The sequence below is a fragment of the Sphingomonas changnyeongensis genome, assembly GCF_009913435.1.
Taxonomy (GTDB): Bacteria; Pseudomonadota; Alphaproteobacteria; order Sphingomonadales; family Sphingomonadaceae; genus Sphingomonas_B; species Sphingomonas_B changnyeongensis.
Genome location: NZ_CP047895.1, coordinates 2,462,651 through 2,518,905, shown reverse-complemented (window position 1 = coordinate 2,518,905; position 56,255 = coordinate 2,462,651). Strand labels below are relative to the sequence as shown.

The 56,255-nt window shown below is 68.5% G+C and carries 48 protein-coding genes, 2 tRNA genes and 7 pseudogenes (2 of these 57 running past the window's edge); 36 read left to right on the top strand and 21 right to left on the bottom strand.

Annotated features, from left to right (window positions below):
• A protein-coding gene (locus GVO57_RS12390) for an alpha/beta hydrolase (RefSeq protein WP_160593440.1) crosses the window boundary here: on the bottom strand, nucleotides 1–624 show its 5' portion. 360 nt of this gene lie to the left of the window's left edge; only the first 624 of its 984 coding nucleotides appear in the window; it begins with the start codon at nucleotides 622–624; its stop codon lies beyond the left edge, outside the window.
• 143 nt (nucleotides 625–767) lie between these two features.
• Nucleotides 768–2,008 (bottom strand): annotated as a pseudogene (gene tyrS, locus GVO57_RS12385) (tyrosine--tRNA ligase).
• A 178-nt stretch (nucleotides 2,009–2,186) separates the two neighbouring features.
• Between tyrS and GVO57_RS12380 the strand changes: the two are divergent.
• Both GVO57_RS12380 and GVO57_RS12375 read left to right on the top strand, forming a co-directional pair.
• Entirely contained in the window at nucleotides 2,187–2,564 is a 378-nt protein-coding gene (locus tag GVO57_RS12380) for a hypothetical protein (protein ID WP_160593438.1), read from the top strand.
• Nucleotides 2,551–3,486: a hypothetical protein gene (locus tag GVO57_RS12375; RefSeq protein ID WP_160593436.1), complete on the top strand. Its 936-nt coding sequence runs from the start codon at nucleotides 2,551–2,553 to the stop codon at nucleotides 3,484–3,486. The genes GVO57_RS12380 and GVO57_RS12375 overlap by 14 nt, the downstream gene beginning before the upstream one ends.
• A gap of 22 nt (nucleotides 3,487–3,508) precedes the next feature.
• Here GVO57_RS12375 and GVO57_RS12370 read toward each other — a convergent pair whose 3' ends face one another.
• Nucleotides 3,509–5,131, bottom strand: a complete 1,623-nt coding sequence (locus GVO57_RS12370; protein ID WP_160593434.1) for an NAD(P)/FAD-dependent oxidoreductase — start codon at nucleotides 5,129–5,131, stop codon at nucleotides 3,509–3,511.
• A gap of 118 nt (nucleotides 5,132–5,249) precedes the next feature.
• Between GVO57_RS12370 and GVO57_RS12365 the strand changes: the two genes are divergently transcribed.
• The 9 genes and pseudogenes from GVO57_RS12365 to GVO57_RS12325 all read left to right on the top strand — a co-directional run bounded on the left by GVO57_RS12365 (nucleotide 5,250) and on the right by GVO57_RS12325 (nucleotide 14,096).
• Nucleotides 5,250–5,846 carry a DOMON-like domain-containing protein gene (locus tag GVO57_RS12365; protein ID WP_160593432.1) on the top strand — a complete coding sequence of 199 codons (597 nt, stop codon included), beginning with the start codon at nucleotides 5,250–5,252 and terminating at the stop codon, nucleotides 5,844–5,846.
• Nucleotides 5,846–7,048, top strand: a complete 1,203-nt coding sequence (locus GVO57_RS12360; protein ID WP_160594003.1) for an exo-beta-N-acetylmuramidase NamZ family protein — start codon at nucleotides 5,846–5,848, stop codon at nucleotides 7,046–7,048. Before GVO57_RS12365 ends, GVO57_RS12360 begins: the two co-directional genes overlap by 1 nt.
• A 177-nt stretch (nucleotides 7,049–7,225) precedes the next feature.
• Nucleotides 7,226–7,375 carry a hypothetical protein gene (locus tag GVO57_RS12355; protein ID WP_160593431.1) on the top strand — a complete coding sequence of 50 codons (150 nt, stop codon included), beginning with the start codon at nucleotides 7,226–7,228 and terminating at the stop codon, nucleotides 7,373–7,375.
• 164 nt (nucleotides 7,376–7,539) lie between these two features.
• A pseudogene (locus GVO57_RS12350) lies at nucleotides 7,540–8,309 on the top strand (TlyA family RNA methyltransferase).
• 46 nt (nucleotides 8,310–8,355) lie between these two features.
• Nucleotides 8,356–9,426: an efflux RND transporter periplasmic adaptor subunit gene (locus GVO57_RS12345; RefSeq protein ID WP_160593429.1), complete on the top strand. Its 1,071-nt coding sequence runs from the start codon at nucleotides 8,356–8,358 to the stop codon at nucleotides 9,424–9,426.
• Between the two features lie 5 nt (nucleotides 9,427–9,431).
• On the top strand, nucleotides 9,432–12,587 hold the full coding sequence (locus tag GVO57_RS12340; protein ID WP_160593427.1) for an efflux RND transporter permease subunit: 3,156 nt from the start codon (nucleotides 9,432–9,434) through the stop codon (nucleotides 12,585–12,587).
• A gap of 18 nt (nucleotides 12,588–12,605) precedes the next feature.
• Complete coding sequence (locus GVO57_RS12335) at nucleotides 12,606–13,160, top strand: TspO/MBR family protein (protein WP_160593425.1); 555 nt, start codon at nucleotides 12,606–12,608, stop codon at nucleotides 13,158–13,160.
• Between the two features lie 11 nt (nucleotides 13,161–13,171).
• Nucleotides 13,172–13,423: an accessory factor UbiK family protein gene (locus GVO57_RS12330; protein WP_160593423.1), complete on the top strand. Its 252-nt coding sequence runs from the start codon at nucleotides 13,172–13,174 to the stop codon at nucleotides 13,421–13,423.
• Between the two features lie 160 nt (nucleotides 13,424–13,583).
• Nucleotides 13,584–14,096 carry a YbjN domain-containing protein gene (locus GVO57_RS12325; RefSeq protein ID WP_456115029.1) on the top strand — a complete coding sequence of 171 codons (513 nt, stop codon included), beginning with the start codon at nucleotides 13,584–13,586 and terminating at the stop codon, nucleotides 14,094–14,096.
• Between the two features lie 36 nt (nucleotides 14,097–14,132).
• Here the strand turns inward: GVO57_RS12325 and GVO57_RS12320 are convergent, their stop codons facing one another.
• Nucleotides 14,133–15,041, bottom strand: a complete 909-nt coding sequence (locus GVO57_RS12320; RefSeq protein ID WP_160593421.1) for a diguanylate cyclase domain-containing protein — start codon at nucleotides 15,039–15,041, stop codon at nucleotides 14,133–14,135.
• A 71-nt stretch (nucleotides 15,042–15,112) separates the two neighbouring features.
• The gene (locus tag GVO57_RS12315) at nucleotides 15,113–15,259 is read right to left on the bottom strand and encodes a hypothetical protein (RefSeq protein ID WP_160593420.1); all 147 of its coding nucleotides are present in this window, start codon (nucleotides 15,257–15,259) and stop codon (nucleotides 15,113–15,115) included.
• 210 nt (nucleotides 15,260–15,469) lie between these two features.
• Here GVO57_RS12315 and GVO57_RS12310 point away from each other — a divergent pair, with 210 nt between their 5' ends.
• Nucleotides 15,470–16,234, top strand: a complete 765-nt coding sequence (locus GVO57_RS12310; RefSeq protein WP_233281375.1) for a pyrroline-5-carboxylate reductase family protein — start codon at nucleotides 15,470–15,472, stop codon at nucleotides 16,232–16,234.
• 27 nt (nucleotides 16,235–16,261) lie between these two features.
• Here the strand turns inward: GVO57_RS12310 and GVO57_RS12305 are convergent, their stop codons facing one another.
• Nucleotides 16,262–16,720 carry a MarR family winged helix-turn-helix transcriptional regulator gene (locus GVO57_RS12305; RefSeq protein ID WP_160593416.1) on the bottom strand — a complete coding sequence of 153 codons (459 nt, stop codon included), beginning with the start codon at nucleotides 16,718–16,720 and terminating at the stop codon, nucleotides 16,262–16,264.
• A gap of 57 nt (nucleotides 16,721–16,777) precedes the next feature.
• Here GVO57_RS12305 and GVO57_RS12300 point away from each other — a divergent pair, with 57 nt between their 5' ends.
• Both GVO57_RS12300 and GVO57_RS12295 read left to right on the top strand, forming a co-directional pair.
• Nucleotides 16,778–17,872, top strand: a complete 1,095-nt coding sequence (locus GVO57_RS12300) for a branched-chain amino acid aminotransferase (RefSeq protein ID WP_160593414.1) — start codon at nucleotides 16,778–16,780, stop codon at nucleotides 17,870–17,872.
• 79 nt (nucleotides 17,873–17,951) lie between these two features.
• Nucleotides 17,952–18,026: transfer RNA gene (locus GVO57_RS12295), tRNA-Gln, on the top strand.
• 90 nt (nucleotides 18,027–18,116) lie between these two features.
• Here GVO57_RS12295 and GVO57_RS12290 read toward each other — a convergent pair.
• From GVO57_RS12290 to GVO57_RS12280, 3 genes are all read right to left on the bottom strand, one after another.
• Nucleotides 18,117–18,758, bottom strand: coding sequence for a hypothetical protein (locus GVO57_RS12290; protein ID WP_160593412.1), 642 nt, complete (start codon nucleotides 18,756–18,758; stop codon nucleotides 18,117–18,119).
• Nucleotides 18,755–19,189, bottom strand: coding sequence for a hypothetical protein (locus GVO57_RS12285; protein WP_160593410.1), 435 nt, complete (start codon nucleotides 19,187–19,189; stop codon nucleotides 18,755–18,757). Before GVO57_RS12285 ends, GVO57_RS12290 begins: the two co-directional genes overlap by 4 nt.
• A 264-nt stretch (nucleotides 19,190–19,453) precedes the next feature.
• Nucleotides 19,454–19,939 carry a MucR family transcriptional regulator gene (locus tag GVO57_RS12280; protein ID WP_160593408.1) on the bottom strand — a complete coding sequence of 162 codons (486 nt, stop codon included), beginning with the start codon at nucleotides 19,937–19,939 and terminating at the stop codon, nucleotides 19,454–19,456.
• A gap of 212 nt (nucleotides 19,940–20,151) precedes the next feature.
• Here GVO57_RS12280 and GVO57_RS12275 point away from each other — a divergent pair, with 212 nt between their 5' ends.
• From GVO57_RS12275 to GVO57_RS12270, 3 genes are all read left to right on the top strand, one after another.
• Nucleotides 20,152–20,979 carry a TIGR00266 family protein gene (locus GVO57_RS12275; protein ID WP_160593406.1) on the top strand — a complete coding sequence of 276 codons (828 nt, stop codon included), beginning with the start codon at nucleotides 20,152–20,154 and terminating at the stop codon, nucleotides 20,977–20,979.
• Between the two features lie 73 nt (nucleotides 20,980–21,052).
• Nucleotides 21,053–21,256 carry a hypothetical protein gene (locus GVO57_RS15670; protein ID WP_407695691.1) on the top strand — a complete coding sequence of 68 codons (204 nt, stop codon included), beginning with the start codon at nucleotides 21,053–21,055 and terminating at the stop codon, nucleotides 21,254–21,256.
• A complete protein-coding gene (locus GVO57_RS12270) occupies nucleotides 21,193–22,443 on the top strand; it encodes an MATE family efflux transporter (protein ID WP_407695729.1) in 1,251 nt (416 codons plus the stop codon). The genes GVO57_RS15670 and GVO57_RS12270 overlap by 64 nt, the downstream gene beginning before the upstream one ends.
• Before the next feature lie 261 nt (nucleotides 22,444–22,704).
• On the opposite strand, the gene GVO57_RS12265 is transcribed toward GVO57_RS12270, so the two are convergent.
• Complete coding sequence (locus tag GVO57_RS12265; RefSeq protein ID WP_160593404.1) at nucleotides 22,705–24,171, bottom strand: ATP-binding protein; 1,467 nt, start codon at nucleotides 24,169–24,171, stop codon at nucleotides 22,705–22,707.
• 100 nt (nucleotides 24,172–24,271) lie between these two features.
• On the bottom strand, nucleotides 24,272–26,092 hold the full coding sequence (locus GVO57_RS12260; RefSeq protein ID WP_160593402.1) for a DUF885 domain-containing protein: 1,821 nt from the start codon (nucleotides 26,090–26,092) through the stop codon (nucleotides 24,272–24,274).
• 189 nt (nucleotides 26,093–26,281) lie between these two features.
• On the opposite strand from GVO57_RS12260, the gene GVO57_RS12255 reads away from it, so the two are divergent.
• The 5 genes from GVO57_RS12255 to GVO57_RS12235 are packed head-to-tail and all read left to right on the top strand — an operon-like array spanning nucleotide 26,282 to nucleotide 29,677.
• Nucleotides 26,282–26,902 carry a class I SAM-dependent methyltransferase gene (locus GVO57_RS12255; protein WP_160593400.1) on the top strand — a complete coding sequence of 207 codons (621 nt, stop codon included), beginning with the start codon at nucleotides 26,282–26,284 and terminating at the stop codon, nucleotides 26,900–26,902.
• Entirely contained in the window at nucleotides 26,899–28,008 is a 1,110-nt protein-coding gene (locus GVO57_RS12250; RefSeq protein ID WP_160593398.1) for an S-(hydroxymethyl)glutathione dehydrogenase/class III alcohol dehydrogenase, read from the top strand. Before GVO57_RS12255 ends, GVO57_RS12250 begins: the two co-directional genes overlap by 4 nt.
• Nucleotides 28,009–28,035: 27 nt before the next feature.
• The gene (locus GVO57_RS12245) at nucleotides 28,036–28,419 is read left to right on the top strand and encodes a VOC family protein (protein WP_160593396.1); all 384 of its coding nucleotides are present in this window, start codon (nucleotides 28,036–28,038) and stop codon (nucleotides 28,417–28,419) included.
• A 38-nt stretch (nucleotides 28,420–28,457) separates the two neighbouring features.
• On the top strand, nucleotides 28,458–29,363 hold the full coding sequence (gene fghA, locus GVO57_RS12240) for an S-formylglutathione hydrolase (protein WP_160593394.1): 906 nt from the start codon (nucleotides 28,458–28,460) through the stop codon (nucleotides 29,361–29,363).
• Nucleotides 29,364–29,404: 41 nt separating this feature from the next.
• Complete coding sequence (locus tag GVO57_RS12235) at nucleotides 29,405–29,677, top strand: hypothetical protein (RefSeq protein ID WP_233281374.1); 273 nt, start codon at nucleotides 29,405–29,407, stop codon at nucleotides 29,675–29,677.
• A gap of 87 nt (nucleotides 29,678–29,764) precedes the next feature.
• On the opposite strand, the gene GVO57_RS12230 is transcribed toward GVO57_RS12235, so the two are convergent.
• The 3 genes from GVO57_RS12230 to rplU all read right to left on the bottom strand — a co-directional run bounded on the left by GVO57_RS12230 (nucleotide 29,765) and on the right by rplU (nucleotide 31,168).
• Nucleotides 29,765–30,319 (bottom strand): GNAT family N-acetyltransferase, encoded by a 555-nt coding sequence (locus GVO57_RS12230; protein WP_160593392.1) that lies wholly within the window; start codon nucleotides 30,317–30,319, stop codon nucleotides 29,765–29,767.
• A gap of 172 nt (nucleotides 30,320–30,491) precedes the next feature.
• Nucleotides 30,492–30,761 (bottom strand): 50S ribosomal protein L27, encoded by a 270-nt coding sequence (gene rpmA / locus GVO57_RS12225; RefSeq protein ID WP_160593390.1) that lies wholly within the window; start codon nucleotides 30,759–30,761, stop codon nucleotides 30,492–30,494.
• A 38-nt stretch (nucleotides 30,762–30,799) separates the two neighbouring features.
• Complete coding sequence (rplU, locus tag GVO57_RS12220) at nucleotides 30,800–31,168, bottom strand: 50S ribosomal protein L21 (RefSeq protein ID WP_160594000.1); 369 nt, start codon at nucleotides 31,166–31,168, stop codon at nucleotides 30,800–30,802.
• A gap of 220 nt (nucleotides 31,169–31,388) precedes the next feature.
• Here rplU and gorA point away from each other — a divergent pair, with 220 nt between their 5' ends.
• Nucleotides 31,389–32,732, top strand: coding sequence for a glutathione-disulfide reductase (gene gorA, locus GVO57_RS12215; protein ID WP_160593388.1), 1,344 nt, complete (start codon nucleotides 31,389–31,391; stop codon nucleotides 32,730–32,732).
• A 168-nt stretch (nucleotides 32,733–32,900) separates the two neighbouring features.
• Here gorA and acs read toward each other — a convergent pair.
• A pseudogene (gene acs, locus GVO57_RS12210) lies at nucleotides 32,901–34,843 on the bottom strand (acetate--CoA ligase).
• A 175-nt stretch (nucleotides 34,844–35,018) separates the two neighbouring features.
• On the opposite strand from acs, the gene GVO57_RS12205 reads away from it, so the two are divergent.
• The 7 genes and pseudogenes from GVO57_RS12205 (at nucleotide 35,019) to GVO57_RS12175 (ending at nucleotide 44,348) form a co-directional block, all read left to right on the top strand.
• The gene (locus GVO57_RS12205) at nucleotides 35,019–36,035 is read left to right on the top strand and encodes an SDR family oxidoreductase (protein WP_160593387.1); all 1,017 of its coding nucleotides are present in this window, start codon (nucleotides 35,019–35,021) and stop codon (nucleotides 36,033–36,035) included.
• Nucleotides 36,036–36,149: 114 nt separating this feature from the next.
• Nucleotides 36,150–37,676, top strand: a complete 1,527-nt coding sequence (locus GVO57_RS12200) for an acyl-CoA carboxylase subunit beta (RefSeq protein WP_160593385.1) — start codon at nucleotides 36,150–36,152, stop codon at nucleotides 37,674–37,676.
• 27 nt (nucleotides 37,677–37,703) lie between these two features.
• A complete protein-coding gene (mce, locus tag GVO57_RS12195; RefSeq protein ID WP_160593999.1) occupies nucleotides 37,704–38,129 on the top strand; it encodes a methylmalonyl-CoA epimerase in 426 nt (141 codons plus the stop codon).
• A gap of 85 nt (nucleotides 38,130–38,214) precedes the next feature.
• Nucleotides 38,215–39,000, top strand: coding sequence for an enoyl-CoA hydratase-related protein (locus tag GVO57_RS12190; RefSeq protein WP_160593383.1), 786 nt, complete (start codon nucleotides 38,215–38,217; stop codon nucleotides 38,998–39,000).
• 49 nt (nucleotides 39,001–39,049) lie between these two features.
• A pseudogene (scpA, locus tag GVO57_RS12185) lies at nucleotides 39,050–41,169 on the top strand (methylmalonyl-CoA mutase); the annotation flags it as partial.
• Nucleotides 41,170–41,185: 16 nt separating this feature from the next.
• The gene (gene bioB, locus GVO57_RS12180; RefSeq protein WP_160593381.1) at nucleotides 41,186–42,262 is read left to right on the top strand and encodes a biotin synthase BioB; all 1,077 of its coding nucleotides are present in this window, start codon (nucleotides 41,186–41,188) and stop codon (nucleotides 42,260–42,262) included.
• An 89-nt stretch (nucleotides 42,263–42,351) separates the two neighbouring features.
• A pseudogene (locus GVO57_RS12175) lies at nucleotides 42,352–44,348 on the top strand (acetyl-CoA carboxylase biotin carboxylase subunit).
• Nucleotides 44,349–44,492: 144 nt separating this feature from the next.
• Here the strand turns inward: GVO57_RS12175 and galE are convergent.
• Entirely contained in the window at nucleotides 44,493–45,506 is a 1,014-nt protein-coding gene (gene galE / locus GVO57_RS12170; protein ID WP_160593379.1) for a UDP-glucose 4-epimerase GalE, read from the bottom strand.
• Nucleotides 45,507–45,607: 101 nt separating this feature from the next.
• On the opposite strand from galE, the gene GVO57_RS12165 reads away from it, so the two are divergent.
• Nucleotides 45,608–46,453: a metallophosphoesterase family protein gene (locus GVO57_RS12165; RefSeq protein ID WP_160593377.1), complete on the top strand. Its 846-nt coding sequence runs from the start codon at nucleotides 45,608–45,610 to the stop codon at nucleotides 46,451–46,453.
• A 112-nt stretch (nucleotides 46,454–46,565) separates the two neighbouring features.
• Here the strand turns inward: GVO57_RS12165 and GVO57_RS15665 are convergent.
• The 5 genes and pseudogenes from GVO57_RS15665 to GVO57_RS12145 all read right to left on the bottom strand — a co-directional run.
• Nucleotides 46,566–46,670: pseudogene (locus tag GVO57_RS15665) on the bottom strand (PEPxxWA-CTERM sorting domain-containing protein); the annotation flags it as partial.
• A 513-nt stretch (nucleotides 46,671–47,183) separates the two neighbouring features.
• Nucleotides 47,184–47,504 (bottom strand): annotated as a pseudogene (locus GVO57_RS15660) (trypsin-like serine protease); the annotation flags it as partial.
• Between the two features lie 580 nt (nucleotides 47,505–48,084).
• A complete protein-coding gene (gene rpsI, locus GVO57_RS12155) occupies nucleotides 48,085–48,603 on the bottom strand; it encodes a 30S ribosomal protein S9 (RefSeq protein ID WP_160593372.1) in 519 nt (172 codons plus the stop codon).
• On the bottom strand, nucleotides 48,603–49,082 hold the full coding sequence (gene rplM / locus GVO57_RS12150; RefSeq protein ID WP_160593370.1) for a 50S ribosomal protein L13: 480 nt from the start codon (nucleotides 49,080–49,082) through the stop codon (nucleotides 48,603–48,605). Before rplM ends, rpsI begins: the two co-directional genes overlap by 1 nt.
• Nucleotides 49,083–49,334: 252 nt before the next feature.
• Nucleotides 49,335–49,408 (bottom strand) — tRNA-Cys (locus GVO57_RS12145).
• Nucleotides 49,409–49,574: 166 nt separating this feature from the next.
• Between GVO57_RS12145 and GVO57_RS12140 the strand changes: the two genes are divergently transcribed.
• The 5 genes from GVO57_RS12140 to GVO57_RS12120 form a co-directional block, all read left to right on the top strand.
• Nucleotides 49,575–50,225, top strand: a complete 651-nt coding sequence (locus GVO57_RS12140) for a protein-L-isoaspartate O-methyltransferase family protein (protein WP_160593368.1) — start codon at nucleotides 49,575–49,577, stop codon at nucleotides 50,223–50,225.
• Nucleotides 50,226–50,250: 25 nt separating this feature from the next.
• A complete protein-coding gene (locus tag GVO57_RS12135) occupies nucleotides 50,251–51,699 on the top strand; it encodes a TolC family outer membrane protein (RefSeq protein ID WP_160593366.1) in 1,449 nt (482 codons plus the stop codon).
• Between the two features lie 104 nt (nucleotides 51,700–51,803).
• A complete protein-coding gene (locus GVO57_RS12130) occupies nucleotides 51,804–52,403 on the top strand; it encodes a DUF2497 domain-containing protein (RefSeq protein ID WP_233281373.1) in 600 nt (199 codons plus the stop codon).
• A gap of 100 nt (nucleotides 52,404–52,503) precedes the next feature.
• Entirely contained in the window at nucleotides 52,504–55,143 is a 2,640-nt protein-coding gene (locus GVO57_RS12125) for a valine--tRNA ligase (protein WP_160593364.1), read from the top strand.
• On the top strand, nucleotides 55,140–56,255 hold the 5' portion of the coding sequence (locus GVO57_RS12120) for an MATE family efflux transporter (protein ID WP_233281372.1). The gene runs 354 nt beyond the window's last position; only the first 1,116 of its 1,470 coding nucleotides appear in the window; its start codon is at nucleotides 55,140–55,142; the stop codon falls past the right edge of the window. Before GVO57_RS12125 ends, GVO57_RS12120 begins: the two co-directional genes overlap by 4 nt.

The following is a 56,255-nucleotide window of genomic DNA, read 5'->3' as shown; positions in this document are numbered from 1 at the left end:
ATAGGCCGCGCCGTCATCGACCACCGGATAGATCGGCCACATGGCAATCACCGGCACCGCCGCCGGCTGGTCGCGCAGCGCGAGCGCGGTCACGATCGTCAGATTACCGCCGGCGCTGTCGCCCGCCAGCACCAGCCCGGTCGCTTCGCGGCCGAGCAGATCCGGGCTGGCCGCGATCCAGCGCGCCGCCGCTTCGCAATCGATGGGGGCGGCCGGAAACGGATGTTCCGGGGCCAGCCGGTAATCGACCGCGACCACCGGCAGGTCGAGCGCGCGCGCCGCTTCCGCACAAAAGCCGTCATGGCTGTCGAGATCGCCGATCACAAAGCCGCCGCCATGGAAGAACACCATCACCGGGCCGGGCGCGCGTTCGGCGCGGGCATCGTACAGCCTCAGCCGGATATCGCCGGCTGGGCCGGGCATCACCAGGTCACGGCGCACGGCCAGATCGCCCGCCGGCAGATCGGCGACATCCTTCATCATCAGGAAGGCGGCGCGCGCGGTCGGCGGATCCTGTTCGTGCATGCGCGGGCCGGGGATGGCGTTCAGAAACTGCAGGAACGCCGCCACATCGGGGCGCACGAACGGTGCGCTGTCGGCAGCGGGCGGGGCGGTGTCGGTCATTGGCGGGGCATCCCTGTTCCTGGCGGGCCAGCCTGACGCTGGGCCTGTTCTCGTTGCACCTGCAAATCGCCGGGCCGGCCATCTGCGGCGATGACCTTGCCCGGCCTGTCGTTCACGTCAAGGGAAGGGGGCTGCGGCGCCGGTCAGCGCGTCAGCAGCCCGTGATGCTTGCGGCCTGCCGACACCCGCACCGGCTGATCGCCAAGGGTCACGACCAGCGCCTCATCCTCGACCTTCGCGCCGTCGATGCGCGCGCCGCCGCCCTTGATCAGCCGCCGCGCCTCGCCCTTCGACGCGCACAGGCCGAGCGCGACCAGCGCGTCGACAATGCCGATCGTCCCGCCGGGAACCGCGTGGCTGGGCAGGGCATCGCCGGCGGCATTGTCCTCGAACGTCCGCTTTGCGGTGTCCGCCGCCGCCTCAGCGGCGGCACGGCCGCGGCACATGGCGGTCGCTTCATTGGCGAGGATCTTCTTCGCCTCATTGATCTCCGCGCCCTCCAGCGCCTCCAGCCGGGCGATCTCGTCGAGCGGCAGGTCGGTGAACAGCCGCAGGAAGCGGCCGACATCGCGGTCGTCGGTGTTGCGCCAGAACTGCCAGTAATCATAGGCAGGCAGCGCATCCTCGTTCAGCCAGACGGCCCCCGACATGGTCTTGCCCATCTTGCCACCATCGGCGGTGGTGATCAGCGGCGTCGTCAGCCCATAGACTTCGGTGCCGTCGATCCGCCGCGCCAGCTCGATCCCGTTGACGATGTTGCCCCACTGGTCCGATCCGCCCATCTGCAGGCGGCACCCGGCGCGGCGCGAAAGCTCCAGGAAATCATAGGCCTGGAGGATCATGTAGTTGAACTCGAGGAACGACAGCGACTGTTCGCGTTCCAGCCGCAGCCGCACCGAATCGAAACTCAGCATCCGGTTGACCGAGAAATGCTGGCCGATCTCGCGCAGGAAGGGGATGTATTCGAGCGCGTCGAGCCACTGGGCATTGTCGAGCATGATCGCATCGGTCGGCCCGCCCGCCTCGCCCTCGGGGGCAAAGGTCAGGAAACGTTCGAACACCCGCTTGATGCTGGCCACATTGGCGGCGATGACCTCGTCGGTCATCAGCTTGCGCGCTTCGTCCTTGAAGCTTGGATCGCCGATCTTGCCGGTGCCGCCGCCCATCAGGACGATCGGCTTGTGCCCGGTCTGCTGCAGGCGGCGCAGCAGCATGATCTGCACCAGGCTGCCGACATGCAGCGAAGGCGCGGTCGGATCAAAGCCGATATAGCCGGGCACGACCCCTTTGCCGCAAGCGCATCGAGGCCCGCGGCATCGGTCAGCTGGTGGATATAGCCGCGCGCGGCGAGCAGGCGGAGGAGATCGGACGCATATTCGGTCATGGTCCCCGCCGCATAGCGAAGCCGGGCGCGGGTGTCATGGGGGGCGGGCGGCGATGTGTCCGGGCATGGCGGCGCTGAGACGAACCGGCCGCCGCGTCAGCATTGCCCCGGCGGGTCGTCAGTTGATGTTTGCAATGGTGCAGCAAGCTGCCAAGATCGGCGGCGGGGGACAGCAGCATTGCAGTGGCGACTCGGCCTTCTGATCCTGACGGCGGCGCTGGCCGGTGGCTGCACATTTGTGCGGATCGAGGATGGATCGGGCGTGCGCCGCCATGCGCATCTGGGGCCGGTCGCGGATCCGGCGGCACCGGGCCTCATCGTGTCGCGCACCGAGGTGCTGGGCCTGGGCTGGGCCAGCGGCGGGCTGGTGCTTGGCTGGGCGCGCGAACATGCGGTCAGGGGACGCGGCGTCGATGACTGCCGCGTGGTGATTTTCCGGCTGCCGGCCGATCCGGCCGAGGCGCGCCAATGGCGCGAACTGATCGCCGGGCGGCCCGACATCTGTGTTGCAACTGACGAAAAAACATTGGGGGAACAAGGGGATGCCACGCAATAAAGTGTCGATTGCGCTGCTGGCGCTGCTTGGCGGCTGTGCCGCGATGGAGCAGGCGCCGCTCGTCTATTCATCGGCCAAGCAATTCGGGCTGGGGGTGAAATCGGGCGCGCCCGATGCGCCGGGGCTTGATGTCACCATCGGTTTCAGGGCGCTTGATGCGGCCTATGTCCCGGTCGCGGTCGCCAAGCAGTGCCCGGCAGGGCAGCAATGTTCAGGCGTCAGCTACAATGTGCTGCCGATCAACGGCAAAAGCGAGATCAGCGGGCTGCGCCAGGTCGATGATCAGCGCATCGCTGCTGAAACCCGCGCGATCGAGGAGGGCGTGCGCGCGATCGACGAGCGGGCACGGCGGAAGGCCGCATTGGCGGCAAGCGTGGCCGAGATAAAGCTGCTGGCGACCGATCAGGCGCGGCTGGCCGCGCTGACCGCCGCAGCCGCTACCGCGCCATTGTCAGCCACCGAAGACGCCGAGCGCGTGCAGCTGCAGGCGCGGGTCGACCGCGTGACGAAGCTCGATGCCCAGGCGCTCGGGGCCGAAATCACCAGGCTGGAAGGCGAAAATGCCACGACCGCCCGCCAGGTCGAGGAGGCGCGCGGGCGGCTGCGCACGCTGCTTGCCCAGCGCAGTGAGCAGACGGGCGATGCAAAGACCGATGCCCTGTCGGTCTATGGCACGTTCAACGGCGATTCGAGCGGCAATGTCGATGGCGCGTCGCTGCGGCTGGGCAACACCTTTTCAACCGGCGTTGCCGCGCAGAACATGACCCAGGGTCTGCGCGAAAGCGCGCCGACCCGTGCGGTGCATGAATGTCTGGCCGCGATAAAGGTGATCCTTGACAGCAGTAAGGTTCAGGATACCGCCAAGCCTGAACTGGTCAAAGGCGTGATCGCCGCCTGCGGCCTGCCGCGCCCCGCGTCCTGAGCCCCGCGCCCTGAGCCCTGCCTCAGGCGCTGGTCAGTCCCCTGGCCACCGCCTCGGCCACCTTGATGCCGTCGATCGCTGCCGACAGGATGCCGCCGGCATAGCCGGCACCTTCGCCCGCCGGATACAGCCCGGCGACGTTGAGGCTCTGCAGATCATCACCCCGGGTGATGCGCACCGGCGATGAGGTGCGCGTTTCCACCCCGGTCATGATCGCATCGGGATGGTCGTAGCGCGCGATCCGGCGGCCGAACACCGGCAGCGCCTCGCGAAACGCCTCGATCACATAATCGGGCAGGCAGTGCGACAGGTCGGTCGGGGTGACGCCGGGCTTGTAGCTGGGGATCACCTGTCCGATCGCGGTCGAGGCGCGCCCGGCGAGCAGATCCTCCACCCGCTGCACCGGGGCGTTGTAATTGCGCCCGCCTGCGGCAAAGGCCGCATCCTCCAGCTGCCGCTGCAGCGCGATCCCGGCCAGCGGCCCGCCGGGAAAATCCCGCTCCGGCTCGATCGGCACCACCAGGCCGGAGTTGGCGTTGAACTCGGCCCGGCTATACTGGCTCATGCCGTTGGTGACGACGCGGCCCTCTTCGCTGGTCGCCGCCACCACGCGCCCGCCCGGACACATGCAGAAGGAATAGACGCTGCGGCCGTTCCGGGCATGATGGACCAGCGCATAGGCCGCCGCCCCCAGATCGGGGTGCTTGGCGCAGCGGCCATAGCGCGCTTCGTCGATCCAGCCCTGCGGGTGTTCGATGCGCACGCCGATCGCAAACGGCTTGGCCTCCATGTGCACGCCCGCTGCGTGCAGCATTTCAAAGGTCGGCCGGGCGCTGTGGCCGACGGCGAGGACGACATGATCGGCCAGAAGCGTGTCGCCGCTGTCGAGCACCAGCCCGCGCAGCCGCATGCCGCCGTCGGCGCTGCGGTCGAGGATCAGATCATCGACCCGCGTCTGCCAGCGATATTCGCCGCCCAGCCGCTCGATCTCGGCGCGCATCGCCTCGACCATCGAAACGAGGCGGAAGGTGCCGATATGCGGATGGGCCTGCCACATGATGTCGTCAGGCGCGCCCGCGCGGACAAACTCTTCCAGCACCTTGCGGCCGAGAAAGCGCGGATCCTTGACCCGGCAATAGAGCTTGCCGTCCGAAAATGTGCCGGCCCCGCCTTCGCCGAACTGGACGTTGCTGCCGGTGTCGAGCACCGCGCGCCGCCACAGGCCCCAGGTGTCCTTGGTGCGTTCGCGCACGATCTTGCCGCGATCGACGATGATCGGGCGGAACCCCATCTGCGCCAGGATCAGCCCCGCGAACAGCCCGCACGGCCCCGCGCCGATCACCACCGGCCGCTGGCCCGCCCAGCCCGGCGGCGCGGTGACCGGCGGGCGATAGGTCATGTCGGGCGTCGGCCTGACGTCCTTGTCCCCCTGATGGGCGGCAAGCAGCGCCGCTTCGTCGTCGACGGTCACATCGACCGTGTAAACCAGCTTGATCGCGCTGCGCTTGCGGGCGTCGTTGCCGCGCTTGAACAGGCTGACGTCGCGCAGGCGCGCACGGTCGATGCCCAGGCGGGCGCAGATCGCCTCGGGCAGCGCCTCGGGCGGATGGTCGAGCGGAAGGGCAAGGCCGGACAGGCGGATCATCGCCCGCGCTTTACGGCCATGGGGGGCAAAGGCCAATCCCGGCCCTGCGCGGAGCCGCAGGCTCCGGTCCCGATGCTCTGGCCTCGACGCTCCGGGCGCTGCTGGATAGGGAAGGGCGATGATCGCCGCCGACCTTGCCTGCCATCCCGAGACGCCGTCCGCCGCCGTGCGCGCGGTCGTGGTTACCCTTGATGCGGGCGCGGGCATGGCCGGGGGCGCGGACAGGGCCGGGCGCGCGGACAGGGCCGGGGGCGTGTCGGCGGACGGGCCGTGGCGGCTGTGCTGGCGCGTGGTCGCCGCCGCGCGGCTGATCGTCCCCGATCCCGCGCCGCCGCTGCGCACCGACGGCCTGTGGCGCATGACCTGCATGGAAGTCTTTGTCCGGCCGGCGGGGCAGCAGGGCTATATGGAGGTTAACCTGTCGCCGTCCGGAGCCTGGGCGGCCTATCGCTTCGATGCGCCGCGCGCGGGGATGCGCGATCTTGATTGCCCGCCGCCGCGCATCGCCGCGCGGTTCGACGGCGATGATTTCGTGCTGGAGGCAGAGCTTGCGCCGCCGCCTGGCGACGGCCCGTTCGACATTGCGCTGTCCTGCGTGATCGTCGAGCAGGGCGGCATCACCAGCTATTGGGCGCTCGCCCATCCGCCGGGGCGGCCCGATTTCCATCATCCCTGTTGCTTTGCGCGCCGACTGCCGCCAGCCATGCCGGCATGATCCGTTTTGGCCTTGATCGGCTGATCGCCGAACCCGAACTGCGCCGCCCGCTCGCCGGCCGCCGCGTTGCCCTGCTCGCCCATCCTGCCTCGGTGACCGCCGATCTCGTCCATGCGCTCGACGCGCTGGCGGCGCTGCCCGACCTGAAGCTGACCGCCGCGTTCGGGCCGCAGCACGGGCTGCGCGGCGACAAGCAGGACAATATGATCGAATCGCCGGATTTCACCGATCCGGTCCACGGCATCCCGGTGTTCAGCCTGTATGGCGAGGTCCGGCGGCCGACGCCGGCGATGCTCGACAGTTTCGACGTGATGCTGATCGACCTGCAGGATCTGGGCTGCCGGATCTACACCTTCATCACGACCCTGCTCTATGTGCTGGAGGCCGCAGCCGCGACCGGCAAGTCGGTCTGGGTGCTCGACCGGCCCAATCCCGCCGGGCGGCCCGTCGAGGGCATGACGCTTCGGGCCGGGTGGGAAAGCTTTGTCGGCGCAGGGCCGATGCCGATGCGCCACGGGCTGACGCTTGGCGAACTCGGCCTGTGGTTCATCGACCATTTCGGTCTCGACGTCGATTACCGGCTGATCGCCATGCAGGGCTGGCAGCCCGATGCCGCCCCCGGCTTTGGCTGGCCGGGGAGCGAGCGCATCTGGGTCAATCCCAGCCCCAATGCGCCCAATATCGGCATGGCGCGCGCCTATGCCGGCACGGTGATGCTTGAAGGCACGACCCTGTCCGAGGGGCGGGGGACGACCCGCCCGCTCGAACTGTTCGGCGCGCCCGACATCGACGCCCGCGCGCTGCTGGCGGACATGACGGCGCTCGCGCCCGGCTGGCTCGCCGGCTGCCATGTTCGCGACTGCTGGTTCGAACCGACCTTCCACAAACATGCCGGGCAGTTGTGTGCGGGGCTGCACATCCATGCCGAAGGGCCGGGCTATGACCATCAGGCGTTCCGGCCCTGGCGGCTGCAGGCGCTCGGCTTCAAGGCGATCCGGCGGCTGCGGCCCGATTATCCGCTGTGGCGCGACTTTCCCTATGAATATGCGTTCGGCCGCCTGCCGATCGACGTCATCAATGGCGGGCCGGGGCTGCGCGAATGGGTCGATGATCCGGCCGCCCGCCCCGCCGATCTCGACGCGCTGGCGCAGCCGGACGAGGCGGCATGGGTCGCGGCCCGGATGCCCTATCTCAGATATTGACGGCGACTGACCTCGCGCCTCCGTGTCAACACCAGATTGACTCGCATGCGAATCACGGCAAACCCTAGGGGATCGCGTGATTTTTCGAGTCTGTAGCGGCTCGGTAACCATTTTTTCACACGAACGGGGCAGCGTCGCTGCGCCGGAGGCAGTGGAAAGCGTCCGGGGGAGGTCGCTGTGGAGTCGAATCTGCGTTACTATGCCCGTCGTGCCGCCATGGAAGCGGCCGCCGCCGCCAAGGCCGTGACGCCGGAAGCGCAGATGCGGCGCCAGGCGCTTGCCGAACGTTATGCCGCCAAGCTGCGCGAGCTGTCGCTGCAGGCCTGACCGGTATCGCGGGGGCGCGTCCCCCGACATCCGCCTCCGACATCCTCGACCGCCCGGCCTATCGCCCCGGCAACGCCAGCCCCCGGCCTGATCCATCCGGCTCCCTGATCCACCCGGTTCCCGTCCGGCTTGGCCCGTCCCGCCCATCCCGCTATCGCCGCGCCATGACCCGGATTCGCGCCGACCAGATGCTTGTCGAACGCGGGCTGGCCGAGAGCCGCGCCCGCGCCCAGGCGCTCATCCTTGCCGGGCTGGTGTTCGCCGGCGACCGCCGCATCGACAAGGCCGGCCAGCCGCTCGCCCCCGACACTGCGCTCACCGTCAAGGGCCGCGACCATCCCTGGGTGTCGCGTGGCGGGATCAAGCTGGCGCACGGGCTCGATCATTTCGGCTGGGACGTGACGGGGGCGGTCGCGATCGATGTCGGTGCCTCCACGGGCGGCTTTACCGATGTGCTGCTGACGCGGGGGCGGCGCGCGTCTATGCGGTCGACAGCGGCACCAATCAGCTGGCCTGGAAGCTGCGCCAGGATCCACGCGTGATCGTGCATGAACAGACGAGCGCACGCATCCTCGATGCCGGCCATGTGCCCGAGCCGGTCGATCTGGTGGTCTGCGACGCGAGCTTTATCGGCCTGGCCAAGGTGCTCGAACGGCCGCTTTCGCTTACTGTGCCGGGTGCGCGGCTGCTCGCGCTCATCAAGCCGCAGTTCGAGGCCGGTCGCGCCGATGTCGGCAAGGGCGGGGTGGTGCGCGATCCTGCCGTCCATGCCCGGGTGTGCGCCGATGTCGCTGCCTGGCTGGAGGGGGCGGGCTGGCAGGTCGCGGGCGTGACGCAGAGCCCGATCACCGGGCCTGAGGGCAATGTCGAGTTCCTGATCGCGGCGGTGCGGTCCGCAGGGGAGCCGGCGCCCTCAGCTGACTTATCAACCTGATACACGCTTGCAATCGGGCGTGGCCGACCCTAGCGAGCGTTGACCCATGTCCAGAATCGCGCACCCCCTGACGCTGTCCGCGACCCTGAAGCTGCTGGCGCCGCTGGCTCTGGCCGGCCTTGCCGCCTGTTCGGATGGCGATGCCGGGCGTCGGCCGACCGAGCCTCTGGTCCGCGCCGATCCGGTGCGCGCGGAGCGTTTTGTCGACCGGCTGGACGCGGTCGGCACCGCGCGGGCCAATGAACAGGTGACGCTGGCCGCGCCGGTCACCGAACGGATCATCCGCCTGAACTTTTCCGATGGCGGCTATGTGCGCAGCGGCGAGATCGTCGCCGTGCTGGCGCGCGGGCAGCAGGAGGCGCAGCTCGCCGATGCGGAGGCGCGCGCGCGCGAGGCGGGCAAGCAGCTGGAGCGGCTCGATGAGCTGCGCCGCCGCGGCTTTGCCACCAATGCCGCGTTCGATGCCCAGGTCGCCGCCGCCGAATCCGCCCGCGCCCAGGCCGCGCAGGCGCGGGCGACGATCAGCGACCGCATCATCCGCGCGCCGTTTTCGGGCTATGTCTCGCTGCGCAACATCTCGACCGGGGCGATCGTGCAGGCCGGGTCGGAGATTGCGACGATCAGCGACCTGTCGCGGATCAAGCTTGATTTCACCGTGCCCGAGACGATGCTCGCCGCCGTGCGCGAGGGGCAGGGCGTCGAGGCCCGCGCCGCCGCCTTCCCCGACCGGGTGTTCAACGGCCGGATCGAAAGCATCGACCCGGTGATCAACCCGCAGACCCGCGCCGCCACCGTGCGCGCGATCCTGCCCAATGACGACCGCAAGCTGCTGCCCGGCATGCTGCTGACCGTGGGCATCGTGTCGGCAGCGCGCGAATCGCTCGCCGTGCCCGAACTGGCGGTGGTGGGCGAGGGCGAGCGCAGCTTTGTGTTCGTCGTCGAAGGCGGCGTCGCCCGGCGGGTCGCCGTGCGCACCGGCATCCGCGACGGGCTGAAGATCGAGATTCTGGAGGGCCTCAAGCCCGGCCAGCGGGTGGTGACCGAAGGGGTCGTCAAGCTGACCGACGGACAGAAGGTCCGGCTTGCCGACGGGCCACGCGGCGGAACCGGCGGCTGACGGCCATGCAGCTTTCCGACCTGTCCGTCCGGCGCCCGGTTTTTGCGGCAGTTGTCGCGATCCTGCTGACGGTGGTCGGCGCGCTGGCGTTTCTCGGCCTGCCGGTGCGCGAATATCCGGACACCGATCCGCCGATCGTCTCGATCGAAACTGTCTATACCGGCGCTGCGGCCAGCGTCGTCGAATCGCGCATCACCCAGCCGCTCGAAGAGACGCTGGCGGGGATCGAGGGCATCCGCTCCATCGTCTCGCGTTCGCGCGACGGGCGGTCGGACATCACCATCGAGTTCAATCCGGGCCGCGACATCGACGCCGCTGCCAATGACGTGCGCGACCGGATCGGCGGGGTGGGCGACGATCTGCCCGAGGATGCGCTGGCACCCCAGATCCGCAAGGTCGATTCCGACGCTTTCCCGATCCTGTTCATCGTCTTTTCCAAGCCCGACTGGGACCGGCTGCAGCTGAGCGACTGGATCGACCGTAATGTCGTTGATCGTTTCTCGACGCTCGACGGCGTGGCGCAGGTGTTTGTGGGCGGCGAGGCGCGGCCGTCGATGCGCATCTGGATCGATCCGGAGCGGCTGGCCGCGTTCCAGCTGACGCCCGGCGATATCGAAGCGTCGCTCCGCGCCCAGAATGTCGAGCTGCCGGCCGGGCGGCTGGAATCGCAGGACCGCAACGTGTCGCTGCGCGTCAACCGCGCCTTTGCGACGCCCGAACAGTTCCGCCAGCTGGTCGTCGGGCGCGGCGACAATGGCTATCTGGTCCGGCTGGGCGATGTCGCGCGGGTCGAGCTGGGGCCGGAAAATCCCTATCAGCAGTTCCGCCTGAACGGTCAGCCGGCGGTGGGGCTGGGGATTGTCCGCCAGTCGGGGGCCAACACCCTCGCCGTGGCCGATGCGGCCAAGCGCACCGCCGCCGCCCTGACCCTGCCCGAAGGGATGAAGACCAGCATCGGTTCGGATGAAAGCCAGTTCATCAGCCGGGCGATCGACAAGGTCTATCAGACGCTGATCGAGGCGGCGATCCTGGTCGTCCTCGTCATCTTCCTGTTCCTCGGTTCGTGGCGGGCGACGATCATTCCCGCGGTGACCGTGCCGATCTGCCTGCTGGCCAGCTTTGCCGTGCTGTGGCTGCTCGGCTATTCGATCAATCTGCTTACCCTGCTGGCGATGGTGCTGGCGATCGGGCTGGTGGTCGACGACGCCATCGTCGTGCTCGAGAATGTCTATCACCGCATCGAACAGGGCGAGACGCCGCTGGTCGCGGCGTTTCGCGGCACCCGCCAGGTCGGCTTTGCGGTGATTTCGACGACCCTGGTCGTCTGCGCGGTGTTCGTGCCGATCATGTTCCTCGCCGGACAGACCGGGCTGCTGTTCCGCGAACTGGCGGCGGCGATGATCGCCGCCATCGCCTTTTCGGGCTTTCTGGCGCTCAGCCTCGCGCCGATGCTGTGTTCCAAGCTGCTGCGCGCGGAAAAGCGCAACCGGCTGACGAGCCGCATCGACGATGCGTTCCAGGCGCTCGAGCGCGGCTATGGCCGGCTGCTCGCCCGTTCGATCGCGCGGCCGGCGGTGGCGCTGATCATGACCGTCGCGCTGCTCGGCGGCGCGGTGTTCCTGTTCAGCCGGACGCGCTCCGAACTGGTGCCGGCAGAGGATGTCGGCGTGCTCCAGATCCAGACCGCGGCACCCGAAGGCACGGGCTTCGACACCATCGTCGCCTATCAGCGGCGCGCCGAAAACCTGTTGCTGCCGCTGCTGAACGAAGGCCCGGTGCGCTCGGTCATCAACCGTGCGCCCGCCGGGTTCGGGGCCAGCGAGGACTTCAACTCGGGCACCTTCATCCTGTTTCTGAAGCCGTGGGAAGAACGCACGGCGACAACCCAGGAAGTGGCCAACCGGGTCAACCAGCTGATGGCCGGGCAGACGGCGCTGCGCGGCAATGCGCAGCCGCGCTCGGCGCTGGGCGGGCGTGGCCAGCCGGTCAGTTTCGTGATCGCCGGCCCGACCTATGAAGGGCTGGTGCGCGCGCGCGACCGCATCCTTGCCGCCGCCGCCGACAATCCGGGGATCATCAACCTCGATTCCGATTACAAGGAAACCAAGCCGCAGCTGGCCATCCGCGTCGATACGACGCGTGCCGGCGATCTGGGCGTGTCGGTCGATGCGGTCAGCCAGGCGCTGCAGACGCTGCTCGGCTCGCGGCGTGTGTCCACCTATGTCGACCGGGGCGAGGAATATCGCGTCATCGTCCAGGCCGAACGCGCCGGGCGCGCGGCTCAGGCCGATCTGGCGCGCATCTATGTTCGCAGCCGGTCGGGCGAGCTGGTGTCGCTCGCCAATCTCGTCACGCTGTCGGATACCGCCGGCCCGCGCGATCTGGGGCGGTTCAACAAGCTGCGCGCGATCACTTTGTCGGCGGGCATCGCCCCCGGCTACACGCTTGGCGAGGCGCTTGCCTTCCTGGAAGCGGAGGCGAACCGCGCGCCCGAAATCACCGCCATCGGCTATCGCGGCGAAAGCCAGAGCTTCAGGGAAACCGGCGACTCCATCGTCTTCGTGTTCGCGATGACCGTGCTCGTCATCTATCTGCTGCTGGCGGCCCAGTTCGAAAGCTTCGTCCACCCCGCCGTCATCATCACCACCGTGCCGCTGGCGGTCGCCGGCGGGCTGGTCGGGCTGGCGGCGGTCGGCGGCACGCTCAATCTCTACAGCCAGATCGGCATCGTCATGCTGGTCGGGCTTGCGGCCAAGAACGGCATCCTGATTGTCGAGTTCGCCAACCAGCTGCGCGACGAGGGGCTGGGCGTCGTCGCGGCGGTCGAGCGGGCGGCGACGCGGCGGCTGCGGCCGATCATGATGACGTCGATCGCAACGGTGATGGGGGCGGTGCCGCTTGCCATCTCGTCCGGTCCCGGTTCGGCCGCGCGCGGCGCGATCGGCGTGGTGATCGTGTTCGGCGTGACGATCGCGACCGCCATCACCCTGTTCCTGATCCCGATCCTTTATGCGCGGCTGGCGCGTTACACCGGCTCGCCCGAGGCGGTCGGCCGCGCGCTTGATCAGGCGCTGGATGCGCCGGCGACGGGTGAGGGAACGGACAGTCACGCGGATCAGGGCCGCGGCGCAGGCGGGGAGAGGCCGGCGCCGGCCGAATAAGCAAGGGGAGAATAAGGGGTGGGTCAGCTTGCATCGCGGTCGCAGCTCAACATGGCCTTTTTCCGCAAGGCCGTGGTCACCGTGCCGCTTATCGTTCTGCTCGGCAGCGCCGCCGGCCGGCTTGCCAACTCCGGCTATGACAATCTGTGGTTCGCCAGCCTTGTCCGCCCCGCATCCATGCCGCCCAGCTGGGCATTCGGGCTGGTCTGGGGCACGCTTTACGTGATGCTCGGCCTCGCGCTGGCCGTCGTGCTCAACGCGCGCGGCCACCGGTCGCGGGAAATGGCGGTGGTGCTGTTCGCCGTTCAGCTGGCGCTCAACCTTGCCTGGTCGCCGCTGTTCTTCGCCTTTCATCAGGTGACCGCCGCCTTTTACCTGATCCTGGTGATGATCCTGGCGGCGCTGGCGACGGTGTTCGCCTTTGGCGCGGTGCGCCCGGTCGCGGCCTGGCTGATGGTGCCCTATCTCGCCTGGCTTTGCTTTGCCGCCGCGCTCAACAACGACTATCGGATGCTCAATCCCGATGCCGAACGGCTTGTGCCGGGCGCCGTCACCACCCAGATTGCAGGCTGAAGGAGCAGGCGATGCAGAGCGAGAACCGGTTTTTCGACGATATGTCCAAGATGCTGAACGGCCTGGCCGGGACGATGGCAGGCGTGGGCCGCGAGGCCGAGGCCGCGATGCGCGAGCGTGCCCGCGAATGGATTGCCGGCATGGATTTCGTCAGCCGCGAGGAGTTCGAAGCGGTGAAGGCGATGGCCGCCGCCGCGCGCGACGAGGCCGATGCGCTGAAGGCGCGGCTCGACGCGCTCGAGGCGCGGCTGGGCAGCAGCTGAGGATTGCCGACGACCGACGGCGCAGGCGAACGGGCAGGGTGCCGGGCGATGGCCGCCCGGCGCTTATCCACAGCTTTGTCGCCTTTTTGGCCGATGCTTGCTTGTTCGCCCGGCACGGGCTTGCGATCACCGCGCGGAGACGCATGGCCGGGACGCGCAGATGATGACGCTTGAAGATTTTGAAGGCCCGGAAACGGATCCGGCCGCCCCGATCGACATGCTGGAAAGCTATTTCGCCGCCCATGGCTGGTCGCATGACCGGTCGGGCGATGACGAGATCGTCGCCCATGTGAAGGGCAGCTGGACCGAATATGAGCTGCGCGGCGTCTGGCGCGACGAGGATCAGGTGCTGCAGTTTCTGGCCCTGCCCGACATCAAGGTCACCGAAGACAAGCGCGCGGCGATCTATGAGGCGATCGGGCTGGTCAATGAACAGCTGTGGCTCGGGCATTTCGAGCTGTGGTCGACGAGCGGCATCCTGCTGTTCCGCCATGCCGCGCTGATCGAGGGGGACGAGCCGACCATGTCGCTCGCCCAGACCGAGACGCTGATCGAAAGCGCGATCGACGAGTGCGAGCGCTATTACCCGGTGTTCCAGTTCGTGCTGTGGGGCGGCAAGACCCCGCGCGAGGCGATTGCCGCCGCGCTGATCGAGACCCAGGGCGAAGCCTGAACGCCGCCGGGCGCACCCGCCCGGCTGTCCGGCGCTTCAGGCCTCTGCCGTCACCACCCGGTTGCGGCCCTCGCGCTTCGCCCGGTAGAGCGCCTGGTCGGCGGCGCGCAGCATCTGGCGGCCATTTTCGCCCGCCGCGAGGCCCGCGACCCCCGCCGAGAAGCTGACCTGGCCGATCGGCTCTCCGGACTGTTTGGCGATCAGCCGCCGGTCCTGCAGATCGGCGCGGACATCGTCGACGATGCGTGCGGCCTCGTCGACCTCCATGTCCTGGAACAGCATGACGAACTCTTCGCCGCCGTGGCGCGCGACATAGCAATTGTTCGATGAGGCCGAGGCAAGGCGCTGGGCCACGAACTTCAGGATGCGGTCACCGACATCATGGCCATGGGTGTCGTTGATCTTCTTGAAATGGTCGATGTCGCAGAATGCCAGCGCCAGCGGCTTGCCTTGTTCGCGGGCATGGCCGACCGCGCGGCGCAGCTTGGCCTCGAACGCGCGGCGGTTGGCAAGGCCGGTCAGCGCGTCGCTTTCGGCCACGCGCCGGGCCTCGGCCAGGCTGCCGCGCAGCTCGTTCATCTGCTTGCCGGCATCGCGCAGCTGCGCTTCGGCGGCGCGCGTCCGGTCGATCATCGAGCTGGTCAGCTGGACGAGCGTGGCGAGCACATTTTCAGGCGCAAAGCCGGCCAGCCCGGCAACCTGGGTTTCAAGCGCCTGGCCATAAGCGGTGGCATCGGCGCGCGACTGTTTGGCGACCCCGGCAATCTCGGTCAGCCCCATCTGCGCCTTGTCGATCAGATCGGCGAGCAACTCGGCCGACATGTCGGTGCGCACTTCGGCCAGGATCAGTTCGGCCGATTCGGGCGAAAGCTGCCCCTCACGCGCCACCGCCCGGTCGACGGCGTCGACCAGCTTGCGGTCGGCATTGGTCAGATAGCCGTGCACCAGCTCGTAATGGGCGGGCGTCGGTTCGAGATTATGCGCTTCGAAAAACGTGCCGATGCGGTCGAACAGCGTCAGCTCGCGGGGCTCCGGCGCGGGGGCGGCGGCGCGGCATGGTCTTCCGTCCGCCCGAACAGGCTGCGGACGGCATCGGCCAGCCGCTGGGTGCGGGCGCGGGCATCGTCGCCATGCGGCACGCGCCGGTCGCCAGCCGTCGTCATATCGGGGTGCGCCGCATCTGCAGCCAGTTTGTTCATGGGTCTCATGCTCGACATAACGACCGCCTCGGATGGTTCTTCACTAGGGCCAACGGATTTCCGTCCAGCGCATGAATATGGTTTATGCCGCGTTAACCTGCGCATCCCGCGCAGATTCCCGCCAAGGATGATGAACGGATGGTTTTCGATTGGGCGTCTGAGCGGCCCTTCTGGATGATCGGGTGCGGCAACATGGCCGGGGCGATGCTGACCCGCTGGCTGGCGGCAGGCGCGCCCGCCAATGGCATCACCGTCATCCGCCCCAGCGGCGTCGCGCCTGCCGCCGGGGTGCAGACGCTCACCGCCCTGCCGGAAGGGCCGGTGCCCCGGCTGGTCCTGCTCGGCATCAAGCCGCAACAGCTTGATGCCGTCGCCCCGGCGCTTGCCGCGCGCATCGGGCCGGAGACGGTGCTGGTGTCGATCCTGGCGGGCACCGGCTGCGCCAGCCTGAGGGCGCGTTTCCCGGCCGCCGGAGCGATCGTGCGCGCCATGCCCAACACGCCCGTGGCCCTTGGCCGCGGGGTGGTGGCGCTGACCGGCGACCGGGTGGATGCGGTCACCGCGCTGATGCGCCCGCTCGGCCTGGTCGAATGGATCGACGATGAAGAGGATTTCCACCTGGTCGCCGCGCTTGCCGGCAGCGGCCCGGCCTTTGTGTTTCGCATGATCGATGCGCTGGCGGCGGGGGCAGCCGATCTGGGCCTTGCCCCGGATCAGGCGGCGCGGCTGGCGCTGCACATGGTCGAGGGCGCAGGCGCGCTGGCCGCGGGCGCTGGGGAATCGCCCGCCCGGCTGGCGGACCGGGTCGCCAGCCCCGGCGGGATGACGCGCAAGGGGCTGGACGTGCTCGACGCCGATCAGGCGCTCGCCCGGCTGATGCGCGCGACCCTTGATGCCACGGCGGCGCGCGGCCGTGAGATGGCGGCGGCCTTTCGTTGAACGAACGGCGATAGCGGCGTCTCGCCCTCAGCCCCTGGCGGTCAGCCCTTCGAGCACCGCCCAGAACCCGCCGACCGCATCCGGCCCGGCATGGCCATAGGCGGCGGCCAGCCGGGCACGCATCGCCTCGAACAGCCGGGCCTCCAGCGCCGCACCCTCGGGCGACAGGCGCAGCCTTTTCTGCCGCCGGTCGGTGGCGCCGGGCCGGGTTTCGACCAGCGCCTTGGCGCCCAGCTCCGCCAGCACGCGGTTGAGCGACTGTTTGGTGATGCCCAGCCGCGCGATCAGCTCGCCGACCGTCAGGTCCGGGTGGCGGGCGATGAAATACAGCGCCCGCTGGTGCGCGCGGCCCAAGCCGGCTTCGTCCAGCAGCGGATCGACCGCGCGGGCAAGCAGCGCCTGGCCGGCAAACAGCAGGTCCAGGCCCCGCCGCACCTCCGCCTCGCGCAAAAACAGGGCGCTCGCGCCCGGTTTGAGGACCGTCATGTTGACCGCCCCTGCCATCGGCCATAGGCGGCGGCAAGTCATGTTGGAAGGACGACCATGATTGCCGACGATCTGCGTTTCACCACCACCGCGCATCCCGCGCCGGTCGATGCCGATGAACGCGCGGCCCGGCTCGTCGATCCGGGGTTCGGCCGGGTGTTCACCGACCATATGGTCACGATCCGCTATGCCGAGGGCAAGGGCTGGCACGATGCCGTGATCGGCCCGCGCGGCCCGCTGACCCTCGATCCCGCGACCGCCGTGTTCCATTACGCGCAGGAGATTTTCGAGGGCATGAAGGCCTATCGCCTCGATGATGGCGGCATCGGCCTGTTCCGGCCCGAGGCCAATGCGCGCCGTTTCCGCCAGTCGGCGCGGCGGATGGCGATGGCCGAACTGCCCGAGGCGCTGTTCCTGCGTTCGATCGAGGAACTGGTGCGGATCGACCGGGACTGGATTCCCGCGATTGACGGCGGCGCGCTCTATCTGCGCCCGTTCATGATCGCGTCGGAGGTGTTTCTGGGCGTCAAGCCGGCGTCGGAATATCTCTACATGGTCATCGCCTCGTCGGTCGGCGGCTATTTCAAGGGCGGCGCGCCGTCGATCACCATCTGGGTGTCGGGCGACTATACGCGCGCCGCGCCCGGCGGCACCGGGGCGGCCAAATGCGGCGGCAATTATGCGTCCAGCCTGATCGCCCAGGCCGAAGCCATCGCCCAGGGCTGCGACCAGGTCGTGTTCCTCGACGCGGTCGAGCGCCGCTATGTCGAGGAACTGGGGGGCATGAACCTGTTCTTCGTGTTCGACGATGGCGAAATCCGCACCCCGCCGCTCGGCGGCACCATCCTGCCCGGAATCACCCGCGAATCGATCCTGACGCTGGCGGCCGAGGAAGGGCTGCGGGTCAGCGAAGCGCCCTATGCGCTCGACGACTGGCGCGCCGATGCGGCAAGCGGGCGGCTGCGCGAAACCTTTGCGTGCGGCACCGCCGCCGTCGTCACCCCGGTCGGCCATGTCGCCTCGGCCGAGGGGCGCTTTTCGATCGGCAATGGCGGGCCGGGCGCGGCGACGCTGCGGCTGCGCGAGCGGCTGGTCGCGATCCAGCGCGGCGCGGCCCCCGATCCGCATGGCTGGGTGCACCGCATCGCCTGATCGATCGCGGCCCGCGCGTTGCGGGCCGCATACCCTCTTTTCACCGGCGCAGCGGCAGCTATAAGCGCCGCTCGCCTGCTGGGGCGTCGCCAAGCGGTAAGGCACCGGTTTTTGGTACCGGCATGCGCAGGTTCGAATCCTGCCGCCCCAGCCAGATTTTCATGCAGCTGATTGTCGGGTGATCTGCAGCCGATCACCCTGACGAGCTGGCGTTGATGCGCGGTGACCCAGCGACGGTGCCGGTTCAGTCCTGAAGTGCCGGTGCGGACTTCGCTGGGATCGCATAGGCGGTGAACTCGTCGCCGTTGCAGCGGAAGGTCGCGCCGTTGGCGGGTGTCCAGGTGGTCAGCTGCGGCGCGAGTGCCGGATAGGCGGCAGCGAGCGACGCGCGCGCGCTGACGATATCGGCAGAGTATCGCATGGCGTTGCGGCGCTCCCGGTCAGGCATCTTTTCCAGCGCCAGCATTTCATAATCGCCGAGATACACCACCTCGCCGGGCCGGAGCGAGAAGCGCGGGGCACCGAAACAGAAGCTGTCTGTATAGGTCACGTTAAACGTGCGCCCGGCGAGAACATAGTCGCCAGCGGGCACGATCGCGACGCGCAGGGCCTTTTCGCCCTTTTTGCCGCCGAACAGCGTGTAGGAATATGTCAGCTTGGCGCCCGCCGGTTTTCCGTCGGGTCCGGTCACGACCTGCTGCGTCGCGGGATCATAACGGTGAACAAGGATGCGGTTGTCCCCCGCCATGGTCGACGCATGCGCCCTGAGGACGATCATCGCCTCGCCGGACGCGGGCACAGGGCGTTCGGGCTTGGTCAGGTCCACCTGCTCGGTCAACTGCGCCGCAGCCGGGCTCGCCAGCGCCAGCCCGATGATCGCCGTCATTTCTTTCGCCACAGCACCGGCTCCGCATAATCGTTGCGCCATTCACGCAGCATTTGCCCGCGGGCGGGCTGCTGCGCGCCGACCAGAACCGCAAGCTCACGCTCCCGTGCGGCATCCGGAAGGGCTTTCCAGGTGCGGCCTTCCTCCGCCGTCATCGCGTAAAGCCGCCAGCCGCGGATCACCATGCAGTTTTCCAGGTTGACCCGTTGCAGCCTCTCGCCGGCAAAGGCACCGCCAAGAACCCCCGCAAGGCCGCCGGCAAGCACGTCGACGGCGTTGATCTGTGAGTCCGCGCCCGATGCGATGGCGCGGCACTGGGCGGTGTCTGCCGCCGCCTGTTCAGCAGTCGCGCCGGGCTTGTTGAAGAAAAAGCCATGGCCGCGATCGACCCGCGCCTCGGCCAGCGCGGTGGCGGGAATGAGCGTGAGCATCAAACCGCCACAGGCGCGAAGTTTTTCGATGCCCGGTCGTTTCGCTCGTCGTGTCATTGTTCCACCCGCCCTTGTGGGAATGAAAGTTAACTCTCTCGTTTTTGTCGGGCAAGGCGGGTGTCGGGGCTGTTCTGGTCGACAATGGATGCTTTGGGTCTCGCCCAGACAAACCCGCCGGCGTCAGAAAAAAGAGGCGGCGGCCATGTGGCCACCGCCTCTCCGGGGTGATGCGTCTGGCCCGGGTTCGGCCGGGTGATGTGCGGTTCAGCCCTGCTGCTTGGCGCGGCTGGTCTTGCCGGCGGCGGCGCGCTGGGCGGCGCGGGCGGCGCGGCCCTTGGAGCCGAGGCCGATCTTGAGCGCGAGGTCGCGGCGCTGCTTCGCATAGTTTTCCGCGACCATCGGATAATCGGGCTTCAGCTTATAGCGTTCGCGATACTGTTCCGGGGTCAGGCCGTGGCGCGCCAGATGGCGCTTCAGCGACTTATAGGGCTTGCCGTCGATGAGCGAGATGATGACGTCCTTCGACGCCAGCGACTTGCGCACCGACACCGCCGGTTCGGCGCCGCCTTCGGCGATGGTTTCGCCGGGCTGTTCGTCGCGCGCCGACAGGCCGTTCAGCGTCGCATGCATCTTGTGCAGGAACGCCGGCACGTCTTCCGCGCCCGCACGGTTGTTGGGGTTGTTCAGCCAGGCAATCGTCAGTTCGGTCGCCAGTTCGATCATGTTCGGCGACAAATCGGTATCCGTCATGTTTCCTCCAATCCGGATGTATTCTGTCGCCCGTTGTCATGACCGTCAACATACGGAAATGCCGCAGGACTGTCCTTTTTACGAACAATTTCCGCCCGGGCGTCCGCCGGGGCCAGTTGTGCGGCGCGGCGCGACTGGCGCGGGGCGGCGTCATTTCCCTGCAACGCAAACCGCTCTACAAACCCGCGAACAGGTTCAGGGAGATCCAGATCATGCAAAGCCCGTGGCAGCACCATCGCCAGTCCGGCATCGCCGACGACATCGATTTCGAGATCAAGGGGCAGGAGCTGCAGTTCGTCGAGATCGAGCTGGATCCCGGCGAAAGCGCGGTGGCCGAGGCGGGCGCGCTCGTCTGGAAGGATGCGAGCATCGACATGACGACGGTGTTCGGCGACGGCAGCGGCGGCAGCGATGGCGGGTTCATGGGCAAGCTGCTGGGCGCGGGCAAGCGGCTGATCACCGGCGAAAGCCTGTTCACCACCGTCTTCACCCATAACGGGTCGGGCAAGGCGCGCGTCGCCTTTGCCGCGCCGACGCCCGGTTCGATCCTGCCGATCCGGCTGGACGAGGTCGGCGGCACGCTGATCTGCCAGAAGGACGCGTTTCTCGCCGCCGCCAAGGGCGTGTCGATCGGCCTGCAGTTCCAGCGCCGCGTGCTGACCGGCCTGTTCGGCGGCGAAGGCTTCATCATGCAGAAGCTGGAGGGCGATGGCTGGGTGTTCGTCCAGATGGGCGGCACGGTGGTCGAGCGCGTGCTGGCGCCGGGCGAGGAAATCCATGTCGATACCGGCTGCATCGCCGCGCTGACGCCGAGCGTGGATTTCGATCTGGTGACGGCGGGCGGCGTGCGCAGCGTGCTGTTCGGCGGGGAAGGGCTGTTTTTCGCCCGGCTGACCGGGCCGGGCAAGGTGTGGATCCAGTCGCTGCCCTTCTCGCGCCTGGCCGGGCGGATGCTAGCCGCCGCCGGTGGACGCGGCCAGAATCGCGGCGAGGGATCGGTGCTGGGCGGGCTGGGCGACTTTATAGGCGGCAACCACTGATGCTGTCCGGCGGGCGGCCCGCGCCGGTGTCGCGCCCGCTGATTTGCCCGCGCATTTGACGAAAAAACCCTTTATGGGCCGGGGCATGTTTGCCCCGGCCATCCCCCCGGCCTGGCGTGTCGAGGCGGCGGCGACCGCGCGGCTGGCCAGCCCGATGATCCTGACCAACCTGTCACAGGCGGCGATCCACACGACCGATGTCGTGCTGCTCGGCTGGCTGGGGCGGGGGCGCTGGCGGCGGGTGCGCTGGGCAGCAATCTCAACATCGCGTTTCTGATCTTCGGCATGGGGCTGGTCACCGCCGCGTCGCCGCTGATCGCCCAGCGCATTGGCGCGCGGCCGCATGACGTGCGCGACGTGCGCCGCACCGTGCGGCAGACCATGTGGGCGGCGATCGCGCTAACCGTGCCGATCTGGATCGCGCTGTGGCATGCCGAAGCGATCTTCCTCGCGCTCGGCCAGCGGCCCGATCTGGCGCGCGATGCGGCGCTGTTCACCCGCTATCTGATGTGGGGGTTCCTGCCCGCGCTCTGCTATCTGGTGCTGCGCGCCTTTGTTGCCGCACTCGAACGGCCGGCCTGGGCGCTGCTGATCGGGGTGATCGGCGTCATCGTCAATGCGGTGGTCAATTACGGCCTGATCTTCGGGGCTTACGGCTTGCCGGCCATGGGGCTGGCGGGGGCGGGGCTGGGCAGTGCGATCACCCAGACGGCGATGTTCCTTGGCCTTGCGACCGTGGTGTCGGTGCATCCGCGCTTTCGCCGCTATCATCTGTTCGGCCATTTCTGGCGGGCGGACTGGCCGCGCTTTGCCCAGGTGTGGCGCATCGGCGCGCCCATCGCCATGACGCTCGGCCTTGAAGTCACGGTGTTCAGCGCCGCCGCCTTCATCATGGGTGTGATCGGGCCGGAATCGCTTGCCGCCCATGCCATCGCCATCCAGCTCGCCTCGCTGACGTTCATGGTGCCGCTCGGCCTGTCGCAGGCGGCGACCGTGCGGGTCGGGCTGGCGGCGGGGCGGCGTGATCCGGCAGCCATCGGCCGGGCGGGATGGACGGCGCTGACGCTCGGCACCGGCTTCATGGCGCTGGCGGCGCTGGTGATGGTCGCCATCCCCGACCGGCTGGTGGCGCTGTTCATCGAACCCGGCCCGGCCAATGCCGATGTCGCGGCACTGGCGGTGTCGTTCCTTGGCGTCGCGGCGATCTTCCAGATCGTCGATGGCGCGCAGGCGGTGGGCGCGGGGATGCTGCGCGGCCTGTCCGACACCAAGGTGCCGATGGTCTATGCCGCGCTCGGCTATTGGGCGATCGGGCTGGGCGTCGGGCTGGGCCTGGCCTTTCCGGCCGGGCTTGAAGGGCTGGGCGTGTGGATCGGGCTGGCGGCGGGGCTGGCCGTCGTGTCGGTGCTGATGGTCGGCCGCTGGATGCGGCGTAGCCGGCTGGGGCTGGTGCCTGAGGGGTAAAGGTTGGTCGCGGGGGTGTTTGTTTGCGCGCCTCGCGGCACTGGGAGTCTTTGTTCGGTCGCGGCACCGGCCCGCTCCCCCACCCGGCCACCCATATGATACTGCCGTTGGGTGGCCGGGTGGGGGAGCGGGCCGGTGCCGCCGTGCGGCGTGAGCCGCACCACAAACAACCGGAGCGGGCCGGTGCCGCCGTGCGGCGCGAGCCGCACCACAAACAACCGGTGCGGGCCGGTGCCGCGACCGCGCCGTCAGGCGCGCATTTCAAGCCCGCATCCGCGTTCCTTCGCCGGGCGCGGTCGTCCAGCCCAGATGGGGGACGGAGATTGTCCGCCGCCCGGCCAGATCGGTGCGGCACACGATCAGATTGCGTTCCTCGATATAGCTGAGCAGCCGGCGGATGCGGCCGAGCGAGCTGGTGCCATAGCTGGCCGCCAGCGCATCGTCCGACGGGCAGGGCGCGCCGCCTTGTGCTGCGCGCGCGATCATCAGGAACGGGGCCAGCATGTCGTCGGGCAGCGCCTGGGCAAGCGCGATGGCGTCCTGCCAGTGCGGCTCGTCCGGATCGGCAATGCCGGCGCGCGCGGCGGCCAGCCGCCGGGCAAAGCCGATCGGGTCGAGATCGGGCCGCGCCAGCCCGGCCATCCGGCAGCGCAGCTGGAAATCCTGATAGATTGACGCAATCGGCCGTCCGCGCTGGTCGGGATCGGCGACCAGTTCGGCGAGCACCCGCGCGATGATCAGCGGCTGTTCCTCCGCCGCGCATTCGGGGACGGCGGGGGCCGCGACCGGCATGCTGGCGGCAAGCGACTGGATCAGCAGATCAGAGGCGAGCGGCCGGGCGACCGGTGCCGGGGCGGGGGGCGGCGGTTCCTCGGCAACCGGCGCGAACAGCAGCCCCTGCAGATCCTCAGGCGAGGGCGTGGGCAGCGGCGACAGGCGCGGGGTGAAGCCCGCCGATCCGGTTTCGACCGCGCCGATGCGGATGGCGAGCGGGCGACGCGACAGCGCCGGGCCGAGGGCGAGGAAGGTGCCGCGTTCCAGATCGCGAATCTCCTCCGCCTGCCGCCGCTCCATGCCCAGCAGATCGGCGGCGCGCGCCATGTCGATGTCGAGAAAGGTGCGCCCCATCAGGAAGTTCGAGGCTTCGGCCGCGACATTCTTGGCAAGCTTGGCAAGCCGCTGGGTCGCGATCACCCCGGCCAGGCCGCGCTTGCGCCCCCGGCACATCAGGTTGGTCATCGCCCCCAATGAGGCGCGGCGCACCTCCTCGGCCACCTCGCCGCCGCCCGCGGGGGCGAAGAGCTGCGCCTCGTCGACGACGACCAGCGCCGGATACCAATGGTTGCGCGGCGCATCGAACAGCGCGTTCAGAAAGGTGGCGGCGCAGCGCATCTGCCCTTCCGCCTCGAGATTTTCGAGGCTGAGCACCACCGAGGCGCGGTGTTCGCGGATGCGCGCGGCGATGCGCGCCACTTCGCGCTCGCTATAGCCGTCGCCTTCGACCACCGCATGGCCATAGCGTTCGGCGAGCGTGACGAAATCGCCCTCGGGGTCGATCACCACCTGCTGCACCTGACCCGCCGAGCGTTCGAGCAGCCGGCGCAGCAGATGCGATTTGCCCGACCCGGAATTGCCCTGCACGAGCAGCCGGGTCGCCAGCAATTCCTCCAGATCGATCGCGGCCGGCGCGCCCGACCGATCGGTGCCGAGTTCGACGCGAAAAGTCATGTCTGGGCTTTGGCCGCGCGGGGCCGCCCCCGGCAAGCCCCGAACGCGGCGACCGGCGCACAGAGCTGGGGATGAATCACCCCCGGCCCCCGCCCGCGCATCAGGCCGACCGGGCGCGCACCACCTGTTCGAGCACGCTGAGCGGCATCGCCCCCAGCGTCAGCACATCATGGAAGCGCTTGAGATCGAAGGACGCGCCCGCGCGTGCCTTCGCCTCCTCGCGCAGCCGCACCCAGACCGTATGGCCGATCTTGTAGCTGGTCGCCTGCCCCGGCCAGACGGTGTAGCGGTCGATCTCGTTCTGGCTGCGGCCGCGGGCGATCCCGGTCGTTGCAATCAGATAATCGGTCGCCTGTTCGCGGCTCCACCGCTTCACATGCAGGCCGGTATCGACCACCAGCCGCGTCGCGCGGAACAGCAGCGACTGGAGATAGCCGACCCGGCCGAGCGGATCGCCGTCATACATGCCCAGCTCGTCGGCCAGCTGCTCGGCATAGAGCGCCCAGCCTTCCGAATAGCCGCTGAAAAAGCTGCGGCGGCGGATCATCGGGATCGATGTCGATTCGAGCGCCAGGCTGACCTGCAGATGATGGCCCGGCGTCGCTTCGTGATGGGTCAGCGTCTTGAGCCCGAACACCGGCCGGTCGAACGTGTCGCGCAGATTGATGAAATAGCTGGCCGGGCGCGAGCCATCGAGCGGGGCGTTTTCATAATAGGCCCCGGCCGAGCCGTTCTGGATTTCCGGCGGCACGCGCCGCGCTTCGACCCGCGATTTGGGCAAAGTTGCAAAGGCGAGCGGCAGCTTCGCCTCGATCGCCGCGATCTGGCGGTTGAGCAGCGCGATCAGCTCGGCCCGGCCGGCATCGTCATTGGCGAACACCTGGCCCGGACGCTTGTTGAGCGCGACCAGCCGTTCGCCGACGCTGCCCTGGCTCATCCCTTCGCCCTTCAGGATCGAATCGATCTGCGACGAAATCTGCGCGACCTGTTCGAGGCCGAGCCGGTGGATCTCCTCGCCGGTCATCGCGGTCGTGTTCGCGGCCTGGGCGGCGGCGGCGTAAAACGCCTCGCCGTCGGGCAGCCGCCACACGCCGCCGTCATGGCCGGCGCGGGCGCGCAGCCGTTCGACCTCGGCAATCTGGCGGTCGAGCGCCGGATAGACGGCATCGGCGACGATCTTCGCTGCGGCTTCGGCGCGCGCCGCCGGCAGCCCGGCGGACGCGAGCCGCCCGGCAAAGCGCGTGACCATGCCCGCTTCGGCAGCAGGCTTTGCCCGCTGATCGCCCATCAGGCGGCGGGCGATGTCGAGGATGTAATCGGGCGCGAACACCCCGGCCGCCGCATCCTCGCGCTGGCGTTCCAGATCCTGGTCGAGCGCGCGGGGCAGCGCCTCCAGCCGCGCCAGATAGGCATCGGCATCGGCGGCGCTGCGCACCGGATGGTCATCCTCCATGAACGGCGGCAGCTCGCGATAGGCCCCGGTCAGCTGCGAGATGATATAGGGGGTGAAGCGCCCGCCGGTCTCGCCATAGGCAAAGCGTTCGCCGGCGAGCGCGCGGTCGAGCTGATAGACGACGACGTCGTAATCGATGCGTGCCGCCTCGCCCAGCCGGGCGCGGTCGATCCGCCTGAGCGCCGCCCGTTCGGCCCGGCGCGCGGCGCGGCGTTTGGCCGCCCCGGCGCGCGACCGATCATCGAGACGGGCGCGCAGCGCCGCGTTCGCCCCCTGGTCCAGCCCCAGATTGGTCGCCTGTTCGGGGCTTTCGGCCAGCCGGTCGGCGAACATCCGGTCAAGCAGCGCGCGCAGCTGCGCATCGTCCGGCCCGGTCGCGGCCGTCGCGGCTGCCGCGCGGGCGGCCCCCGGCGTCAGGCCCGCGAGCAGTGCGGCGCTGGCCGTCTGGACGAACTGGCGGCGATCCATCTTTCTTTCTCCCCTTTGGCCGCGCCGGTGACGATCATGCCTGCCCGGACATGCACCCATGTCCCGAAACGCGGCACCGGCCCGTTTTTGTGTCGGCAAACCCTTAAGTCGCCTGCCGGCTGACGCAAGCGGGCCGGGCCCCCGCGCAGTTTTGTTGCACAAGCGCGCCGCTTTGCGCATGGAGGGGCGGTGGTTCGACACGCTATGCATGACTGGCTGAGCTTTGCCCAACGCCTTGCCCGCAATCCGCGCGCGGTGGGCGCCGTCAGCCCCTCCAGCCCGATTCTCGCCCAGGCCATGGCCGCGCAGGTTGATCCTGCCGCGCCGGGCCGCATCCTCGAACTCGGTCCCGGCACCGGCGCGATCACCCGCGCCCTTGTCGCGCGCGGGGTGCCGCCCGCGCGGATCGTCGCGATCGAGGCGGACCAGACCTTTGCCCGGCTGCTCGGCCAGCGCATGCCGGGGGTGGAGGTGCGCCACGGCGATGCGATGAACGCCGCCGAAGTGGCGGCCCTCGGCCCGTTCTCCGCGATCATTTCCAGCCTGCCGCTGCTCAACTTTCCTGACGAGACGGTGGCGCGCTTCGTCGAATCGATGCTCGAGCTGCTGCCGCCCGGCGCGCCGTTCGTGCAATATTCCTACGGCGTGCGTGCGCCGGTGCCGCGCGAGGCCGATGTGCGCGTGCGGCTGGCGGGCACGGTGTGGCGCAACCTGCCGCCCGCCCGCATCTGGATTTTCGAATCGGCCCCGTCACGGGCCGCCCCCATGCGGCAGGATGCCGCGACCGTCGGAGAGGAAGCCCTGGCATGAAGACGCGCGCCGCAGTGGCGTTCGAGGCGAAACGGCCGCTGGAGATCGTCGAGCTGGATCTGGACGGTCCGCGCGCCGGCGAGGTGCTGGTCGAAATCATGGCGACCGGCATCTGCCACACCGACGCCTATACGCTTGACGGGCTGGACAGCGAGGGGCTGTTTCCCTCCGTCCTCGGCCATGAAGGGGCGGGCATCGTCCGCGAGGTCGGGGCCGGCGTCACCTCGGTCGTCCCCGGCGATCATGTCATCCCGCTCTACACGCCCGAATGCCGCCAGTGTAAATCCTGCCTGTCGGGCAAGACCAATCTGTGCACGGCGATCCGCGCGACCCAGGGCAAGGGGCTGATGCCCGACGGCACCACCCGCTTTTCCTACAAGGGACAGCCCGTCCATCATTACATGGGCTGTTCGACCTTTTCGAACTTCACCGTGCTCCCTGAAATCGCGGTGGCGAAGATCCGCACCGACGCGCCGTTCCGGTCGAGCTGCTATATCGGCTGCGGGGTCACCACCGGCGTCGGCGCGGTGGTCAAGACCGCGCGGGTGGAACCGGGGGCGAACTGCATCGTCTTCGGCCTTGGCGGCATCGGCCTCAACGTCATCCAGGGGCTGCGCATGGTCGGCGCGGACATGATCGTCGGCGTCGACGTCAATCCGGCGAAGGAGGAATGGGGCCGCCGCTTCGGCATGACCCATTTCGTCGATCCGCGCACGGTGACCGGCGATCTGGTCGCCCATCTGGTCGAACTGACCGGCGGGGGTGCGGACTATACGTTCGACTGCACCGGCAACACCGATGTGATGCGCACCGCGCTTGAGGCCTGTCATCGCGGCTGGGGCGAATCGATCATCATCGGCGTGGCCGAGGCCGGGCGCGAAATCGCGACGCGGCCGTTCCAGCTGGTCACCGGGCGGGTTTGGAAGGGATCGGCCTTTGGCGGGGCCAAGGGGCGCACCGATGTGCCGCGCATCGTCGACTGGTACATGTCGGGCAAGATCGAGATCGATCCGATGATCACCCATGTCCTGACCCTCGACGAGATCAACAAGGGGTTCGAGCTGATGCATGCGGGCGAGAGCATCCGCAGCGTCGTCGTTTACTGATTACCAGCAGAAGAGAGGAAGACCTGAATGTTCAGCCATGTGATGCTGGGCGCCGATGATATCGAGGCGTCGAAGCGGTTCTATGATGCGGCGCTGGGCGCGCTCGGCGTGCGTCCGGGCTTTGCCGATCCCAAGGGGCGGGTGATCTATTCGCACGCCGGCGGGCTGTTCATCATCACCAAGCCGATCAACGGCGAACCGGCAACCTGCGCCAATGGCGGGACGCTGGGCTTTGCCGCGGCGTCGCCCGAACAGGCCGATGCCTTCCATGCGGCGGGCGCGGCGAATGGCGGCACCCCGTGCGAAGATCCGCCCGGCGTGCGCGAAGGCGCGGGGATGAAGCTGTATCTCGCCTATCTGCGCGACCCGGCGGGCAACAAGATCTGCGCGATGTACCGGATGCCGCAGTAAAGCGGCGCGCGGAACCTGAAACAGGCAGGCCCGGCGCGATGACGATCGAGCAGCTGTCCGCATCGCGGGCGCATGGCGGGGTGCAGGGCGTCTATCGCCACGCCTCCGCCGCCACCGGCACGGATATGGTGTTTTCCGTGTTCGTGCCGGATCATGCGCCCGATGCGCGGCTGCCGGTCGTCTGGTATCTGTCGGGCCTGACCTGCACCCATGCCAATGTCACCGAAAAGGGCGAGTTCCGCGCGACCTGCGCCGAACTCGGCCTGATTTTCGTGGCCCCCGACACCTCCCCGCGCGGCGACGGGGTGGCTGATGACCCCGGCTATGACCTGGGGCAGGGGGCAGGGTTTTACGTCGATGCGGTGCGCGCGCCTTGGGCGCCGCATTTTGCGATGCGCACCTATATCGAAACCGAGCTGCCGGCGCTGGTCGCCGCCCATTTCCCGGCCGACATGGCGCGCCAGTCGATCATGGGCCATTCGATGGGCGGGCATGGCGCGCTGACCATCGGCCTGCGCAATCCCGGGCGGTTCCGCGCGGTGTCGGCCTTTGCGCCGATCGTCGCGCCGTCGCAGGTGCCCTGGGGGCAAAAGGCGCTGTCCGCCTATCTGGGCGACGATCGGGCGGCGTGGCGGGCGCATGACGCGGTCGCGCTGATCGAGGATGGCGCGCGGCTGCCCGAGCTGCTGGTCGATCAGGGCATGGACGATGCGTTTCTGGGCGAACAGCTGCGCCCGGAGCTGCTGGCGGCTGCCTGTGCCGATGCGGGCATTCCCCTCACGCTCCGCCGGCATATCGGCTATGATCACAGCTATTATTTCATTTCCACGCTGATGGCGGATCAGCTGCGCTGGCATGGCGCGCGTCTGGCGGGGGCGGCCGGGCCAGAGGGTGTTGGGCCAGAAGGTGTTGGGCCAGAAGGTGTCGGGCAGGGGGCTGGATAGCAAGGCCGGTCCGTGCGTTCGGGCCGTGAAGGAGAAATGCCGTGTCGACGATTGATCAGCCCCGCAGCCATACCGTAAGCGCTGAGGACATCGAGGTCGGTGCCGCCCCGGCGGCCGGAACGGAGACTGTGGTGAACGAGATTGTGAAGTCCGCGACGCGCGCGAAGGAAGGCGAAGAGGCCGCACAGGCCGGCAAGGGCGCGGACGGCAACCGCAATGCCTGGATTGCCGCCGGCGTCGGCATCGGGTCTGCCGCGCTGGTCGCAGCCCTGCTCTACGCCAATAATCGCGGGCGCACCCGCAAGAAGGACTGACGCCACCGCCAGGCCCGGCGCGGATCGCACCGGGCCTGTCACGGCTGACATCAGGGTTCAGGCGTCACGCCTCACGCCTCGCCGGCGTCAGGCGGCGAGGCAGCGCATGTCGTCGGTCGCGTCGCTGCCCATGCCCTGTTCGAACTGGGCGCAATCGACGTCGGTGCCACGCCCGCTGCTGAAGCGGGTGATGATCCGCCCCGTCGGCCGGAAGCCGAGCTTGCGCAGCACATGGCCCGATGCCGGATTGTCGAGCATGTGGCTGGCGCTCAGCCGGCGGATCTTCAGGCTGTCCTTCACCCCGGCGACGAACGCCCGCCCGGCTTCGGTGGCAAAGCCCAGCCCCCAGAATGGGCGCGCGATCCAATAGCCGAGTTCCGGCGCGCCGCCGTCGCGCGCGGGGCCAAGCCCGATGCCGCCGACCAGCCGGGGCGCGCCGCGCGTGCGCGCGAACACCAGCAGATGCGGGTGGCGCGGATCGGGCGTGCGGGCGAGAAATTCCTCAGCATCGGCAAGGCCATAGGGCCAGGGCGCATAAGCGAGGTTGCGGATCACCGCCTCATCGCCGATCGCGCGGGCAAGGGCGGGCGCATCCTCGCGCCAGCCGGGCCTCAGCAGCAATCTTGGGGTGCGCGCGAACATCTCCACTCTCCCGTCTTCGTGGCTGCGCCTGTGCCGGATTTCGGTGACAGGGCAGCGACATGGCCATGAGGGAGATGGAAAAAAGGGAGGCGGGGGCAACCCGTCTCCCTCATCATCCGCCGCAGCGGACTATCGGGTCGCCCCAGGGACGACCCGAAATCACGGTCGTCCGTTACTCAGCCGCTTCGGCCAGCATGTCGACCGAACAATATTTGCGGCCAAGCTTGCCTTCATGGAAACGCACACGGCCTTCGGCGGTCGCAAACAGGGTGTGGTCCTTGCCCAGGCCGACATTGCGGCCCGGATAGACCTTGGTCCCGCGCTGACGCACGATAATGTTGCCGGCGAGAACGGTCTCGCCGCCGAACTTCTTGACGCCGAGGCGGCGGCCGGCGGAGTCGCGGCCGTTGCGCGAGGAGCCGCCTGCTTTCTTATGTGCCATCTCTCGTTACCTTCTTTTCAGCTCGTTGAGGCCCAGGCTCAGGCGGCCGGAGCGGTGTCTTCGGCGGGCGCGGCCTTGGCGGCGCGCTTCTTGGCGGGCTTCGCCTCTTCGCCGCCGATCGACAGGATCTTCAGGATCGTGTGCTGCTGGCGATGGCCGTTCTTGCGGCGATAGTTATGCCGGCGGCGCTTCTTGAAGATGATGACCTTCTCGCCCTTGGCCTGGGCGACGATTTCCGCCGCCACGGTCAGGCCGTCAGTGGCCTTCAGCTCGCCGCCGTCGCCGGCCAGCAACACGTCGCCGAGCGTGATGCGCTCACCCGCCTCACCGGCGAGCTTTTCAACGACGATCTTGTCTCCTGCGGCAACGCGATACTGCTTGCCGCCCGTGCGCACGACTGCGAACATGGCCCTCATCACTCTTTCAAAGCTGGTCGCCGCGCGAGAATCCCCGCACGGAAAGAGCGCCCAGCTAGGCAAAACCGGCCGGGTTGTCAACCGCGCCGGACGGATGGGGGCGCATCTGCGCGCGCCGGCATCCGCGCGGGAATGGACGCGGCTGCCGTTGCCACCCATATGGCGGCTGACGGGCGGGCATGCGGCCCGGCACGATGGAGGATAGGCCCAGATGGACTTTGATTATGACCTGTTCGTGATCGGCGCGGGCTCGGGCGGCGTGCGCGCGGCGCGGGTGTCGGCGGCCTATGGCGCGCGCGTCGCCATCGCCGAGGATCATCAGGTCGGCGGCACCTGCGTCATCCGCGGCTGCGTGCCGAAAAAGCTGCTCGTCTATGGTGCCCATTTCGCCGAGGATCTGGCCGATGCACGCCAGTTCGGCTGGGACGTGCCCGACTGCCGGTTCGACTGGCCCCGGCTGCGCGACACCGTGCTCGCCGAGGTCGCGCGGCTGAACCGCGCCTATACCGACACGCTCAACAACAACCGGGTCGAGATCATCCTCGAGCGCGCAGCCGTGGCCGGGCCGAATCGCGTGCGCCTGGCGGGCGGGCGCGAGGTGACGGCGCGGCACATCCTGATCGCGACCGGGGCCTGGCCGGTGATCCCCGATGTGCCGGGGGCCGAACATGGCATCACGTCCAACGAGGTGTTCCATCTCGACACGCTGCCGCGCCGCGTGGTGATCGCCGGCGGCGGCTATATCGCCAATGAGTTTGCCGGCATCTTCCACCGGTTCGGCGCGCATGTGACGCTGATCAACCGCGGCGACACCATCCTGCGCGGCTATGACGAGGGGGTGCGCGACCGGCTGCTGCAGATCTCGATGACCAAGGGGATCGAGTTCCGCTTCAACACCCGCTTTGCCGACATCGCCCGGCGCGACGACGGCACGCTCGCGATCACGCTCGGCTCCGGCGATGTGATCGAGGCGGATCTGCTGCTGTTCGCCACCGGCCGCGCGCCCAACACCAGGGGGCTGGGGCTGGCCGAAGCGGGCGTCGCGCTCGACGATCAGGGCGCGGTCATCGTCGATGCCGACAACCGCACCAATATCCCCAGCATCCATGCGGTCGGCGACGTGACCAACCGCGTGCAGCTGACCCCGGTCGCGATCCGCGAGGGGCAGGCCTTTGCCGACACGCTGTTCGGCAACAAGCCGTGGCGGGTCGATTATGACTGCATCCCCGCAGCCGTGTTCAGCCATCCGCCGCTTGCCGGGGTCGGCCTGACCGAGGGCGAGGCGAAGAACCGGCTGGGCGCGGTCAAGGTCTATACGTCCGATTTCCGGCCGATGAAGAATGTGCTCGCCGGGCGCAACGAACGCGCGCTCTACAAGATGATCTGCGATCCGGTGACGGAACGCGTCGTCGGGCTGCACATGATCGGGCCGGATGCCCCGGAAATCCTCCAGGCGGCGGCGATCGCGGTCAAGGCCGGGCTGACCAAGAAGCAGTTCGACCAGACGGTCGCGCTGCACCCGTCAATGGCCGAGGAACTGGTGCTGATGCGCTGAGTTGGGGCGTCGCTGCTTGGCTGCGAAGAACGGCACCGGCCCGCTCCCCCACCCGGCCTCCCATAGCGTAATCTGCCGTTGGGAGGCCGGGTGGGGGAGCGGGCCGGTGCCGCCCGTGCGCCGTCAGGCGCACCGCAAACAACCCCCGCACCTGCAACCCTCAACCCCTCAGCCGGTGATCCGCCCGGCGACCAGCGAGTCGACCACCGCCGGGTCCGCCAGCGTCGAGGTGTCGCCGATCGCGCCCGGTTCGCCCTCGGCGATCTTGCGCAGGATGCGGCGCATGATCTTGCCGCTGCGCGTCTTGGGCAGGGCAGGGGCGAACTGGATGGCGTCGGGCGTCGCGATCGGGCCGATTTCGGTGCGCACCCAGGCGACAAGCTCGCGGGCGAGCGCGTCCGACGGCGCGTCATTGGCGTTCAGCGTGACAAAGGCATAGATGCCCTGACCCTTCACGTCATGCGGCATGCCGACCACGGCGGCCTCGGCCACCTTGGGGTGGGCGACCAGCGCGCTTTCGACCTCGGCGGTGCCCATGCGGTGGCCCGAGACGTTGATCACATCATCGACCCGCCCGGTGATCCAGTAATCGCCATCGGCGTCGCGGCGGCAGCCGTCGCCGGTGAAATATTTGCCCGGATAGGTGGTGAAATAGGTCTGGAAGAACCGGTCATGATCGCCCCAGACGGTGCGCATCTGGCCCGGCCATGACCGGGCGATGACCAGATTGCCCTCGGTCGCGCCGGCCAGCACATTGCCCTCGGCATCGACGATCTGCGGATCGACGCCGGGCAGCGGGCGCGTCGCCGATCCGGGCTTGAGCGCGGTGGCGCCGGGCAGGGGGCGATCATCGCCCCGCCGGTCTCGGTCTGCCACCATGTGTCGACGATCGGGCAGCGCCCCTCGCCGACGACGCGGTGATACCATTCCCAGGCTTCGGGGTTGATCGGCTCGCCGACCGAGCCGAGCAGGCGCAGCGACGCGCGGCTGGTGCCGGTCACCCAATCGTCGCCCTCGCGCATGAGCGCGCGCAGCGCCGTGGGCGCGGTGTAAAGGATCTCCACCCGGTGCCGGTCGACCACCTCCCAGATCCGCGCCGGGCTGGGCCAGTTGGGCACGCCTTCATAGATCAAAGTGGTCGCGCCGTTCGCCAGCGGGCCGTAGAGGATATAGCTGTGCCCCGTCACCCAGCCGAGATCGGCCGCGCACCAATAGATCTGGCCCGGCCGGTAATCGAACACCAGCTCATGGGTCAGGCTGGCCCAGACCAGATAGCCGCCGCCTGTGTGCAGCACGCCCTTGGGCTTACCGGTCGAGCCTGAGGTGTAGAGGATGAACAGCGGGTCTTCCGCGCCCATCGGCTCGGGCGGGCAATGGCTGTCGGCCGCCGCCGCCAGATCCTGATAGACATGGTCGCGCCCCGGCGTCATCGCCACATCGGCCCCGGTCGCGCGCACCATGATCACCTGTTTGAGCGACGGCGCATGGGCGGCGGCGGCATCGACATTGGCCTTGAGCGGCACGCGCCGGCCGCCGCGCCGCCCTTCGTCGGCGGTGATGACGATGCTGCTGTCGCAATCCTGGATGCGCCCGGCGAGCGCTTCGGGCGAGAAACCGCCGAACACCACCGAATGGATCGCGCCGATCCGCGCACAGGCGAGCATCGCGAACGCCGCCTCCGGGATCATCGGCATGTAGATGGTCACCCGGTCGCCGCGCGCGACGCCGCGCGCTTTCAGCACATTGGCGAAGCGGCACACTTCGGCATGCAGCTGGCGATAGGTGAAGCGGCGCGGCTCCTCGTCCGGCGCATCGGGTTCCCAGATGATCGCGATCTGGTCGCCACGCTCGCGCAGATGGCGGTCGATGCAGTTGGCGCTGACGTTCAGCCGGCCGTCGGGATACCAGGCAATGCGGAAATCATCGGCCGCGAACGACCAGTCACCGGCGATCTCGGGGCGCTTCACCCAGTCGATCCGGCGCGCCTGTTCGAGCCAGAAGCTGCCCGGATCGGCCAGCGAGCGCCCGTACAGCTTCTGATATTTGTCCGCGGTGACGCGCGCCTTTTTTCCCCAGGACGCCGGCACCGGATAGACCTTGTCCCCGACCATGAAACTCTCCCCTGGCCCCGCTTTAGCCGAGGCGTTCAGAGTTGCAAGCGAACCATTCCCGAATGGGCCGGGCGCTTGACGGGGGCGCACCGGTCCCGCAACTTGCATTTCAAATCAAAACCAAAGCCGGCCCGCGGACGCGCGCGGCCGGGCGCAGCGGCAAGGAGAGGCGCAGATGACGGGAACCGTGCTCGTGACCGGGGGCAGCGGCTATATTGCCGGCTTCGTCATCCGGCGACTGGTCGAAACCGGCTGGACGGTCCGGGCGACGATCCGCTCGCTGGCGCGCGAGCCCGAAGTGCGCGCCTGGCTGGGCGTCGATGACGCGCGGCTGAGCTTTGTGGCCGCCGATCTGACCGACGATGCCGGCTGGGCGGCGGCGATGGCCGGGTGCAGCCATGTCGCGCATCTCGCCTCGCCGCTGCCGGCGGGCGCGCCCGCGCATGAGGATGAGCTGATCGTGCCGGCGCGCGACGGGGCGCTGCGTGCGCTGCGCTTCGCGGCCGACGCCGGGGTCGGGCGGGTGGTGATGACCTCCTCGGTCGCGGCGATCGCCTATGGCCATGGCGGCGACCGCACCCGCTTCACCGAGGCCGACTGGACGGTGGTCGACGGTCCGGGCGTCTATGCCTATCCCAAGTCCAAGACGATTGCGGAGCGGGCGGCGCGCGACTGGCTGGCGCAGGCGGGCGGCGGGCCGGAACTGGTCACCGTCAATCCTTCGGCCGTGCTCGGCCCGGTGCTCGGCCCCGATTTTTCCGCCTCGATCGAGGCGGTGAAGAAGCTGCTGGCGGGCGACCTGCCGGGGCTGCCCGATCTGGGCTTCGGCATTGTCGATGTGCGCGACGTCGCCGACCTGCATGTCCGCTGCCTGACCGAGCCGGGGATTGCCGGCGAACGCTTCATCGCGTCGGGCCCGTTCCTGAAGCTTGCCGACATTGCCGCCGTGCTGCGCGACGAGATGGGGGAGGCGGCGCGTCGCGTGCCCAAGATGAAACTGCCCGACATGCTGGTGCGTATGGCGGCGCGGTTCGATCCGGTGCTGTCGCAGGTGGTGGGCGAGCTGGGCCATGTCCGCGAAACCCCGGCCGATCATGCGCGCGCGCGGCTCGGCTGGGTGCCGCGGCCGCACCGCGAGACCATTGTCGATACTGCGCGCAGCCTGATCGAGCGGGGGATCGTGGCGGCCTGACCCGCGGCCCGGCAGGGGGCAGCGCGGGGCGGGCGGGCTTTTTCCGGTTTGCGTTCCGCGCGCGGGCGCGCCAGAGAGCGCGGCAAAATCGATAATCAGACTGTGGGGAGCGCGATGCAGACCATCCTCGACCAACTCGAACAGCGGCGTGCGGCCGCCCGGCTCGGCGGCGGCCAGAAGCGCATCGACGCGCAGCACGCCAAGGGCAAGCTGACCGCGCGCGAGCGGATCGAGGTGCTGCTCGATCCCGGCTCGTTCGAGGAGCTCGACATGTATGTCGAGCATAACTGCGTCGATTTCGGGATGGAGGCGCAGCGCATCCCCGGCGACGGCGTCGTCACCGGATCGGGCACCGTCAATGGCCGGCTGGTGTTCGTGTTCAGCCAGGATTTCACCGTGTTCGGCGGCTCGCTGTCCGAACGCCATGCCCAGAAGATCTGCAAGATCATGGACATGGCGATGAAGGTCGGCGCGCCTGTGATCGGTCTCAACGATTCGGGCGGCGCGCGCATCCAGGAAGGCGTCGCCTCGCTCGGCGGCTATGCAGAGGTGTTCCAGCGCAACGTGCTCGCCTCGGGCGTGGTGCCGCAGCTGTCGCTGATCATGGGGCCGTGCGCGGGCGGTGCCGTCTATTCGCCGGCGATGACCGACTTCATCTTCATGGTGAAGGACAGCTCCTACATGTTCGTGACCGGTCCCGACGTGGTCAAGACCGTCACCAACGAGGTGGTGACCCAGGAGGAGCTGGGCGGGGCCATCACCCACACGACCCGGTCGGGCGTGGCCGACATGGCGTTTGAAAACGACATCGATGCGCTGCTCGCCGCGCGCGACTTCATCGATTTCCTGCCGCTGTCGAACCGCGAGCCGGTGCCCGAGCGTCCGACCACCGACCCGTGGGACCGGACCGACGACAGCCTCGACACGCTGGTGCCGGCAAGCGCGACCCAGCCCTATGACATGCACGAGCTGATCGCCAAGGTCGTCGACGAGGGCGATTTCTTCGAGCTGCAGCCCGGCCATGCCGGCAACATCATCATCGGCTTCGGCCGTATCGAGGGGCGCACCGTCGGCATCGTCGCCAACCAGCCGATGGTGCTCGCCGGCTGTCTGGACATCAACAGCTCCAAAAAGGCCGGGCGCTTCGTGCGTTTCTGCGACGCGTTCGACATTCCGATCGTGACTTTCGTCGACGTGCCCGGCTTCCTGCCCGGCGTCGCGCAGGAACATTCGGGCATCATCAAGCATGGCGCAAAGCTGCTCTTCGCCTATGCCGAGGCGACGGTGCCCAAGATCACGGTCATCACCCGCAAGGCCTATGGCGGCGCTTATGACGTGATGGCGTCCAAGCATCTGCGCGGCGACCTGAATTATGCCTGGCCGACCGCCGAGATCGCGGTGATGGGGGCCAAGGGCGCGGTCGAGATCATCTTCCGGGGCAAGACGCCGGAGGAAATCGCCGAGCGGACCGCTGAATATGAAGCGCGCTTCGCCAACCCGTTTGTCGCCGCGTCGAAGGGCTTTGTCGACGAGGTGATCATGCCGCATTCCACGCGCCGGCGGATCGCGCTCGGCCTCAGGAAGCTGCGCAACAAGCAGCTCGAGAACCCGTGGAAGAAACACGACAATATCCCGCTGTGAGGATGAAGGGCGATGCAGGCTGAAAACATGAAACTGGGCCGGCTCAACCATGTCGGCGTCGCCACCCCGTCGATCGAGGCGTCGATCGCCTTTTACCGCGACGTCATGGGCGCAACGAAGATCCACGATCCCTTCGACCTGCCCGCGCAGGGCGTCAAAGTGTGCTTCGTCGACACGCCCAACACCCAGATCGAGCTGATCGAGCCGCTCGGCGAGAGCTCGCCCATTCACGGCTTTCTGGCGAAGAACCCGGCGGGCGGGCAGCATCATCTGTGCTATGAAGTGCCCGACATCCATGCCGCCAAGGCGTGGTTCGAGGCCAAGGGGGCCAAGGTGCTCGGCGAGCCGCGCATCGGCGCGCACGGCACGCCGATCTTCTTCGTCCATCCCAAGGACATGGGCGGCGTGCTCACCGAGATCATGGAAAGCCCGAAGGGCGACGCCGGGCATTGAGCCGGCACGCCTGGACAGCGCAGGCGCGGGCGGCCGCGCACACGGCACCGGGCGAACCGGGCCGGAGAGACTGAAGGGAGAGAGAATGAGCGCCTTCGAGACGATCCTCACCGCCCGGGACGGCGATGTGCTGACCATCACCCTCAACCGGCCCGACCGGCTGAACGCCGCGCCGCCGGAAATGTTCACCGAGATCCGCGCCGCGCTGGCCGATCTCGGCGGCGCGCGGGCGGTGCTGTTCGCCAGCACCGGCCGGGCCTTTTGCTCGGGCGCGGATCTGGCGGGCGGGCTCGATCGGGGCGGCGACCCCGCCGAAGCGACGCATCAGGCGCTGTCGACTGCCTATAACCCCACGATGCAGGCGATCGCCCGTCTGGACGTGCCGGTGGTGAGCGCGGTGCGCGGCCCGGCCGCCGGCATCGGGTGCAGCCTGGCGCTCGCGGCTGATTTCTGTGTCGCCAGCGACACCGCCTATTTCCTGCAGGCGTTCGTCAATATCGGGCTGGTGCCCGATGGCGGCGCGAGCTGGATGCTGCCGCGTCTGATCGGCAAGGCGCGCGCGGCGGAGATGATGATGCTCGGCGAACGGGTGCCGGCGCAGACCGCGCTCGACTGGGGCATGATCCACAAGGTCGTGCCCGATCAGGAGCTGGACGAGGCGGCGCGGGCGCTCGCCATGCGCCTTGCCGCCGGGCCGACCCGCGCGCTCGGTGCGATGCGCCGGGCGCTGATCGGCGCGCTCGAGACCGACTATGCCGCCGCGATGGCCGCCGAGGCCGATGCCCAGCGCGACATGCGCCGCACGCAGGATTCGGTTGAAGGCGGCATGGCGTTTCTGGCCAAGCGCCGCCCGGCCTTTACCGGCCGGTGAACATGGCCGGGGCGACCCGGCCGGCAACAGCAATGGATCTGGTTTGACGATGAACGACACCCCCACCGGCCGCGCGGACTGGCAGGCGCTCCTCGACAAGGAGGTGAAGGGCCGCAATCTCGACTGGCAGACGCCGGAAGGCATCACCGTGCGGCCGCTCTACACGGCGGAAGACGTTGCCGGCTGGGATCCCGGCCTGCCGGGCTTTGCGCCGTTCACGCGCGGGGTGCGCGCGTCGATGTATGCCGGCCGGCCCTGGACGATCCGCCAATATGCGGGCTTTTCGACCGCCGAGGAATCGAACGCCTTTTACCGGCGCAATCTCGCTGCCGGGCAGAAGGGCCTGTCGGTCGCCTTCGATCTGGCGACGCATCGCGGCTATGATAGCGATCACCCCCGCGTCGTCGGCGATGTCGGCAAAGCCGGGGTGGCGATCGACACGGTCGAGGACATGAAGATCCTGTTCGACGGGATCCCGCTCGATCAGATGTCGGTGTCGATGACGATGAACGGGGCGGTGATCCCGATCCTCGCCTTCTTCATCGTTGCGGGCGAGGAACAGGGCGTGCCGCCCGAAAAGCTCGACGGGACCATTCAGAACGACATTCTGAAGGAGTTCATGGTCCGCAACACCTATATCTATCCGCCCGAACCGTCGATGCGGATCATTTCGGACATTTTCGCCTATACCTCGGCGCACATGCCCAAGTTCAACTCCATCTCCATCTCCGGCTATCACATGCAGGAGGCCGGGGCGACACAGGTGCAGGAACTGGCCTTCACCATCGCCGATGGCATGGAATATGTGAAATACGGCGTCGCCTCGGGCCTCGACATCGACAAATTCGCCGGGCGGCTGAGCTTCTTCTTTGCCATCGGCATGAACTTTTTCATGGAAGTGGCAAAGCTGCGCGCCGCGCGCGTGCTGTGGCACCGGGTGATGACGAAGCTGGGCGCGAAGGACGAGCGGTCCAAGATGCTGCGCACCCATTGCCAGACCTCGGGCGTCTCGCTGACCGAGCAGGATCCCTACAACAACGTCATCCGCACGACGATCGAGGCGATGGCGGCGATGCTGGGCGGGACGCAGAGCCTGCACACCAACGCGCTTGACGAGGCGATCGCGCTGCCGACCGATTTTTCGGCGCGCATCGCCCGCAACACCCAGATCGTGATCCAGGAAGAAACGGGGATGACCAAGGTCGTCGATCCCCTGGGCGGGTCCTATTATGTCGAAAGCCTGACCCGCGAACTGGTCGACCGGGCGTGGGAGATCATCGAACGGGTCGAGGCCGAAGGCGGCATGGCGCGCGCGGTCGCCGCCGGCTGGCCCAAGGCGATGATCGAGGAGGCCGCCGCCGCCCGTCAGGCGCGGGTCGACCGGGCCGAGGATGTGATCGTCGGCGTCAACAAATACCGGCTGGCGAATGAAGAGCTGATCGAGACGCTCGAGGTCGACAATGCCCGCGTCCGCGAGGCGCAGATCGCGCGCATCGCCGCCGTCCGCGCCGCGCGCGACGAGGTGCGGGTGACGGCGGCGCTCGATGCGCTGCGCGAGGGGGCGCGCGGCCGCGCCAATCTGCTGGCGCTGGCGGTCGATGCGGCGCGCGCGCGGGCGACGCTGGGCGAGATTTCGGCGGCGATGGAGGATGTGTTCGGCCGCCACGCGACCGTGCCCAGCCCGGTGCGCGGCGTCTATGCCGCGCCCTATGCCGAGGACAGCCGCTGGCAGCAGGTGGTGGACGGCGTCGTCGCGGTCGAGCGGCGGCTGGGGCGCAAGCCGCGCATCCTGATCGCCAAGATGGGCCAGGACGGGCATGACCGGGGGCGAACGTCATCGCCTCGGCCTTTGCCGATATGGGGTTCGACGTCGTCTCCGGCCCGCTGTTCCAGACGCCGGAGGAAACGGTGGTGCTGGCGCTCGACAGCGGCGTCGACATGGTCGGCGCGTCGAGCCTGGCTGCCGGGCACAAGACGCTGATCCCCGAACTCATCCGCCTGCTGAAGGAAAAGGGGCGCGGCGACATCAAGGTCATCGCCGGCGGCGTCATTCCGCCGCAGGATTATGACTATCTGCGCGAGGCGGGGGTGCAGGGCATTTACGGCCCCGGATCGAACGTCGTCGAATGCGCGGCCGATGTGCTGCGCCTGCTCGGCCACAACATGCCCCGGCGGAGGCGGCGGAATGAGCGCGCTCGTGGAGCTTATGGACACTGGCGTGCGCCGCGACTGGACGCGCGCGGAAATCGCCGCGCTGTTCGACCTGCCGTTTACCGAGCTGCTGTTCCGCGCCGCGACCGTCCACCGCGCGCATCATGCGCCCGATCAGGTGCAGCTGTGCACATTGCTGTCGATCAAGACCGGCGGCTGCCCGGAGGATTGCGGCTATTGTTCGCAGAGCGTGAAGGCCGACAGCGGCGTCGAGGCGACAAAGCTGATGGACGTGCAGGCGGTGCTGCAGCGCGCGGCCGAGGCCAGAGACGCCGGCTCGCAGCGTTTCTGCATGGGGGCGGCCTGGCGCAATCCCAAGGACCGCGACATGCCCCGGATCGTCGAGATCGTGAAGGGCGTCCGCGCGATGGGGCTGGAGACGTGCATGACGCTCGGCATGCTGACGCCGGAACAGGCGGCGATGCTGGCCGAGGCGGGGCTTGATTATTACAACCACAATATCGACAGCAGCCCGGAATATTATGAGCGGGTGATCACCACCCGGACGATGGCCGACCGTCTGGATACGCTGGCAAATGTGCGCGCGGCGGGGATCAATGTCTGCTCGGGCGGCATTGTCGGCATGGGCGAGACGCGCGAGGACCGGGTCGGCTTCATCCACACGCTGGCGACGCTGGAACAGCATCCCGAAAGCGTGCCGGTCAACGCGCTGGTGCCAGTCAAGGGCACGGTGCTGGGCGACATGCTGGCCGACACGCCGATGGCCAGGATCGACGATATCGAGTTCGTCCGCACCGTGGCGGTGGCGCGCATCACCATGCCGATGAGCATGGTCCGCCTGTCGGCGGGCCGCGAGAGCATGAGCGATGCGACCCAGGCCCTGTGCTTCCTGGCCGGCGCCAACAGCATCTTCACCGGCGACCGGCTGCTGACCGCGCCCAATGCCGGCGACGATGCCGATGGCGCGCTGTTCGCGCGGCTGGGGCTGACGGCGCTTGCCGGGGAGGAGCCGATGCGCGCCGCGCGCGCCGGGGGCTGTGCGGGAAGCTGTGCCGGCGTGGCCGAAGTTGAGGCCGGGGTCGCGGCCTAGGTTGAGGAGGCCGGGTCGGGCCGCCATGGCCCGGCACCGGCGACAGGATGATCGGGGACAAGACGATCAGGGATGAGGAAAAAGACAAGATGTTCAAAAAGATCCTGATCGCCAATCGCGGCGAGATTGCGTGCCGGGTGATCCGGACTGCGCGCAGGATGGGCATTGCCACGGTGGCGGTCTATTCGGATGCCGATGCGCGCAGCCCGCATGTGATGATGGCGGATGAAGCGGTGCGGCTCGGCCCCCGCCGGCGGCGCAGAGCTATCTGCTTGCCGATGCGATCATCGCCGCCTGCAAGGCGACCGGGGCGGAAGCGGTGCATCCCGGCTATGGTTTTTTGTCGGAGCGCACCTCCTTTGCCCAGGCGCTTGCCGATGCCGGCATCGCCTTTATCGGCCCGCCGCCAAACGCCATCGCGGCGATGGGCGACAAGATCGAATCCAAAAAGCTTGCCAAGGCGGCGGGCGTGAATGTCGTCCCCGGTTATCTGGGCGAGATCGCCGATACCGAGGAAGCGGTGCGGATCGCCGCTGAAATCGGCTTTCCGGTGATGATGAAGGCGTCGGCCGGCGGCGGCGGCAAGGGGATGCGCCTTGCCTATTCCGAGCAGGACGTCCGCGAAGGCTTTGAGGCGACCAAGCGCGAGGGGCTGGCCAGCTTTGGCGATGACCGGGTGTTCATCGAAAAGTTCATCGAAAGCCCGCGCCATATCGAAATCCAGGTGCTGGGCGACCAGCATGGCAACATCGTCTATCTGGGCGAGCGCGAATGTTCGGTGCAGCGCCGCCACCAGAAGGTGGTCGAGGAAGCGCCGTCGCCGTTCGTCACGCCGGAGATGCGCCGCGCGATGGGCGAACAGGCGGTCGCGCTGGCGCGTGCGGTCGGCTATTATTCGGCGGGCACGGTCGAGCTGATCGTCTCCGGTGCCGATCCGACCGGCAAGAGCTTCTATTTCCTTGAAATGAACACCAGGCTTCAGGTCGAGCATCCGGTTACCGAATGCGTGACCGGGCTGGATCTGGTCGAACAGATGATCCGCGTCGCTGCGGGCCAGCCGCTCGGTTTCACCCAGGATGAGGTGAAGCTGACCGGCTGGGCGATCGAGAACCGCGTCTATGCCGAGGATCCCTATCGCGGCTTCCTGCCGTCGACCGGGCGGCTGGTGCGGTATCGCCCGCCGGCCGGGGAAGCGGGCGTGCGCGTCGATGACGGCGTGGCCGAAGGCGGCGAGGTGTCGATGTTCTACGACCCGATGATCGCCAAGCTGATCACCTGGGGCGACAGCCGCGCCGAGGCGATCGACCGCCAGATCGCGGCGCTCGACCGGTTCGAGATCGAGGGGCCGGGCCATAATATCGATTTCCTGTCGGCGCTGATGCAGCATCCGCGCTTCCGCGACGGGCGGCTGACCACCGGCTTCATCGCCGAGGAATATCCCGATGGCTTTCGCGGCGCGCCGGCGTCCGATGCGCTGATCGGCGCGCTGGCGGCGGTCGCGGCGATGATCGGCACCGGGCTCGACGAGCGGGCGGGTGCGATCAGCGGCCGCATGGGCGAAGCGCCGCCCGCCGGCGATACCCGCATCGTGCGGATCGCCGGGCGGGAACTGGCCGTGACGCTTGGGCAGGCCGATGGCGCGCTGACCGCGGGGATCGGCGACGCCCCGGCAATCGTGATCGACGGGCCGTGGCAGCCCGGCCAGCGGCTGTTCGAAGGCATTGTGGGCGGCGAAGCGCTGAGCGTGAAGATCGCCCGTCAGGGCCGGCGGCTGAAGCTGACCGCGCGCGGCGCGAGCCATCTGGTCGATGTGTGGCAGCCGCATGTCGCGGCGCTTGGCCGGCACATGATTGAAAAAGTGCCGCCCGATCTGTCCAAATATCTGCTGTGCCCGATGCCGGGCCTGTTGTCGGCGCTCCATGTCGGCCCCGGCGACCGGGTGGAGGCGGGCCAGCCGCTTGCGGTGGTCGAGGCGATGAAGATGGAAAACATCCTGCGCGCCGAAAAGGCCGGGGTCGTCAAATCGGTCTCGGCCAAGCCGGGCGACAGCCTGGCGGTCGACGCGGTCATCCTCGAGCTGGAATAAGGCCGGGCGGCGGCGGTTCGGGCGTGCCGTGCCGGCAGCCCCGATCGCCGCCGCGCCGATGCAATCGGATCGGCTACCGCTCCAGCTTTCTCTTTTGCCGCGTTTTCCGAACCGTCAGGTGAGTCCACCTGACGGGAAACCGTTCTAGGCCGCCGCCCGCCCGGCGCGGCGCGCGGCGAGCCGGGTTTCCCACGCGATCGCGTCGGCGATGATCGCCTCCAGATCGTCGTGCGCGGGCCGCCAGGGCAGGGTGGACAGGATCGCGCGATTGTCGGCCACCAGCTCGGGCGGGTCGCCGGGGCGGCGGTCCGCCATCACGCGCGGAATCGCCCGGCCGGTCACCCGGTCGACGGCGTCGAGCACTTCGAGCACCGAAAAGCCTCGGCCATAGCCGCAGTTCAGGACCAGATTCTCGTCCGGCACCGCCATCAGCCGTTCGAGCGCGTGCAGATGGGCGGACGCAAGATCGCTGACATGGATGTAATCGCGCACACAGGTGCCGTCGGCGGTCGGATAATCGCTGCCGAACACGGCGATCTGATCGCGCAGGCCGATTGCCGCTTCGGCCGCGATCTTGATCAGATGGGTGGCGACCGCGCTCGACTGGCCCGACCGGCCGTGCGGATCGGCGCCCGCGACGTTGAAATAGCGCAGCGCGCAATGATTGAGCGGATGGGCGCGGGCGGCATCGGCCAGCATCTGCTCGGTCATCAGCTTCGACCGGCCATAGGGGTTGATCGGCACGGTCGGCGCGGTCTCCGGAATCGGCGACACCGGCGGCTGGCCATAGGTGGCGGCGGTCGAGGAGAAGAGCAGGTGGCGGATCCCCGCCTTGAGCGCGGTCTCGACCAGGCTGGCCGAGGCGGCCGTGTTGTTGCGGTAATATTTGAGCGGATCGGCGACCGATTCCGCCACCAGGATCGATCCGGCGAAATGCATGATCGCCTGAATGTCATGCGCGTGCAGCACCTCAGCGACCATCCCGGAATCGGCGATGTCGCCGACGATCAGCGTGGCACGCGGATCGACCGCCCAGTCGAATCCGGTGATCAGATTGTCGAGGACGATCACCGGATAGCCGGCATCGAGCAGGGCGAGCACCGCGTGGCTGCCGATATAGCCGGCGCCGCCGGTGACGAGGATATGGGGCCTGGACATTGCGCCCCCTGTTAACCGCACAAGCCGGCGACACAAAGCCTGTGTGCATGCGATGGTTCCCGCGTTGCCATGGCCGGGGGTGATCGGGCAGGGGAGACGCCATGCACCGGCTGTTTCATGTGAGCGATCTGCATTTCGGGCGCGAGGACGCGCAGGCGATCGACTGGTTCCGGGAACGGGTCGCCGCCGAGCGCCCCGATGCGGTGGCGATCACCGGCGATCTGACGATGCGTGCCCGCCACCGCGAGTTTGCCGCCGCCTGTGACTGGATCCTGTCGCTGGCCGCGCCGGTGACGGTCGAGGTCGGCAATCACGACCTGCCCTATTTCAACCTGATCGAACGCTTCGCCGCGCCCTATCGCCGCATCCGCCGGATCGAACGGCTGGTCGAGCGCGAGATCGATCTGCCGGGCGTCTCGCTCGTGCCGCTGAAAACGACCGCGCGCGCCCAGTGGCGGCTCGATTGGTCCAAGGGGTGCGTGACCCCGGCGGCGCTGCGCCACACGCTGGCCGCCGTCCGCACGCTGCCCGATCCGCAGACCGTGCTGGTCACCGCCCATCATCCGCTGGTGGAGGCGAACACAAAGGGCCGGGCGCTGACGCGGGGCGGGGAAAAGGCGCTCGCCGCGCTTGCCGCCGCCGGGGTGACGGCGGTGCTGACCGGCCATGTCCATGATCCGTTCGATCTGGTGAAGCTGACCGATGCCGGGCCGATCCGCATGATCGGCGCGGGCACATTGTCGCAGCGGTTGCGGTCGACCCCGCCCAGCTTCAACGAGCTGCGGATCGGCCGCAACGGGCTTGAGGTGCGCGTGCGCACGCTGGGCGAGGTCAGTCAGGCGGACATGATGATCGACAGCGTCCCCGAAGATGCCGAGCCGCCGGGGCCGGGCGATCCGGTGGCACCGATTGCCGCCCGGCATCCCCGCCCGGACGATCCGGCCTGAAACGCGACGGGGTGCTGCCCCTGCGCGACGCTTGGCCGCGCACTGACCGCCGCATGAAAAAGGCCCCGCCCTGCGGTGCAGGACGGGGCCGATTTCTGCCGTCAGGCGCGGATCAGGCGAAGCTGACCTTGCGCGCGCGGGCGCGCATGCCGGCACCGACCAGGCCGAAGCCCAGGATCATCATGCCCCAGGTCGCCGGCTCCGGCACCGCATCGGCCAGGAACTGGCGATGGATGTAGAGCGGCACGAACCCGTTCAGTTCGCCGAACGAGCTGTTGAGGCCGCCGCCGATGTCGCCAAAGCCGGTGCCGAAGCTCAGGCCATAAGAGGTGACCGAGATGATCCGGCCATCGGCACCGAACTGCGGGCCGCCCGAGTCGCCGCCGGCCACGCTCACTTCGCGCGCGCCGCGGCCGAGGTTGCAGAACTTGCCCGACGGCGCGATGCCGAGGCCGTTGACCGCGAGGCGGCACGACGCGTCGTTCGCGGCAAGGCCGTTGTCGAAGTCCGACACATAGGAGAACTCGACTTCGGCTTCGCCGAAGAAGTTTTCGCCATTGGCATCACGATCGGTGAAGAAACCGCCGAAATCGGCATCGCCGAACCGGAAGTCCATGCGGTTGTCGCCTTCGCGCAGGCGGCCGGTGCCGAGATTGGCGCCAACATTGCCGCCGGCGTCCGAACGACGGCCATAACCGGCGACGGTGAAGTCACGGCCGGTCAGGTCCGGGCCCAGGTCCAGTTCATAGGACGTCGCCCAGATCGGCGCATCTTCGCCCAGACGGATGATCGCGATGTCGTTCTGGTCGATGACTTCGCCGGTATAGCCCTGGTTGACCGAGATGCCGATCGCAGTGCGCGACACCGAGTCGACCGGGTTGTTCGACACGATGGTGTCGGGGTTGTTGCCGCCATAGAACCAGGCGGTGGTGGTGCGCGGACCTTCGGTGCCGGCCCCGTCCGACACGCAGTGCGCGGCGGTCAGGATCGAGCGGCGGTCGGGAAGCAGCGAGCCGGTGCAGATGAACGAGCCGCCGGGACCATAATCCATGATCAGTGCGACGACGCCCGAGCGCTGCGGCATCGGCGCGACGTTGAGCGTGCTGCCGCCGCTGGCGATGGTCGCGGTCGAACCGGTGCCGACGATGCGGCTCTGCGCGGTCCAGGTCAGGCCGTTGGCGCTGCCGGTCTGGATCTTCGGGCCGATCTGCGCCTGGGCAGCCATCGGGAAGGCGAGCGCGGCGGCGCCGAGCAGGCCAATCACTTTATACGACATTACAAAACCCCCTTGGTGTGAGGCAGCGCGGCCGACACCCGGACCCTGCCGGGGGAAGGACGCCGACCCGCTGAGCGACCGACCCCATGCGGTCGCATGTCGATGACAATGCCGTGTCGGAAAGGTTAATCAAGCCTTAAACTTATGTTTATCCCGCGCGTCCCGGAGCGGGACAGGGCTAAGAAACATGCGTCAAAGCGCTGTGCTGCAACGCAAAAATACCCGAATCCAGTCCGAAATGGCTGGATATTGCGCGCCTGCTGGCACCTCCGCGCCGCCTTCGGGCCATGAAAAAAGGGGCCCCGGACCATGCCCGGGACCCCTGATTTCGACCATGCCCCAGCGGGCAGGCGCGTCAGCGCTTCGAGAACTGGAAGCTGCGACGTGCCTTGGCGCGGCCATATTTCTTGCGCTCCACGACGCGCGGGTCGCGGGTCAGGAAGCCGGCGGCCTTGACCGCCGAGCGCAGCGCCGGCTCGTACCGGGTCAGCGCCTGGGCGATGCCGTGCTTGACCGCACCGGCCTGGCCCGAAAGGCCGCCGCCCTTCACGGTCGCGACCACGTCATACTGGTCGCGGCGTTCGGCGACGTCGAACGGCTGGTTGATGACCAGGCGCAGCGTCGGGCGCGCGAAATACACGGTCTGGTCGCGGCCGTTGACGATGATCTTGCCGCTGCCCGGCTTCAGCCAGACGCGGGCGACGGCATCCTTGCGGCGGCCGGTCGCATAGGCGCGGCCCTGCTTGTCCAGCTGCTGCTCGCGCAGCGGGGCAGCGGGCTGGGCCGGCTGGACCGGCGCGTCGCCGGCCGGTGCGGTGGCGATACCCTGGGTGATCGAGCCCAGATCGGCGAGGGACTGACGCGTGTCGGACATTATGCGCCCACCTTGTTCTTGCGGTTCATCGAGGCGACGTCGAGAATCTCGGGGTTCTGCGCCTCATGGCTGTGGTTCGGACCGGCGAAGATGCGCAGGTTGCGCATCTGCTGGCGACCGAGCGGGCCGCGCGGGATCATGCGCTCGACCGCCTTTTCAAGGACGCGCTCGGGGAAGCGGCCGCCCAGCACCTTGTCGGCGCGGTATTCCTTGAGGCCGCCCGGATAGCCGGTGTGCTTGTAGTAGAACTTCTGCGTCAGCTTGCGGCCCGTGAAGCGCACCTTGTCGGCGTTGATCACGATCACATTGTCGCCGCAGTCGATGTGCGGGGTGAAGCTCGGCTTGTGCTTGCCGCGCAGAATGTTGGCGATGATCGACGCGACCCGGCCGACGACCAGGCCCTCGGCATCGATCAGATGCCACTTCTTTTCGACCGTCGCCGGCGTGGCCGACTTGGTCGTCTTCATCAGCGCCTTCATGGCAATGACCTTTGCGAATGGACGAACATTGAATGGACGAACGGTTCAAAACGAACGACGCCGCCCGGATCCGGACGGCGCGTGCAGGCGGTCCTCTGGCGAAGCGGACGCGAAAAGTCAAGAAAAGCGCCGCTTTGCTGACGGGTATCTGGATACCTTGGCGCGTTATCGGTGCAGCGCGCGGGCGCGCGGGTCATGCCGGCTGCAGCGGCAGGCCGGTGCGATCGGAATGTCAGGTTTTTCTTGGGGAGGTGGAGGCCCGAGCCGGAATCGAACCGGCGTGCAAGGATTTGCAGTCCTCTGCGTAACCACTCCGCCATCGGGCCGAGGCGACGGGCATTTGCTTGGCTTTGCGCGCCGGGTCAATCAAAACTTGCGCCATCCGCTGCCGGCGGGCGACGAAACCCGGCTTGGCGGGTGCGCGGCCAGGCGGTAGAAGCCGTGTGACAAAGTGTATTGCCCCCATAAGACAGTTGTGCGAAGAAGCGAGCGATGACGGAACAGAATTACGATCTGATGCGCCGGGCCATGGTCGAGAGCCAGCTCAGGACCACGGGGGTCAGCGATCCCCGGGTCGTCGCGGCGATGGCCTCGGTTCCCCGTGAGCGATTCGTCCCCGAGGAGCGCCGGTCGCTCGCCTATATCGACCGGCCGGTCGATCTGGGCGGCGGGCGCGCGCTGAACCTGCCCGAGGCGACCGGCCGGCTGCTGACTGCCGCGCAGGTGGCGGCGGATGATCGGGTGCTCGTCGTCGGCGCGGCAAGCGGCTATGCGGCCGCACTGCTCGACCAGTTGGCGGGCCATGTCGTCGCGCTGGAGACGGATGCGGCGCTGGTCGCGGCGGCGCGCGCGGCGCTTGCCGGCACGGGCGTCGAGGTCGTCGAGGGGCCGCTTGCTGATGGCTGGGCAGCCGGGGCGCCTTATGATCTGATCTTCATCGACGGGCTGGTCGGCCATGTGCCGGCCGCGCTGGTCGAACAGCTGGCCGAAGGCGGCCGGCTGGCGGCGGCGATCGAGGATGGCGGCGCATCGCGGCTGGGCATCGGCCGGCGTTCCGGCACCGGCTTCGGCGTCGATCTGTTTGCCGATTGCGAGGCGGTGCGCCTGCCGGGGTTCGACCGGCCGCGCACATTCACATTCTGACAGGCTAAGGGACGAAAGAGGGCGCATGCGGGGTTATCTATCTGGCCTGGCCGTGTCGGTGGCGACGCTTGCGCTGACGGCGCCGGCGGCTGCAGAGACGCTTCAGGGCGCGCTGGCCAAGGCCTATCAGAACAACCCGACGTTGACGGCGGCGCGCGCCAACCAGCGCGCGACCGACGAGACCGTGCCGATCCAGCGCGCCGCCGGCCTGCCGTCCGCCAACCTGACCGCGACCTACAACGAAAACGTCCTCATTCCGCCGGGGCAGTTCGTCAACACGCTCCGGACGCTCAACTCCAATGCCCAGCTGCAGGTGCCGATCTACAATGGCGGGTCGGTCAGGAACGGCATCCGTGCCGCCGACCGCCGGGTGCAGGCGGGGGCCGAGCAGCTGCGCGGCGTCGAATCCTCGGTATTCTCGCAGGTTGTCGCCGCTTATAACGACGTGCTGCGCGACGAGGCGGTGGCCGAGCTCAACCGCGCCAATGTCCGCCAGCTCGAGGTCAATCTGCAGGCGACGCGCGACCGGTTCGAGGTTGGCGACCTGACGCGCACCGATGTCGCCCAGTCCGAGGCGCGGCTGTCGCTGGCGCGCGGCGACCTGCGCACTGCCGAGGCCAATCTGATCGGCAGCCGCGAACGCTATATCCAGCTGGTCGGCGAAGTGCCGATCGATCTTGCCGCACCGCCGCAGCTGCCCAACCTGCCCGAAAGCCCGGAACAGGCGGTGGCCGTCGCGCTGCGCGAAAATCCCGATCTGGCGGCGGCGTCGCGCAACCGCGAAGCGACCAAGTTCGACGTCGCCGTCGCGCGCGCCAGCCGGCTGCCGACGCTGTCGGCTTTTGGCCAGGCACAGCGCAACGATAACTTCGGCAGCGTTCAGGCGAACATTCCGATCAACATTCCCAACCAGCAGACCTCGGCTGCGCTCGGCCTGCAGGCCAATATCCCGATCTTCCAGGGCGGTCGCCCGAGCGCGCAGGTGCGTCAGGCCCAGGCCCGGCAGAGCCAGGCGGTCGAGCAGGTGATCGAGACCGAACGCAATGTCGTCCAGCAGGCGCGCGCCGCCTTTGCCAGCTGGCGCGCCGCGCAGGACGTGATCCGCGCTGCCCAGACCGCCGTTGATGCCAACACTCTGTCGCTTGAAGGCGTGCGGGCCGAAAACGGCGTCGGCAACCGCACGATCATCGAAGTGCTGAATGCCGAGCAGGAACTGCTCAACGCGCGGGTGCAGCTGGTGACGGCGCGGCGCAACGCCTATGTCGCCGCCTTCTCGCTGCTGGCGGCGATGGGGCAGGCCGAGGCGCGCGACCTCAATCTTGAAGGCGTCGTGCTCTACGATCCGGCGGTCAATTACGAGCGTGTCCGCGACCGCATCTGGGATTTCGAGTCCCCGGCCGATCCGACCGCGCAGGCGAGCCGGACCGTTGACACGCCCGCGCAAAACCCGGAAACCACGCGCGCCCCGCAATGACGCCGCAGCACGGCGTCTGGCCCCCGGTCGAGGCGCGTCATCGCGCCCGGCCGATGGTCATGAGGGGTCCATGACGGCGCGGGGTGGACAATGGCGCGGGGTCAATGATGGCACAGGGCGGCACCGAACCTTCGATGGAAGAGATTCTCTCGTCCATCAAACGCATCATTGCCGAGGACAATGACGGCGGGCCGCGCGGCCGCCGCGTCCGGCCCGCATCGGGCGCGCAGGCCGCAGGCGACATGCTGGCAGATGGCGACGAGCCGGACGTGCTCGAACTTACCGATCCGATCGGCGGGGCGGGTGGGATCCCGTCGCTCGGTGCCCCGTCGCTGCATTCCGGGGCGCTCCATTCCGCGCTGGTCGATCCGCTGCCGGCCGGTGATGCGCCCCGTTCGGACACCGGCCAGCCCCAGATCCAGCCTCAGCCCGAGGCGGGCGGCATCGCCACGGTGAGCGCGCTCACCTCCACCGCCGACGAACTGATCTCGACCAGCGCCGCCGAGGCGAGCCGCCAGGCACTCGCCGCACTGTCGCGCATGGTGGTGCGCCCCGATGGCACCGCCGGCGACAACACGCTTGAAGGGCTGGTGCGCGAAATGCTGCGCCCGATGCTCAAGGAATGGCTGGACGCGCGGCTGCCCGACATCGTCAACGCCGCCGTGGCGCGCGAAGTCGCCCGGATCAGCGGCCGGGGACTGTAACGGCGGCGCGTCCGCGACCGCCCTTTGCGCGCCGCCCCTGATGCTCACCCGTGCCGGTTGCCCTTGCCAGAGAGGGGGCGGATCGGGTTAAGGCCGGTGCATGAGCGAGCTTGCCAAGACTTTCGATCCCGCGGCCATCGAGGCGAAATGGTATCCGCATTGGGAAGGCAGCGGCCTGTTCAGGCCCGCGCGCCCCGATGCCGATCCGTTCACGATCGTCATCCCGCCGCCCAATGTCACCGGCTCGCTGCATATCGGCCATGCGCTCGACAACACGCTGCAGGACATTCTGATCCGTCATGCCCGGCTGGTCGGGCGCGATGCGCTGTGGGTGGTGGGCACCGATCATGCCGGGATCGCCACCCAGATGGTGGTCGAGCGGCAGATGAACGCCGCCGGCGAAAAGCGCACCGATTTCACCCGCGAGGCGTTTGTCGAGCGGGTCTGGCGCTGGAAAGAGGAAAGCGGCGGGCAGATCACCCGCCAGCTCCGCCGGCTGGGTGCGTCGTGCGACTGGGCGCAGGAACGCTTCACGATGGACGAGGGCTTCAGCCGCGCCGTCCTGAAGGTGTTCGTCGATCTTTACCGCCAGGGCCTGATCTACCGCGACAAGAGGCTGGTGAACTGGGACCCGAAGCTGGGCACCGCGATTTCCGATCTGGAGGTCGAGACGCGCGAGGTGCAGGGCCATTTCTGGCATCTGCGCTATCCGCTGGCCGACGGGTCGGGGCACATCATGGTCGCGACCACCCGGCCGGAGACGATGCTCGCTGACATGGCGGTCGCCGTTCATCCCGAAGATCCGCGTTACACCGCGCTCATCGGCCGGCAGGTGCGGCTGCCGATCACCGGGCGGCTGATCCCGATCGTTGCCGACGAACATGCCGATCCGGAACTGGGGTCGGGCGCGGTCAAGATCACGCCGGGGCATGATTTCAACGACTTCGAAGTGGGCGTGCGCGCCGGCTTCAAGGCGGCGGACATGCTCAACATGCTCGATGCCGAAGCGCGGATCGTGCAGACCGCCGACAATCTGGTGCCCGGCGAGCTGATCGGGCTGGACCGGTTCGCCGCGCGCCGCCGTGTCGTCGAACTGATCGAGGCCGAAGGGCTGCTCGACAAGGTCGAGGACCGGGTCATCCAGACGCCCTATGGCGACCGTTCGGGCGTGGTGATCGAACCGTGGCTGACCGATCAATGGTATGTCGATGCCAAGACGCTGGCCGCCCCGGCGATCGAGGCCGTCCGCTCCGGCGCGATCAAGGTCGTGCCCGAAAGCTGGACCAAGACCTATTTCAACTGGATGGAGAACATCCAGCCCTGGTGCGTGTCGCGCCAGCTGTGGTGGGGCCACCGCATCCCGGCATGGTTTGCGCCGGGGGGCGAGGTGTTTGTCGCCGAAACCGAGGAAGAGGCGATCGAGCAGGCTGAGGCCGCACTCGGCCCCGATGTCGCGCTGACCCGCGATGCCGATGTGCTCGACACCTGGTTCTCGTCCGCACTGTGGCCGTTCGGCACGCTGGGCTGGCCCGATCAGAGCGCGCAGCTGGCGCGCCATTATCCCAACGATGTGCTGATCTCGGGCTTCGACATCCTGTTCTTCTGGGATGCGCGCATGATCATGCAGGGCCTGCATTTCATGCGCGAGGTGCCGTTCCGCACGCTTTACCTGCACGGGCTGGTGCGCGCCGCCGACGGGTCGAAAATGTCCAAGTCCAAGGGCAATACCGTCGACCCGCTGGGCCTGATCGAACGCTACGGCGCCGATGCGCTGCGGTTCACGCTGGCGGCGATGGAAAGCCAGGGCCGCGACGTGAAGCTCGATGAGCGGCGGGTCGAGGGCTATCGCAACTTCGCGACCAAGCTGTGGAACGCCGCCCGTTTCGCCCAGGCGAACGGCATCGGCGCGTCGTCGTCGCCGGTGCCGCCCGCCGCCACCCTGCCGGTCAATCGCTGGATCGTCGGCGAAGTGCAGGCGACGGTGGCCGCACTCGATCAGGCGCTCGCCGGGCTGCGCTATGACGAAGCGGCCAACACCATCTATCATTTCATCTGGGACCGGTTCTGCGACTGGTATCTGGAACTGATCAAGGGCCAGATCGACGACGAGACCCGCGCCGTGGCCGGCTGGGCGATCGACCAGATCCTGGTGATGCTGCATCCGTTCATGCCGTTCATCACCGAGGAACTGTGGCACGCAATGGGGCCGCGCGATCATGAACTGATCATCGCGCGCTGGCCCGATGCCGCGGCCATTCCTGTCGATGCCGATGCCGCGCGCGAGATTGACTGGCTGATCCGGCTGGTCGGCGAGGTGCGCGCCGCGCGCACCGAGCTGGGCATCGCGCCGGGCGCACGCCTGACCGCCTTTGTCCGCGACGCATCCGCAGCGACCCTCGCCCGGATCGACCACAACGCGCCGGTGCTCGCCCGGCTGGCGCGCATCGATGCGGTGACGCCCGGCGCCGCGCCGGCGGGCGGTGCGCTGCAGATCGTCGTTGACGAGGCGACCTATGCGCTGCCGCTCGCCGGGGTCATCGATCTCGAGGCCGAACGCGCCCGGCTGGCCAAGGCGATTGCGGCAGCCGAGAAGGAACGCGACGCGCTTGCCCAGCGGCTCGACAATCCGGCCTTTGTCGAGCGCGCCAAGCCCGAGGCGGTCGCCAAGGCGCGCGCCGATCATGCCGAAAAGGCCGCCGAGGCCGAACGGCTGGCCGCCGCCCGCGCGCGGCTCGGGTGAGCCCGGGCGGGCCGGCACGCGGCGGCGGGGGACGGGCCGGGGGCAGGGATCTGACCTCCGGGCCGATCGCCCGCACGCTGATCCTGTTCGCGCTGCCGACCATGGGGTCGAGTGTCCTCCAGTCGCTCAATGCCTCGATCAACGCGGTGTGGATCGGCCGGTTTCTGGGGCCGACCGCGCTTGCGGCAACCACCAATGCCAGCCTGGTCATGTTCCTGCTGTTTGCGGCGGTGTTCGGGTTCGGCATGGCGGCGACGATCCTGATCGGCCAGGCATTCGGCCGCCGCGACATTGACGGCGCGCGCCGGGTGTTCGGCACCGCGCTCGGCCTGTTCCTGATCTTCGGCCTGGTCATCACCGCAGCCGGATGGCTGGCGGCGGACCGGCTGCTCGACCTGCTCCGCACGCCCGCCGACGCGCATGGGCTCGCCGATCTTTATCTGCGCGTCATCCTGCTGTCGGTGCCGGCCAGTTTCGTCACCGTGCTCATCACCATGGCGCTGCGCGGGGCGGGCGATGCGATGACGCCCTTGATCTTCATGGGGCTGACGGTGGTGCTGGACGTGGTGCTGAACCCGGTCCTGATCCTGGGGCTGGGCCCGGTGCCGGCGCTGGGCATTGCCGGGTCGGCGCTGGCGACGGTGATCGCCAATCTGGTCGGGCTGGCGGCGCTTGTCGTCACCATCCGCGCGCGTGACCTGCCGATCCGGCTGACCGGGGCGGCATGGCGTTATCTGCGCCCCGATCCGGCGATCCTGAAGCTGCTGCTCGCCAAGGGCGTGCCGATGGGGCTGCAGATGCTGGTCGTGTCGGTATCGGTGCTGATGATGGTGTTCCTGATCAATGCGCAAGGCGTGGCGACCATCGCCGCCTTCGGGGCTGCCAACCAGCTCTGGACCTATATCCAGATGCCGGCGATGGCCGTGGGCGCGGCGGTGAGCGCGGTGGCGGCGCAGAATCTGGGCGCCGGGCAATGGGCGCGGGTTGAACAGACGATGCGCGCCGGCATCGCGATCAACATTGTCATGACCGGGCTGGTCGTGCTGTGCGTCGTGCTTGCCGAACGGCCGCTGCTGGGGCTGTTCCTGGCCTATGGCGGCGCGGCGCTCGAC

Coding starts and splice junctions, on each gene's coding strand:
- GVO57_RS12365 (WP_160593432.1), top strand. CDS start 5,250: ATGATCGCCGCCGACCTTGCCTGCCATCCCGAGACGCCGTCCGCCGCC.
- GVO57_RS12290 (WP_160593412.1), bottom strand. CDS start 18,758: ATGACGGCGATCATCGGGCTGGCGCTGGCGAGCCCGGCTGCGGCGCAG.
- GVO57_RS12230 (WP_160593392.1), bottom strand. CDS start 30,319: ATGTTCGCGCGCACCCCAAGATTGCTGCTGAGGCCCGGCTGGCGCGAG.
- GVO57_RS12165 (WP_160593377.1), top strand. CDS start 45,608: ATGCACCGGCTGTTTCATGTGAGCGATCTGCATTTCGGGCGCGAGGAC.
- GVO57_RS12130 (WP_233281373.1), top strand. CDS start 51,804: ATGATGGCACAGGGCGGCACCGAACCTTCGATGGAAGAGATTCTCTCG.
- GVO57_RS12325 (WP_456115029.1), top strand. CDS start 13,584: ATGATGACGCTTGAAGATTTTGAAGGCCCGGAAACGGATCCGGCCGCC.
- GVO57_RS12310 (WP_233281375.1), top strand. CDS start 15,470: ATGATCGGGTGCGGCAACATGGCCGGGGCGATGCTGACCCGCTGGCTG.
- rpsI (WP_160593372.1), bottom strand. CDS start 48,603: ATGTCCGACACGCGTCAGTCCCTCGCCGATCTGGGCTCGATCACCCAG.
- galE (WP_160593379.1), bottom strand. CDS start 45,506: ATGTCCAGGCCCCATATCCTCGTCACCGGCGGCGCCGGCTATATCGGC.
- rpmA (WP_160593390.1), bottom strand. CDS start 30,761: ATGGCACATAAGAAAGCAGGCGGCTCCTCGCGCAACGGCCGCGACTCC.
- GVO57_RS12345 (WP_160593429.1), top strand. CDS start 8,356: ATGTCCAGAATCGCGCACCCCCTGACGCTGTCCGCGACCCTGAAGCTG.
- GVO57_RS12250 (WP_160593398.1), top strand. CDS start 26,899: ATGAAGACGCGCGCCGCAGTGGCGTTCGAGGCGAAACGGCCGCTGGAG.
- GVO57_RS12280 (WP_160593408.1), bottom strand. CDS start 19,939: ATGACGGATACCGATTTGTCGCCGAACATGATCGAACTGGCGACCGAA.
- fghA (WP_160593394.1), top strand. CDS start 28,458: ATGACGATCGAGCAGCTGTCCGCATCGCGGGCGCATGGCGGGGTGCAG.
- GVO57_RS15670 (WP_407695691.1), top strand. CDS start 21,053: ATGGGCCGGGGCATGTTTGCCCCGGCCATCCCCCCGGCCTGGCGTGTC.
- GVO57_RS12370 (WP_160593434.1), bottom strand. CDS start 5,131: ATGATCCGCCTGTCCGGCCTTGCCCTTCCGCTCGACCATCCGCCCGAG.
- GVO57_RS12265 (WP_160593404.1), bottom strand. CDS start 24,171: ATGACTTTTCGCGTCGAACTCGGCACCGATCGGTCGGGCGCGCCGGCC.
- GVO57_RS12275 (WP_160593406.1), top strand. CDS start 20,152: ATGCAAAGCCCGTGGCAGCACCATCGCCAGTCCGGCATCGCCGACGAC.
- GVO57_RS12245 (WP_160593396.1), top strand. CDS start 28,036: ATGTTCAGCCATGTGATGCTGGGCGCCGATGATATCGAGGCGTCGAAG.
- GVO57_RS12140 (WP_160593368.1), top strand. CDS start 49,575: ATGACGGAACAGAATTACGATCTGATGCGCCGGGCCATGGTCGAGAGC.
- GVO57_RS12340 (WP_160593427.1), top strand. CDS start 9,432: ATGCAGCTTTCCGACCTGTCCGTCCGGCGCCCGGTTTTTGCGGCAGTT.
- rplM (WP_160593370.1), bottom strand. CDS start 49,082: ATGAAGGCGCTGATGAAGACGACCAAGTCGGCCACGCCGGCGACGGTC.
- gorA (WP_160593388.1), top strand. CDS start 31,389: ATGGACTTTGATTATGACCTGTTCGTGATCGGCGCGGGCTCGGGCGGC.
- GVO57_RS12330 (WP_160593423.1), top strand. CDS start 13,172: ATGCAGAGCGAGAACCGGTTTTTCGACGATATGTCCAAGATGCTGAAC.
- GVO57_RS12135 (WP_160593366.1), top strand. CDS start 50,251: ATGCGGGGTTATCTATCTGGCCTGGCCGTGTCGGTGGCGACGCTTGCG.
- GVO57_RS12125 (WP_160593364.1), top strand. CDS start 52,504: ATGAGCGAGCTTGCCAAGACTTTCGATCCCGCGGCCATCGAGGCGAAA.
- GVO57_RS12315 (WP_160593420.1), bottom strand. CDS start 15,259: ATGACGACGGCTGGCGACCGGCGCGTGCCGCATGGCGACGATGCCCGC.
- GVO57_RS12200 (WP_160593385.1), top strand. CDS start 36,150: ATGCAGACCATCCTCGACCAACTCGAACAGCGGCGTGCGGCCGCCCGG.
- GVO57_RS12305 (WP_160593416.1), bottom strand. CDS start 16,720: ATGACGGTCCTCAAACCGGGCGCGAGCGCCCTGTTTTTGCGCGAGGCG.
- rplU (WP_160594000.1), bottom strand. CDS start 31,168: ATGTTCGCAGTCGTGCGCACGGGCGGCAAGCAGTATCGCGTTGCCGCA.
- GVO57_RS12300 (WP_160593414.1), top strand. CDS start 16,778: ATGATTGCCGACGATCTGCGTTTCACCACCACCGCGCATCCCGCGCCG.
- GVO57_RS12285 (WP_160593410.1), bottom strand. CDS start 19,189: ATGCTCACGCTCATTCCCGCCACCGCGCTGGCCGAGGCGCGGGTCGAT.
- bioB (WP_160593381.1), top strand. CDS start 41,186: ATGAGCGCGCTCGTGGAGCTTATGGACACTGGCGTGCGCCGCGACTGG.
- mce (WP_160593999.1), top strand. CDS start 37,704: ATGAAACTGGGCCGGCTCAACCATGTCGGCGTCGCCACCCCGTCGATC.
- GVO57_RS12190 (WP_160593383.1), top strand. CDS start 38,215: ATGAGCGCCTTCGAGACGATCCTCACCGCCCGGGACGGCGATGTGCTG.
- GVO57_RS12205 (WP_160593387.1), top strand. CDS start 35,019: ATGACGGGAACCGTGCTCGTGACCGGGGGCAGCGGCTATATTGCCGGC.
- GVO57_RS12375 (WP_160593436.1), top strand. CDS start 2,551: ATGCCACGCAATAAAGTGTCGATTGCGCTGCTGGCGCTGCTTGGCGGC.
- GVO57_RS12260 (WP_160593402.1), bottom strand. CDS start 26,092: ATGGATCGCCGCCAGTTCGTCCAGACGGCCAGCGCCGCACTGCTCGCG.